General features: G+C 56.5%; 55 protein-coding genes, 1 pseudogene and 1 riboswitch. Of the genes and pseudogenes, 16 read left to right on the top strand and 40 right to left on the bottom strand.

Features of this window, described 5'->3' with window-relative positions; all coding sequences use genetic code 11:
* Positions 1-243: 243 nt before the first annotated feature.
* From E1297_RS48600 to E1297_RS48585, 4 genes are all read right to left on the bottom strand, one after another.
* Positions 244-1,683 carry an amidase family protein gene (locus tag E1297_RS48600; RefSeq protein WP_155151827.1) on the bottom strand — a complete coding sequence of 480 codons (1,440 nt, stop codon included), beginning with the start codon at positions 1,681-1,683 and terminating at the stop codon, positions 244-246.
* A gap of 92 nt (positions 1,684-1,775) precedes the next feature.
* Positions 1,776-3,665, bottom strand: a complete 1,890-nt coding sequence (gene prpE, locus E1297_RS48595; protein WP_155151825.1) for a propionate-CoA ligase PrpE — start codon at positions 3,663-3,665, stop codon at positions 1,776-1,778.
* A 231-nt stretch (positions 3,666-3,896) separates the two neighbouring features.
* Positions 3,897-4,286, bottom strand: a complete 390-nt coding sequence (locus E1297_RS48590; RefSeq protein WP_155151822.1) for a GFA family protein — start codon at positions 4,284-4,286, stop codon at positions 3,897-3,899.
* Positions 4,287-4,333: 47 nt separating this feature from the next.
* On the bottom strand, positions 4,334-6,607 hold the full coding sequence (locus tag E1297_RS48585) for an NADP-dependent malic enzyme (protein ID WP_155151820.1): 2,274 nt from the start codon (positions 6,605-6,607) through the stop codon (positions 4,334-4,336).
* 142 nt (positions 6,608-6,749) lie between these two features.
* On the opposite strand from E1297_RS48585, the gene E1297_RS48580 reads away from it, so the two are divergent.
* The 6 genes from E1297_RS48580 to upp all read left to right on the top strand — a co-directional run bounded on the left by E1297_RS48580 (position 6,750) and on the right by upp (position 12,463).
* The gene (locus tag E1297_RS48580; protein ID WP_155151817.1) at positions 6,750-7,835 is read left to right on the top strand and encodes a cupin domain-containing protein; all 1,086 of its coding nucleotides are present in this window, start codon (positions 6,750-6,752) and stop codon (positions 7,833-7,835) included.
* Between the two features lie 105 nt (positions 7,836-7,940).
* Complete coding sequence (locus tag E1297_RS48575; RefSeq protein ID WP_155151814.1) at positions 7,941-8,324, top strand: cytidine deaminase; 384 nt, start codon at positions 7,941-7,943, stop codon at positions 8,322-8,324.
* Positions 8,325-8,335: 11 nt separating this feature from the next.
* Positions 8,336-9,643: a thymidine phosphorylase gene (locus E1297_RS48570; protein WP_155151810.1), complete on the top strand. Its 1,308-nt coding sequence runs from the start codon at positions 8,336-8,338 to the stop codon at positions 9,641-9,643.
* Positions 9,640-10,851 (top strand): phosphopentomutase, encoded by a 1,212-nt coding sequence (locus E1297_RS48565; RefSeq protein ID WP_368669881.1) that lies wholly within the window; start codon positions 9,640-9,642, stop codon positions 10,849-10,851. The genes E1297_RS48570 and E1297_RS48565 overlap by 4 nt, the downstream gene beginning before the upstream one ends.
* Complete coding sequence (locus E1297_RS48560) at positions 10,848-11,834, top strand: adenosine deaminase (protein ID WP_155151808.1); 987 nt, start codon at positions 10,848-10,850, stop codon at positions 11,832-11,834. Before E1297_RS48565 ends, E1297_RS48560 begins: the two co-directional genes overlap by 4 nt.
* Positions 11,831-12,463, top strand: coding sequence for a uracil phosphoribosyltransferase (gene upp / locus E1297_RS48555; RefSeq protein ID WP_155151805.1), 633 nt, complete (start codon positions 11,831-11,833; stop codon positions 12,461-12,463). The genes E1297_RS48560 and upp overlap by 4 nt, the downstream gene beginning before the upstream one ends.
* 6 nt (positions 12,464-12,469) lie before the next feature.
* Here the strand turns inward: upp and E1297_RS48550 are convergent, their stop codons facing one another.
* A complete protein-coding gene (locus tag E1297_RS48550) occupies positions 12,470-13,483 on the bottom strand; it encodes a hypothetical protein (protein ID WP_155151802.1) in 1,014 nt (337 codons plus the stop codon).
* Positions 13,484-13,637: 154 nt separating this feature from the next.
* On the opposite strand from E1297_RS48550, the gene E1297_RS48545 reads away from it, so the two are divergent.
* Complete coding sequence (locus E1297_RS48545) at positions 13,638-14,573, top strand: DMT family transporter (RefSeq protein ID WP_155151799.1); 936 nt, start codon at positions 13,638-13,640, stop codon at positions 14,571-14,573.
* A 402-nt stretch (positions 14,574-14,975) separates the two neighbouring features.
* A complete protein-coding gene (locus tag E1297_RS48540; protein WP_209016450.1) occupies positions 14,976-15,749 on the top strand; it encodes a Hint domain-containing protein in 774 nt (257 codons plus the stop codon).
* Positions 15,750-15,804: 55 nt separating this feature from the next.
* Here E1297_RS48540 and E1297_RS48535 read toward each other — a convergent pair whose 3' ends face one another.
* The 8 genes from E1297_RS48535 to E1297_RS48500 form a co-directional block, all read right to left on the bottom strand.
* The gene (locus tag E1297_RS48535) at positions 15,805-18,006 is read right to left on the bottom strand and encodes a 3-hydroxyacyl-CoA dehydrogenase NAD-binding domain-containing protein (RefSeq protein ID WP_155151796.1); all 2,202 of its coding nucleotides are present in this window, start codon (positions 18,004-18,006) and stop codon (positions 15,805-15,807) included.
* Positions 17,999-18,487: a cupin domain-containing protein gene (locus tag E1297_RS48530; RefSeq protein WP_155151793.1), complete on the bottom strand. Its 489-nt coding sequence runs from the start codon at positions 18,485-18,487 to the stop codon at positions 17,999-18,001. The genes E1297_RS48535 and E1297_RS48530 overlap by 8 nt, the downstream gene beginning before the upstream one ends.
* Positions 18,487-19,698, bottom strand: a complete 1,212-nt coding sequence (locus E1297_RS48525; protein ID WP_155151789.1) for an acetyl-CoA C-acetyltransferase — start codon at positions 19,696-19,698, stop codon at positions 18,487-18,489. The genes E1297_RS48530 and E1297_RS48525 overlap by 1 nt, the downstream gene beginning before the upstream one ends.
* Positions 19,699-19,709: 11 nt before the next feature.
* Positions 19,710-20,348 (bottom strand): glutathione S-transferase family protein, encoded by a 639-nt coding sequence (locus E1297_RS48520; RefSeq protein WP_155151786.1) that lies wholly within the window; start codon positions 20,346-20,348, stop codon positions 19,710-19,712.
* A gap of 132 nt (positions 20,349-20,480) precedes the next feature.
* Positions 20,481-20,693 carry a hypothetical protein gene (locus E1297_RS48515; RefSeq protein WP_155151783.1) on the bottom strand — a complete coding sequence of 71 codons (213 nt, stop codon included), beginning with the start codon at positions 20,691-20,693 and terminating at the stop codon, positions 20,481-20,483.
* Positions 20,694-20,747: 54 nt separating this feature from the next.
* Positions 20,748-22,529 carry an acyl-CoA dehydrogenase C-terminal domain-containing protein gene (locus tag E1297_RS48510; RefSeq protein ID WP_155151781.1) on the bottom strand — a complete coding sequence of 594 codons (1,782 nt, stop codon included), beginning with the start codon at positions 22,527-22,529 and terminating at the stop codon, positions 20,748-20,750.
* A gap of 48 nt (positions 22,530-22,577) precedes the next feature.
* Positions 22,578-22,979 (bottom strand): MerR family DNA-binding transcriptional regulator, encoded by a 402-nt coding sequence (locus E1297_RS48505; protein WP_155151779.1) that lies wholly within the window; start codon positions 22,977-22,979, stop codon positions 22,578-22,580.
* Between the two features lie 277 nt (positions 22,980-23,256).
* The gene (locus E1297_RS48500) at positions 23,257-23,625 is read right to left on the bottom strand and encodes a MerR family DNA-binding transcriptional regulator (RefSeq protein ID WP_155151776.1); all 369 of its coding nucleotides are present in this window, start codon (positions 23,623-23,625) and stop codon (positions 23,257-23,259) included.
* A 114-nt stretch (positions 23,626-23,739) separates the two neighbouring features.
* Between E1297_RS48500 and E1297_RS48495 the strand changes: the two genes are divergently transcribed.
* From E1297_RS48495 to E1297_RS48485, 3 genes are read left to right on the top strand one after another with little or no spacing between them, the layout of a single operon-like run.
* The gene (locus E1297_RS48495; RefSeq protein WP_155151774.1) at positions 23,740-24,159 is read left to right on the top strand and encodes a PaaI family thioesterase; all 420 of its coding nucleotides are present in this window, start codon (positions 23,740-23,742) and stop codon (positions 24,157-24,159) included.
* A gap of 1 nt (position 24,160) precedes the next feature.
* Positions 24,161-24,679, top strand: coding sequence for a PaaI family thioesterase (locus tag E1297_RS48490; protein WP_155151772.1), 519 nt, complete (start codon positions 24,161-24,163; stop codon positions 24,677-24,679).
* Positions 24,680-24,682: 3 nt separating this feature from the next.
* Positions 24,683-25,999 carry an MATE family efflux transporter gene (locus E1297_RS48485; protein WP_155151769.1) on the top strand — a complete coding sequence of 439 codons (1,317 nt, stop codon included), beginning with the start codon at positions 24,683-24,685 and terminating at the stop codon, positions 25,997-25,999.
* Here the strand turns inward: E1297_RS48485 and arsC are convergent.
* The 4 genes from arsC to E1297_RS48465 are packed head-to-tail and all read right to left on the bottom strand — an operon-like array spanning position 25,996 to position 28,224.
* A complete protein-coding gene (gene arsC / locus E1297_RS48480; protein WP_368669880.1) occupies positions 25,996-26,337 on the bottom strand; it encodes an arsenate reductase (glutaredoxin) in 342 nt (113 codons plus the stop codon). The two genes, E1297_RS48485 and arsC, sit on opposite strands and share 4 nt — an antisense overlap.
* On the bottom strand, positions 26,334-27,392 hold the full coding sequence (locus E1297_RS48475; RefSeq protein WP_155151764.1) for a quinone-dependent dihydroorotate dehydrogenase: 1,059 nt from the start codon (positions 27,390-27,392) through the stop codon (positions 26,334-26,336). The genes arsC and E1297_RS48475 overlap by 4 nt, the downstream gene beginning before the upstream one ends.
* Positions 27,389-27,820 (bottom strand): DUF1330 domain-containing protein, encoded by a 432-nt coding sequence (locus tag E1297_RS48470; RefSeq protein ID WP_155151761.1) that lies wholly within the window; start codon positions 27,818-27,820, stop codon positions 27,389-27,391. Before E1297_RS48470 ends, E1297_RS48475 begins: the two co-directional genes overlap by 4 nt.
* Positions 27,817-28,224 (bottom strand): DUF952 domain-containing protein, encoded by a 408-nt coding sequence (locus E1297_RS48465; RefSeq protein ID WP_368669879.1) that lies wholly within the window; start codon positions 28,222-28,224, stop codon positions 27,817-27,819. Before E1297_RS48465 ends, E1297_RS48470 begins: the two co-directional genes overlap by 4 nt.
* Positions 28,225-28,263: 39 nt before the next feature.
* Between E1297_RS48465 and E1297_RS48460 the strand changes: the two genes are divergently transcribed.
* Both E1297_RS48460 and mnmH read left to right on the top strand, forming a co-directional pair.
* The gene (locus E1297_RS48460) at positions 28,264-29,847 is read left to right on the top strand and encodes a bifunctional UDP-sugar hydrolase/5'-nucleotidase (protein WP_155151758.1); all 1,584 of its coding nucleotides are present in this window, start codon (positions 28,264-28,266) and stop codon (positions 29,845-29,847) included.
* Positions 29,848-29,973: 126 nt separating this feature from the next.
* Positions 29,974-31,026, top strand: coding sequence for a tRNA 2-selenouridine(34) synthase MnmH (gene mnmH / locus E1297_RS48455; protein ID WP_155151755.1), 1,053 nt, complete (start codon positions 29,974-29,976; stop codon positions 31,024-31,026).
* Here the strand turns inward: mnmH and selD are convergent.
* From selD to E1297_RS48420, 7 genes are read right to left on the bottom strand one after another with little or no spacing between them, the layout of a single operon-like run.
* The gene (gene selD / locus E1297_RS48450) at positions 31,017-33,176 is read right to left on the bottom strand and encodes a selenide, water dikinase SelD (protein WP_155151751.1); all 2,160 of its coding nucleotides are present in this window, start codon (positions 33,174-33,176) and stop codon (positions 31,017-31,019) included. The genes mnmH and selD overlap by 10 nt on opposite strands.
* Before the next feature lie 5 nt (positions 33,177-33,181).
* On the bottom strand, positions 33,182-33,568 hold the full coding sequence (locus tag E1297_RS48445) for a Na+/H+ antiporter subunit G (RefSeq protein WP_155151747.1): 387 nt from the start codon (positions 33,566-33,568) through the stop codon (positions 33,182-33,184).
* A gap of 7 nt (positions 33,569-33,575) precedes the next feature.
* Complete coding sequence (locus E1297_RS48440) at positions 33,576-33,845, bottom strand: K+/H+ antiporter subunit F (RefSeq protein WP_155151743.1); 270 nt, start codon at positions 33,843-33,845, stop codon at positions 33,576-33,578.
* The gene (locus E1297_RS48435) at positions 33,842-34,339 is read right to left on the bottom strand and encodes a Na+/H+ antiporter subunit E (RefSeq protein ID WP_155151740.1); all 498 of its coding nucleotides are present in this window, start codon (positions 34,337-34,339) and stop codon (positions 33,842-33,844) included. The genes E1297_RS48440 and E1297_RS48435 overlap by 4 nt, the downstream gene beginning before the upstream one ends.
* On the bottom strand, positions 34,339-35,883 hold the full coding sequence (locus tag E1297_RS48430; protein WP_155151737.1) for a monovalent cation/H+ antiporter subunit D: 1,545 nt from the start codon (positions 35,881-35,883) through the stop codon (positions 34,339-34,341). Before E1297_RS48430 ends, E1297_RS48435 begins: the two co-directional genes overlap by 1 nt.
* Positions 35,880-36,239, bottom strand: coding sequence for a Na+/H+ antiporter subunit C (locus E1297_RS48425; protein WP_155151734.1), 360 nt, complete (start codon positions 36,237-36,239; stop codon positions 35,880-35,882). The genes E1297_RS48430 and E1297_RS48425 overlap by 4 nt, the downstream gene beginning before the upstream one ends.
* Positions 36,239-39,112, bottom strand: a complete 2,874-nt coding sequence (locus E1297_RS48420) for a monovalent cation/H+ antiporter subunit A (protein ID WP_155151731.1) — start codon at positions 39,110-39,112, stop codon at positions 36,239-36,241. The genes E1297_RS48425 and E1297_RS48420 overlap by 1 nt, the downstream gene beginning before the upstream one ends.
* 222 nt (positions 39,113-39,334) lie before the next feature.
* On the opposite strand from E1297_RS48420, the gene E1297_RS50680 reads away from it, so the two are divergent.
* Positions 39,335-39,805 (top strand): rhodanese-like domain-containing protein, encoded by a 471-nt coding sequence (locus E1297_RS50680; protein ID WP_209016448.1) that lies wholly within the window; start codon positions 39,335-39,337, stop codon positions 39,803-39,805.
* The gene (locus E1297_RS48410; RefSeq protein WP_155151728.1) at positions 39,805-40,620 is read left to right on the top strand and encodes a PHB depolymerase family esterase; all 816 of its coding nucleotides are present in this window, start codon (positions 39,805-39,807) and stop codon (positions 40,618-40,620) included. Before E1297_RS50680 ends, E1297_RS48410 begins: the two co-directional genes overlap by 1 nt.
* On the opposite strand, the gene mdoH is transcribed toward E1297_RS48410, so the two are convergent.
* The 7 genes from mdoH to E1297_RS48375 form a co-directional block, all read right to left on the bottom strand.
* On the bottom strand, positions 40,621-42,492 hold the full coding sequence (gene mdoH / locus E1297_RS48405) for a glucans biosynthesis glucosyltransferase MdoH (RefSeq protein WP_155151723.1): 1,872 nt from the start codon (positions 42,490-42,492) through the stop codon (positions 40,621-40,623).
* The gene (locus tag E1297_RS48400; RefSeq protein ID WP_155151720.1) at positions 42,489-43,988 is read right to left on the bottom strand and encodes a glucan biosynthesis protein; all 1,500 of its coding nucleotides are present in this window, start codon (positions 43,986-43,988) and stop codon (positions 42,489-42,491) included. The genes mdoH and E1297_RS48400 overlap by 4 nt, the downstream gene beginning before the upstream one ends.
* Positions 43,985-45,202: an OpgC family protein gene (locus tag E1297_RS48395; protein WP_155151716.1), complete on the bottom strand. Its 1,218-nt coding sequence runs from the start codon at positions 45,200-45,202 to the stop codon at positions 43,985-43,987. Before E1297_RS48395 ends, E1297_RS48400 begins: the two co-directional genes overlap by 4 nt.
* Positions 45,203-45,238: 36 nt before the next feature.
* Positions 45,239-46,609 carry a tetratricopeptide repeat protein gene (locus E1297_RS48390; protein ID WP_155151714.1) on the bottom strand — a complete coding sequence of 457 codons (1,371 nt, stop codon included), beginning with the start codon at positions 46,607-46,609 and terminating at the stop codon, positions 45,239-45,241.
* Between the two features lie 180 nt (positions 46,610-46,789).
* Entirely contained in the window at positions 46,790-47,974 is a 1,185-nt protein-coding gene (locus tag E1297_RS48385; RefSeq protein ID WP_155151711.1) for a CaiB/BaiF CoA-transferase family protein, read from the bottom strand.
* The gene (locus tag E1297_RS48380) at positions 47,961-49,580 is read right to left on the bottom strand and encodes a thiamine pyrophosphate-binding protein (RefSeq protein WP_155151708.1); all 1,620 of its coding nucleotides are present in this window, start codon (positions 49,578-49,580) and stop codon (positions 47,961-47,963) included. The genes E1297_RS48385 and E1297_RS48380 overlap by 14 nt, the downstream gene beginning before the upstream one ends.
* A gap of 79 nt (positions 49,581-49,659) precedes the next feature.
* On the bottom strand, positions 49,660-50,124 hold the full coding sequence (locus E1297_RS48375; protein ID WP_155151706.1) for a DUF302 domain-containing protein: 465 nt from the start codon (positions 50,122-50,124) through the stop codon (positions 49,660-49,662).
* Between the two features lie 152 nt (positions 50,125-50,276).
* Here E1297_RS48375 and E1297_RS48370 point away from each other — a divergent pair, with 152 nt between their 5' ends.
* Complete coding sequence (locus E1297_RS48370) at positions 50,277-50,621, top strand: DUF1636 domain-containing protein (RefSeq protein ID WP_155151703.1); 345 nt, start codon at positions 50,277-50,279, stop codon at positions 50,619-50,621.
* Here E1297_RS48370 and E1297_RS48365 read toward each other — a convergent pair.
* From E1297_RS48365 to E1297_RS48325, 9 genes and pseudogenes are all read right to left on the bottom strand, one after another.
* On the bottom strand, positions 50,618-51,112 hold the full coding sequence (locus tag E1297_RS48365; RefSeq protein ID WP_155151700.1) for a hypothetical protein: 495 nt from the start codon (positions 51,110-51,112) through the stop codon (positions 50,618-50,620). The genes E1297_RS48370 and E1297_RS48365 overlap by 4 nt on opposite strands.
* A gap of 64 nt (positions 51,113-51,176) precedes the next feature.
* Positions 51,177-51,875, bottom strand: a complete 699-nt coding sequence (locus E1297_RS48360) for a CbtA family protein (RefSeq protein ID WP_155151697.1) — start codon at positions 51,873-51,875, stop codon at positions 51,177-51,179.
* A gap of 4 nt (positions 51,876-51,879) precedes the next feature.
* Positions 51,880-52,050 carry a CbtB domain-containing protein gene (locus E1297_RS48355; protein WP_155151693.1) on the bottom strand — a complete coding sequence of 57 codons (171 nt, stop codon included), beginning with the start codon at positions 52,048-52,050 and terminating at the stop codon, positions 51,880-51,882.
* A gap of 35 nt (positions 52,051-52,085) precedes the next feature.
* Positions 52,086-52,293: riboswitch (cobalamin riboswitch) on the bottom strand.
* Positions 52,294-52,336: 43 nt separating this feature from the next.
* On the bottom strand, positions 52,337-53,080 hold the full coding sequence (gene cobF / locus E1297_RS48350; RefSeq protein WP_155151956.1) for a precorrin-6A synthase (deacetylating): 744 nt from the start codon (positions 53,078-53,080) through the stop codon (positions 52,337-52,339).
* Entirely contained in the window at positions 53,073-53,801 is a 729-nt protein-coding gene (gene cobA / locus E1297_RS48345) for a uroporphyrinogen-III C-methyltransferase (RefSeq protein ID WP_155151691.1), read from the bottom strand. Before cobA ends, cobF begins: the two co-directional genes overlap by 8 nt.
* A complete protein-coding gene (locus tag E1297_RS48340; RefSeq protein ID WP_209016447.1) occupies positions 53,798-55,114 on the bottom strand; it encodes a cobyrinate a,c-diamide synthase in 1,317 nt (438 codons plus the stop codon). Before E1297_RS48340 ends, cobA begins: the two co-directional genes overlap by 4 nt.
* On the bottom strand, positions 55,107-55,901 hold the full coding sequence (cobM, locus tag E1297_RS48335; RefSeq protein WP_155151686.1) for a precorrin-4 C(11)-methyltransferase: 795 nt from the start codon (positions 55,899-55,901) through the stop codon (positions 55,107-55,109). Before cobM ends, E1297_RS48340 begins: the two co-directional genes overlap by 8 nt.
* Positions 55,898-56,266: a cobalamin biosynthesis protein gene (locus E1297_RS48330; protein ID WP_155151683.1), complete on the bottom strand. Its 369-nt coding sequence runs from the start codon at positions 56,264-56,266 to the stop codon at positions 55,898-55,900. Before E1297_RS48330 ends, cobM begins: the two co-directional genes overlap by 4 nt.
* Positions 56,263-56,631, bottom strand: a pseudogene (locus E1297_RS48325) (cobalamin biosynthesis bifunctional protein CbiET); the annotation flags it as partial. The gene E1297_RS48330 and the pseudogene E1297_RS48325, both read right to left, overlap by 4 nt.

The raw sequence follows: 56,631 nt of genomic DNA, 5'->3' as shown, positions 1-56,631 counted from the left end.
ACTGGTTCACATGCGCAGGCTTAACAATGAGTTACCGTGATCTTGCCCGGAGAACACGCCAAGGTGGGAGTGAGTGGCCACCAAACGGCGTTTTCGGATGATTGCGCAGTTTTCGCGCTGGCGAGGGTGGGTGGTGCTACGCTCGTTATCTAATCTGGGCATATTTTATTATGCGGACCCCGGGTACAAAAACCCGGGGTCAATTTTGTTTAGCGTCTTTATCTGGAAATCTGGACTGGCGGTTTACTCAGTCTTGTCCATTTTGTTCCAAAGCACCGGTGCCATTTGGCCTACGCGTTCTTCGATCACCAAAGCGGCATCGACAGCCAAGTCCTCGCGCCATCGCTGAGCTGCGATTTGAACGTTTATGGGCTGCTGACCCTGGGGCAAATCCGCCAAGCGTGATGGAACGCATGCTGCAGGCAGCCCAAGGAAGTTCATCGCGTAGGAATAGACTGCGCACCCAAGCACTTCATGCACACCTTCTGCCCCCTCGGTATCTCTGTCCGGTCTAAAGAAAGGCTGCGGCAGGAAGGGGGACAATACTAAAGGGTAGTCCTGCAGGAACAATGACCACTCACGGGCATAGTAGCTTCGTTGCGCCATCATCCGCAGCAGGTCAGTTTCCAGAATGGGTGGGAACTCCTGAAAGTATACGTCAAAGATATCGCGTATCGTTTGCGATCCGGCAGCTTCGATATCACCCTTCATCATAGTCAGGACTTCACCCATCAACGCGCGGTACCCGTTACGACCGCACTCGAATACATCGGGTGGGTCAATTTCCTCGACGTGATAGCCCGCATCAACCAGCGCCTCGCGCGCCGTGTCCAACGCTTTCTCAACTTCGGGATGCAGGGCATACCCGAATGTGTTTTTGGTGAATGCGACCTTGATCGGCTCCTTCAATGTCTCACCACGCCAAGGAATGGGCACATGAAACGGGTCGCGTGGGTCAGCAGTAATGAGGCTAGGCATAGACAGATGCAGGTCGGCTGCGGAACGTGTGATCAGCCCCTGCACCGACATGGATTGTGCAAGCAATCCGCGTTCAGCTTTCTGGCTCGGATTCCAGGCCGGGACACGGCCCAGTCCGGGTTTGACGGTAACGGCGCCGTTCGCGGCGGCCGGAAATCGCAGGCTGCCGCCAATGTCGTTTCCGTGCGCAAGCGCTCCGATCCCTGCCATCACGGCGGCACCTGCACCACCAGATGAACCGCCGGGCGATATGTGATCTCCCCAGGGGTTGTACGTACGGCCGTGAAGCGGATTGTCGGTGTCGGCGCGAAACGAGAATTCTGGCGTGTTCGTGCGCCCGATCACGATGGCCCCTGCGTTTTGAAGATTGGCGACGATCGGAGCGTCGTCTGGTGCGATCACATCCTTAAGCGCAATCACACCGTTGGTGGTGGCGTGGCCTTTTTGATCGACGTTGATTTTGATGGTCACGGGCACGCCGTGAAGAGGACCTGTAGGCTCGCCTTGCGCTCTGGAGTTGTCCAGGGCACGCGCACGCTCTAAAGCTTCGGAACCCAAATCCTCGACCACTGCGTTGAGGGCTGGATTGACTTCGCGCATGCGGTCGAGCGAGCTTTGAACTGTCTCCTCAGCGCTCAGATCACCGTTTCGCGTCAACGCGGTCAGTTCCGTGGCGCTGAGACGCCAGATGTCACTCTGTTCCATGTGCCCTCCCGTTTAGGGGCACAGTAGGAGGTCTGCGGGGCGTTGCAACCCCGCTGCGCAACTGGGGCGGCTGGCAACCGCCCCGAGTTCGATTACTGGGCGTACCCGATGGATTTCAGAGCAATCGAAATCTCATCCAGAATGGCTGGATCGTCGATAGTAGCAGGCATCTTGTAATCCTTGCCGTCTGCGATCGAAACCATAGTTCCCCGCAGGATCTTACCCGAACGTGTCTTGGGTAGTCGATCAACAACAACAGCCAGTTTGAATGCTGCGACAGGTCCAATCTTATCCCGAACCATTTTAACGACGTCCTGTACGACATCCGGGTGATCCCGATCAGATCCGGCGTTCAGGCAGAGGAAACCAACTGGCATCTGTCCTTTGAGCTGATCCGAAACTCCGATCACCGCACATTCGGCGACGTCTGGATGGGCGGCCAGAACCTCCTCCATGGCGCCGGTCGACAGGCGGTGACCCGCAACGTTGATCACATCATCGGTACGCGCCATGATGTAGAGATACCCGTCTTCATCAATCATGCCAGCATCACCGGTTTCGTAGTATCCCGGAAAATGCTCCAGATATGATTTCTTGAAACGATCCTCTGCATTCCAAAGTGTCGGCAATGTCCCAGGGGGCAGTGGCAGCTTTATCGCAATTGCACCCAACTCGCCCGGCTTCATCGGGTGACCACCTTCGTCAAGGATTTGCACATCGTAACCGGGCATCGGCTTGGCTGGTGAGCCGAGCTTGATTGGCAATTCTTCGATCCCCAGCGGGTTTCCAGCAATCGTCCAGCCGGTTTCGGTCTGCCACCAATGGTCGATGACCGGAACTTTCAGTGCATCCTGTGCCCATACGATGGTGTCCGGGTCTGCGCGTTCACCTGCCAGAAACAACGCTTTCAACTGAGAGAGATCATACTTTGACAGCAATTCCCCTTTGGGGTCTTCGCGCTTTACGGCTCGGATAGCCGTGGGTGCTGTGAAGAAGCTTTTGACCTTGTGTTCGGAAATCACACGCCAGAACGTGCCGGCATCCGGCGTGCCCACGGGCTTGCCTTCGAACACAATGGTTGTGTTGCCGTGGATCAAGGGTGCGTAGCAAATGTAGGAATGGCCGACGACCCAGCCAACATCTGATGCGGCCCAGAACACATCACCCGGGTCGACGTTATAGATGTTTTTCATTGACCAGTTCAATGCTACGAGGTGACCCGCCGTGGGACGAACAACGCCTTTGGGGGCACCGGTCGTGCCGGAGGTATAGAGGATATAGGCCGGATCATTGCCTGATACGGGAACGCATTCGGCAGGCTCAACACCGTACTGAAAGCCGTGCCAGTTCACGTCACGCCCTTCGATCAACTGCGCGACTTCCTGTTCGCGCTGGAAGATTACACAGAAATCGGGCTTGTGGCTGGCCATATCGATGGCCCCGTCGAGCAGGGGTTTGTAATGGACCACACGTCCGGGCTCCATCCCGCACGAGGCGGCAATGATCGCCTTGGGTTTTGCGTCATCTATCCGAACTGCCAATTCGTTGCTGGCAAAGCCGCCAAACACCACCGAATGCACGGCACCCAGACGAGCACAGGCGAGCATTGCCTCAAGCGCCTCGGGGATCATCGGCATGTAAATGATGACCCGGTCACCTTTCCCGATCCCCTTGGCGCGCAAAGCACCGGCGAGCGTGGCAACGCGATTGCGCAGTTCAACATACGAAATTTCGCGCTTGGTATGGGTGATGGGGCTGTCGTAAATAATTGCCGTCTGTTCGCCGCGTCCGTTTTCGACGTGACGGTCGACTGCATTCCAGCAGGTGTTCACCTTGGCGTCGCAGAACCATTCGTAAAGCGGGGCGTTTTCATCGAACAGGGCTTTGGACGGCTTTTCGATCCAGTCGATACCCTTGGCAGCCTCCATCCAGAATGCCTCAGGGTCGCTTTTCCAGCTCTCATATAGGTCCTGAAACGCCATGGCTTTCTCCTCCCAAATTCTCTGCGCATCGTGTTAGGCATCCAATCGACATCGGGCAAGCAGCTCGAATGACGACGCGTCAGTTTATCGCGAAATATTTGCAGAATTAGGAAATTGGGGTTGCAAATTTTTGCAAAACACCATGGTTTGCAGGAATTTGAGGCAATCTTCCTATCATTTTGCAAATTTGAATAACATAAGGTGCAAATACCACTTTGAACGAGATTCGATTCACTCAGCCGATTTAGAGTAACGTGGCAGCGTGTCCTGGATGTTCAGCCAATGCAGGTGATCCGAGTGAAACACATGAAAGCGTGGTGGCAGTGTATCAGGATCGTCCAACGTTGCAGTGTAAAGGTGTATGTTCACCTTATCACGTGCATTGCGATAGGCCATTTGGGTGCCACAGGCGCCACAAAACAAGCGTTCGACATCATCCGAAGATCGATAGATGTTGGGGGCATTCCCTGACCATTTGACGGCTTCATGTGGCAAGCCAAAAAAGGCAGTCACGGGCGATGCACAATTGCGCCGACAATCAGCGCAATGGCAATAGCAACTCCATGCGATCTCGGCCTCGCTTTCCCAGCGAACGGCCTTGCAGTGACAATGTCCCTTCATGTGACCTCCCCTTACGCAAAGGGCGGCCACGCCTGTCGCCGCCAAGTTTAACCGTAGTGTGCGACTGGCGTTCCTGCAATTGCTGCCATGTTCAAAAGGCCGCGCGCAGTGATTGAAGGGGTTACAATATGTGCCTTGTTACCCATACCCATCAGGATCGGACCAACCTCGATGCCGTCTGCTTTCATCTTGAGGATGTTGCGAACGCCGCTTGCTGCGTCCGCATGGGCAAAGATCAGGACGTTTGCCGGGCCCTTCAGGCGAGAATTTGGAAAAATACGTTCCCGCAGTTCCGGGTCCAAAGCGACATCCAAATTCATCTCGCCCTCATACATGAAATCGCGAGGTTTGCTGTCCAGAATAGAGATCGCTTCACGCAGGCGCTTGCCCGACCCCTCGGCTTGGTTGCCAAATTGCGATTGTGAGCAGAAGGCAATCTTGGGCTCAAGGCCAAAGCGGCGCACATGACGAGCCGCGCCAAGGGTAATCTCAGCCAGCTCTTCGGGCGTGGGAAGTTGTCGAACGTGGGTGTCGGCAATGAACAGAGGGCCATCTTCAAGGATCATCAGCGACAACGCCCCATGTGGACGCAGATCACCATCGTCCAGCACCTGTTCGACGTAGTTCAGATGCCAGCGATATTCTCCAAAGGTACCGCAAATCATGCTGTCGGCTTCACCCCTATGGACCATGATCGCAGCAATGGCGGTGTTGTTCGTGCGCATGATCGCCTTGGCGAGATCAGGGGTCACACCACGGCGCTCCATCAGCTTGTGGTACGAGTTCCAGTAGTCATAGTATCGCGGGTCATTGTGCGGATTGACGATCTGAAAATCTTGTCCGGGCCGAACCACCAGCCCCAGCTTTTCGCAGCGTGCTTCGATGACCTCGGGCCGGCCAATTAGAATAGGCGTTTCCGTGGTCTCTTCGAGTATGGCCTGTGCAGCCCGAAGGACGCGTTCGTCTTCGCCTTCAGCAAATACGATCCGGCGCGAGGCGACAGCTGCCGCTTCGAAAACCGGGCGCATCAGCAGGGCTGATTTAAACACCGTTTGATTAAGGCGTTCTTTATAGGCCTCGAGGTCAGTAATCGGTCGTTTGGCCACACCGCTGTCCATCGCTGCCTTTGCGACAGCTGAAGAAACGACGCCAACCAGGCGTGGATCAAACGGCTTTGGGATCAGATAGTCCGGGCCAAAGGTGAGCTGTTCACCTTTGTACGCTGCAGCTGCCTCGGCGCTAGTTGTCGCACGAGCCATCTCGGCGATGCCGTCGACGCAAGCGATTTGCATCTCGTCATTGATCTCGGTTGCACCGACATCCAGCGCGCCCCGAAAGATGAAAGGAAAGCAAAGGACGTTGTTGACCTGGTTAGGGAAGTCACTGCGTCCCGTTGCGATAATCGCATTCGGGGCGACCTCTCGTGCAGCTTGTGGCAAGATTTCCGGGGTCGGGTTGGCCAGCGCAAAGATAATCGGCCGATCGGCCATCTTCTCAACCATTTCGGGCTTCAGTACGTTTGGGCCTGAAAGACCCAGAAACAGATCAGCGCCGCCGACTACATCATCCAGTGTGCGCAGATCAGACTTTTGCGCGAATTGATCTTTGTGAGGGTTCATGTCCTCGGCACGGCCTTCATAAACAAGCCCGTGAATATCGCAGAGCCAGATGTTCTCACGCTTCACGCCAAGCTTTACCAGCATGTTCAGACATGCGATCCCGGCTGCGCCGCCACCAGTTGAAACGACTTTGATATCCTCAAAGCTCTTTCCTGCAACGTGCAGGGCGTTTTTAGCTGCTGCCCCGACCACAATGGCGGTGCCATGCTGATCGTCGTGGAAAACAGGAATATTCATCCGTTCGCGGCACAGTTTCTCTACGGTAAAGCAGTCTGGTGCCTTGATGTCTTCGAGATTGATGGCGCCGAATGTGGGCTCCAGTGCGCAGACGATATCCGCCAGCTTTTCAGGGTCGGGTTGGTTCACCTCGATATCAAAGCAGTCGATGCCCGCAAATTTCTTGAACAGAACGGCCTTGCCTTCCATTACCGGCTTTGATGCCAGCGCACCGATATTGCCAAGGCCAAGGACGGCGGTTCCGTTCGAAACCACAGCCACCAGATTGCCGCGCGACGTATAGAGTTCGGCGTTGGAGGGATCGCTTTTGATTTCCAGGCTGGCCTCGGCCACACCGGGTGAATAGGCGCGGGCCAGATCACGTCCGTTTGCCATCGGTTTGGTGGCTTTGATTTCCAGCTTACCGGGTTTCGGATGCGCGTGATATTCAAGTGCCGCCTGGCGCAGACTGGGTGTATCGGACATTGCAAACCTTCCCGTTCAAAATTTAGTTTAGTGCTAAACTATTTCTGACGCGGGGGAAACATTGAATTGAAACCGCATGTTTTCAGGCAGTGTCTTGCAAAAACAATTGCCCGCATACACTGTCGCCGCAGAGGAGAATAGCATGACCGACACCATAGCCGAATTCCGCATTCCAACCAAAGAATTACGAGATGACATTCCGTTTTACACCAAGGTGTTGGGAATGCGGATGGACATGATTTATCCGGCTGATGATCCCAGTACTGCGGTCTTTTCCGGTCATGGGTTGCGACTGAGGATTGAGAAGGATGCCCCTGAAGGACCGGGCACCTTGCGTATCCTGACCGAAAACCCGGATGGCTTTGCGGATGGAAAGCGCAGTCTTGTGGCCCCGAACGGGACGCGAATCGAGATTGAAGAGCGAAATCCACCCCTGGTCATGCCAGAAACAGTTCATTCCTATGTGGTCAGGCGCCTAAAGGATCAGGCCCCCTGGATTATCGGACGTGCAGGAATGCACTATCGGGATCTGGTGCCGGACCGGCTTGGTGGGTCCATCATCGCCAGCCACATCCGCATTCCCGATGGTGGGCCGGTCCCAGACATGGTTCATTTTCACAAAGTTGGATTTCAGCTGATCTTCTGCATTCACGGTTGGGTGGACGTGGTCTACGAGGATCAGGGCCAGAAGATGCGGTTGACTGCTGGAGATTGCTTTATCCAGCCGCCCGAAATCCGGCACCGCGTGCTGGAGGCGTCGGATAATGTTCAGGTAATCGAGATCGGCGTACCGGCTGAACACGTGACCGAGATCGACCATGAAATGGAATTGCCAACACCGCACTTCCGGCCGGATCGGGAATGGGACGGGCAACGGTTCGTCTATAATCAGGCAAAAGACGCCGAATGGGTTCCGTTCCGATTGCCGGGTTACATCTGCCGGGACACTACGATTGCAGAGAATACCAAGGGCGTTGCCGGAGTTCAGGTGGTCCGGCGGGGGCAGGGTGATCCGGTTTGGGCCAGCCATGACACAGATATCCACTTTACCTTCGTCATGAATGGCGAAGTGACGCTAGAGGGGGAAGGTCGTGATCCCTATCGGCTTGAGCAGGGTGATGCCTTTGTCATTCCACCGGGAATGCGAACCCGGTTGTCTGATCCGACCGATGACATCGAACTGCTTGAGGTTACATTGCCGGGAACATTCAACACGACGTTGGATTAGGCTGAAAACCGCTGCGTAAAACGGCACCCGGGGGCTTCAAATCCCCGGGTGCTTTCATTTAGGGTATGAACTTCTGACCAGATGATCAAAAAATGGGGAATCGCCATGTCACTCAAAGATGCCGCCTTGAAAGTGCGCGAGAACGCCCATGCGCCGTATTCAAACTTCAAAGTAGGCGCAGCTGTGCGGTCTGGTTCAGGAACTGTCTATTCAGGCTGCAACGTTGAAAACGTGGCCTATCCCGAAGGAACCTGTGCCGAGGCGGGTGCAATTGCCGCCATGGTCGCAGCCGGGGAAAAAGAACTGACTGAGGTATATGTGGTGGCGTCCAGCCCCCAACCCGTTCCCCCATGCGGTGGATGTCGCCAGAAACTGGCCGAGTTCGGCAAGGGTGATGTGGTTGTTACAATGGCAACCGTTGATGGCGTCGAAACCAAGACAACGATCGCCGATCTTCTACCCGGCGCTTTCAACGCCTCCTTTATGTAAGGCCCGACCTGATGGACGCCCGATCGATCATCGCAAAACTGCGCCGTCATGAGGTGCCTACTGCCGAGGAACTGTCCTGGTTTGCTCAAGGGCTTGCCGATGGTGTCGTAAGTGATGCTCAGGCCGGGGCTTTTGCCATGGCGGTCTGTATGGGTGGATTGGGCGCGCAAGGCCGTGCCGCACTTACGCTGGCTATGCGAGACAGCGGTGATGTGCTGACATGGGATCTGGATGGCCCGGTGATCGACAAACACTCAACCGGAGGGGTCGGGGATTGTGTGAGCCTGATCTTGGCGCCTGCGCTTGCGGAATGCGGGGCTTTTGTGCCGATGATCTCGGGCCGTGGTCTTGGCCACACCGGAGGTACGCTCGATAAACTTGAAGCCATTCCCGGTGTTAGTACCCAGATTGGGCAGGATCGTTTGGCTCAGATCCTGAAAGAAACCGGCGCTGCGATCGTTGGTGCCACCGCGCAGATCGCGCCTGCTGATAAACGGCTATATGCGATCAGGGATGTTACGGCGACGGTGGAAAGCCTCGACCTGATCACTGCATCGATCCTGTCAAAGAAGCTGGCCGCCAGCCCGGATGCTCTGGTTCTTGACGTAAAGGTTGGCAGCGGTGCTTTCATGAAAAGCATTGAAGATGCGCGCAAGCTGGCAACCGCTTTGAGCGAGACTGCAAATGCTGCCGGCTGCAAGACTTCGGCAGTGATCACCGATATGGACCAGCCGCTGGCCTCTTCTCTGGGTAATGCCCTGGAGGTTTCGGAGGTTATGAAAGTCCTGACGGCGGGGCATGACACGCCCTTAGCTGAGATTTCAGCCGAGTTGGGTGGCGTTTTGCTGGCCGATGCTGGTGTTGTCGCGACAGCTGAGGAAGGTCGTGAGAAGATCGCCGATGTGATCCGCGATGGTCGGGCTGCCGAACGCTTTGGCCGGATGATGGCGGCGGTTGGTGCGCCGTTGGGGTTTGTCGAGGATTGGTCGCGCTATCTACCCGAGGCAAGCGTCATTCTCGAAGTACCTGCTCAGGACAATGGCTACATCTCTGCGATTGATGGCGAGGCATTGGGTCTTGCGGTTGTGGCGCTGGGCGGTGGGCGTCAGGTGGAAAGCGATGTGATTGATCCAGCTGTCGGCATCTCTGGCATTGTACGCTTGGGGGATCATATCAGCAGGGGCGCTCCCCTTGCCGTGGTGCACGCAGCAAGAGAAGACGCAGCGAGGAAAGCCGCAGAGACGATAGTACGGGCCGTGACGATTAGTTCAGATCCAGCTGAAGCACCAAGCCTTATCCATGAGAGGATAACCGCGTGACCCGTGCATTTCTCGTTGTCATGGATTCGGTTGGTATCGGCGGTGCGCCTGATGCCGATCAGTTTTTCAATGGCGACAACCCGGACTTTGGCGCAAACACGCTGGCTCATATTGCGCAGGCCTGTGCTGATGGTCGGGCCGAAGATGGTCGGTCAGGCGCATTGCACCTACCCAATCTGGAAAGTTTGGGTCTAGGCGAGGCTGTACGATTGGCGTCGGGTGCAGAAACACCAGGTTTGAACACTCAGCCCACCGGCACTTGGGGCTGCGCACGTGAACATTCGCCGGGTAAGGATACACCTTCGGGACATTGGGAGTTGGCTGGATTGCCGGTGCCGTGGGATTGGCATTACTTTCCGGACACCGTTCCCGCATTTCCTGATGATCTGAGCCTCGCTGCAGCTCAGGCAGCGGGGGCCGAGGGAATCTTGGGAAACTGCCATGCTTCAGGCACAGCGATTATCGCTGAGTTGGGTGCAGAGCATATGCGCACCGGATGGCCGATCTGCTATACCTCAGCTGACAGTGTGTTTCAGATTGCCGCGCATGAAGAGAGCTTTGGCCTCGAACGCCTGCTGGACGTGTGCAAGTCTCTTGCACCGCGCCTGCACGAAATGAAAGTGGGTCGTGTCATTGCCCGCCCGTTTACCGGATCGCCGGAGCAGGGGTTCACCCGCACAACCAACCGCAAGGACTTTGCCATCCTCCCTCCCGCGCCGGTTCTGACCAATTGGGTGCAGGATGCCGGGCACAGGGTTCATGCTGTGGGGAAGATCGGCGATATCTTTTCGATGCAGGGGATCGATACGCTGCGCAAGGGATCGGATGCCGAACTGATGGTCCATCTGTCCAATTTGGCGGATGAGGCCGAAGTGGGAAGCCTGACATTCGCCAATTTTGTAGAGTTTGACAGCCTTTACGGCCACCGCCGCAATATCAGCGGATACGCCCGCGCGTTGGAATGGTTTGATCGTGAGATTGGTTTGATCATGCAAAAACTGCGACCGGGTGATCTGATGCTACTGACCGCAGATCATGGCAACGACCCAAGTTGGATCGGAACGGATCACACACGCGAACAGGTGCCGGTCCTGATTGCAGGGCATGGGGCAGGTCAGATTGGCCAGGTTGACTTTGCCGACGTCGCCGCCAGCATTGCCCACCATCTGAACATACCGGCACAAGGACCGGGAAGGAATTTTCTATGACCGTCGCTGACGTTCCCAAGATCGAGCTTCATCTGCATCACGAAGGTGCAGCGCCGCCAGCCTTTATCCGACAGCTTGCGCATGAAAAGCGTATTGACCTGAGCGGTATCTTTAAACCTGATGGCAGCTATGATTTCCGTGATTTCGCACACTTTCTGAGCGTCTATGAGGCTGCTTGCGAAGTGTTGAAAACGCCCGAGGATTTTCGCCGTCTGACGCTGGCAATTCTGGAAGAAAGCGCCGCAAACGGGGTTGTTTATTCCGAAACCTTCCTCAGCCCTGACTTTTGCGGCGGTGGCGATCTGCATGCATGGCGGGATTATCTGAATGCGATTCAGGATGCTGCGGATGAAGCTGAACGCAAGTTTGACATTACTCTGCGTGGCGTTGTCACTTGTGTTCGCCATTTCGGTCCAGAGCAGTCCAGGCAAAGCGCGATATGCGCAGCCGAAACCGCAGGTGACTGGATCACTGGCTTTGGTATGGGGGGAAACGAATCCGTCGGACGACAGGGCGACTACAAATGGGCCTTTGAATGTGCGCGTGAAGCCGGTTTGCGCCTGACGACGCATGCCGGAGAATTTGGTGGCCCCGAAAGCGTGCGTGATGCTGTACGCGATCTGGGAGTCGAGCGGATCGGTCATGGCGTCCGGGCCATTGAAGATCCGGATCTGGTGCATGAGCTTGTCGATCGGGATGTAACCTTGGAGGTATGCCCGGGATCGAACGTTGTGCTGGGGTTGTTCCCCGACTTTGGAGCGCATCCTATTGCGCGTCTTCGCGATGCCGGGGTTAATGTCACCGTCTCTACAGACGATCCGCCGTTTTTTCATACGACGATGCGGCGTGAATATGAGATGCTGAGCGAAGCATTCGGCTGGACTGCCGAAGACTTTGCCGCGCTGAACGATACGGCCCTGAACGCGGCCTTTTGCAACGAAGAGACCCGCGAACGGGTTAAAAAGAGACTGGAGAAGTCATGAGCGAACATCTGACTGTCGTTGATCACCCGCTGGTACAGCACAAACTGACGCTCATGCGGGACAAGGGAACTTCGACCGCTGTGTTCAGGCAGCTGCTGCGCGAGATTACCTTGCTGCTGGCTTATGAGGTTACGCGTGAAATGCCTCAGACCACGCGCCACATCGAAACACCGATGGAGGAGATGGATGCGCCAATCCTCGCGGGTAAGAAACTGGCGCTGGTGTCGATCCTGCGTGCGGGAAACGGGATGCTGGATGGTGTGCTGGAGTTGATCCCGTCAGCGCGGGTCGGTTTTGTTGGCCTCTATCGCGACGAAGAAACACTGAAGCCTGTGCAGTATTACTTCAAAGCACCCGAAGGGCTGAAAGATCGTTTGGTCATCGCAGTAGACCCCATGCTGGCAACCGGCAACAGCTCGGCTGCGGCGATTGATCTGTTGAAAGAGGCAGGTGCCAAGGACATTCGCTTCCTGTGCCTGCTTGCCGCGCCCGAAGGTGTCGCGCGCATGAAAGAAGCGCATCCTGATGTAAAAATTGTCACGGCAGCTCTGGATCGCGAGTTGAATTCCAAAGGCTATATCATGCCTGGTCTGGGCGATGCGGGTGACCGCATGTTCGGTACCAAGTAGCCTTCTCTAGTCGCCACAAATGTTTTGCAGCTGGACCCAATCACGGTCCGGCAGAACCTGTTCGAGTGTCCGACCCGCCATAGGGTCGGCCTCGATCAGTCCCAGAACGGTTTCGCCAGTAATATCACGTGCGTATGCGTAGGGTGTCGAGGGCAATGCCGCCTGCGCAAATACTGCGAGAAGATCCTCATCCGAAATTTCCGGACGTGGCTCTGCCAAAACCTGTTCAGTATATGTGTCCACAATTGTCGGTGTGAGCTGGCCTGTTGTCAGCAACCTGAATGCCGCTGAAGGTCCGGTGTGATCGAGCAAATCGTCAAGCGGATCGATTTGTTCGGCACGCGCTCGTTCAGCGATGATGTAACCAGCGGCGACCGCCGGATCCTCATGATCTTCGACCAATGACCGGTTGAGCAACACGGTGCCACCCGGCAGGCTCATGCTGTCTTTAACTCCGGCTGGCAGGATGATGATCTGGCGCACACCGGTGCGCTGGGCCAGTTTGTCCAAAGAACCCTGAGCATCGTCAGAAGCACAAGCTTTCCCCGATACTCGTTCGATACGCTGCAAGATCGTGTTGCCGATATCCTGTCGTTTGATTTCAGGCACTACCGATACCACGTGGCTTTGCAGTGCACCCGGAAGCCACAGCAGCAATACGGCTGCAACGGCTGCAACAACCCCTCCGACACTCAGCCAACGTAGGCGGCCGGGGTGCGGGCGGGCCCTGTCGATCGCACGTTGCAGGCGATCGATCGCTTCGATCATGGTCGTTTCGGTTTCAGCGAGTTCCAGGGTTTCTCCGGGATCGCCGTCCGGATTGAATATAGCGGGGTAGGTGCCCGGATTCTGTCGCTCCAAAGCCGCAAGAGACCAGTGGGTCAGAGCACGATCATTGAAATCCGAGATTGTAAGGGTCGCTTCGCCAATCGAGACCACAACCTCGCGCCTTTGATCATCAGGCGAGGGGCGCCACAGACCGGTGGCTTCGATCCGCTGGTACTGTTTAAGTGCCGTCATTGAACTGGTTACTGCTCGTTCTTGTTTGATCAAAGCTTAGCATGTCGTGTTCATGGGGCGCAAACTTGTTGCGCTGAGTTTCGCAAATGTGCTGGATAGCGTGAAGCGTGGATTTGTTGGCCCGGTAAACGGCCACATTTGTTTGAGACAAAGAATGCAGACTGATAGTCACTCTTCGCCGATGTTGGCCTCTGTGCTGATGGTTTCATCGATGGCCATCATCGGTGTCATCGATAACTTTGTAATCAGGTTGGCCGAGTCCATCGGCCTGTGGCAATTCCATATGAGCCGGGCCATGTTGATGCTGCCCCTGATAGCCGGACTGTCGCTATTGGGTCTTGGCACTCTGCGGCCTCAGCGCTTTGGCATCGTCGTGATACGAAGCGTTTTGATTACTATAGCGATGCTGTTCTATTTTAGTTCGTTGGCATTGATGCCAATCGCACAAGCGCTGGCGGGGTTGTTTACTTCACCCATATTCGTTCTTTTGATTTCTGCGCTGATGTTAAAACAACAGATCGGACCTTGGCGCATTCTGGCGGTGATGGTTGGGTTTGTGGGCATTCTGTGTGTGCTGCAACCTGATCCTGGGGATTTTGATGTTTTGACGTTATTGCCCGTGGCAGGTGGCTTTTTCTACGCGCTGAGTGCGATCGTGACGCGCACACATTGCGCCAACGAAAGTACGGTGGCCTTGTTGGCCGCCATGATCATGACACTTGGATTGGCCGGTGCGATTGGGCTGGCGTTCTTTACGCTTTTTCCAACAGTTTCCCCTGAAGGGCCGGATGGATTTGTGACACGCGGCTGGGTGTGGCCGATGGATCTGGCCTTGCCCTGGGTCATGATTCAGGCCGTTGGTTCGACTATTGCAGTGTTTATGCTGATCAAGGCCTATCAGCTTGGTGAGCCTTCTTACGTGGCGGTTTTTGAATACTCGGTCATGATCTTTGGCCCGATGTTCGCATGGATCGCTATGGGGCAAACCATCGGGGTCATGCAGGTTTCGGGAATTGGATTGATCGCCACCGCTGGTGTTCTGTTGGGTTGGAGGGCAGGGCGCACATCTGCTGAACCTCAGGAGGGATAGGCTGCAGGTTATCGTTTTGTTGGCAGTTACCGTGCCGTCCAAACAAAGCCAATCTGTCCCTACATCCGTTTGGAGTATCCCGGGCTTGCGTTGCAGCAGGTTTGCACTTCGGATTGAGAGCGAGAATTCCCCGTTACTTTACAGCCAACGGTACAACTTCGTGGAAATGGACCGCGCGGTAGATACCCGAAGATTCGGATGTAGGCCTAAATTACCTGCACATATCGGGTTTCCAATATGGAAATAAACAAAGATATACGAGATTGAATGTGTCCATATGAGTGTTCAATATCCCAGATGCAGGCCCAAATCTGGCACAAATATGTCAAAAATAAGTCACCCCACTCATTCCCGTGCTAGCACTTTGTAATCATTTGTAAGTGCCACAAGGGGGTGAGGCACGTGTTAGAAGTAGTGAGTATTCGTAGTTTTTCAGAGCAGCCTGACAGTGTTGATCAAACAAGTTCGCAAAAAGCGGTCACCGCCCGTCGAGGTGGATTTCTGCATGGTACAAAGATCGCGACCACCAGTGGTTGGAAGCTGGTAGAGCAGATTGTTGTTGGCGATCTTGTTCGCACGCTGGATCATGGTTTCCGAGAAGTAAGACGTGTCTCAGCTGACCGGGTTGTCATACCGGAAGGGGAAACCCGCGCAGAAAACCTGCCGATCTATGTGCCTGCGCAAGCGGCCTATAACGGACGACCAGTCTGGTTGATGCCGGAACAGGGGGTCGCCTTGGATCTCAGCAAGATCGACTCCGAAGCTGGTGGCTTTTCGGTCGTTCCAGCGAGATTGCTCAGCGGCAAATGTAGGCTGAGTTCACAATCGCCTGGGTCGACATTCGAAGTCCGCACGCTGTTCTTCGATGAAGATGAAGTGATTTTTGTTCAGGGTGGACTGCAGGCGTTTTGCTCGTCTGGGCGCTTTAGCATGCGGCCAAGGCCAAACCGGATAAGCTATCCCGTCGCCGAGGAAGAAGAAGCTGCGGCTTTAACCGAACTGATTGCGCAAAAGGGCGACCTATCTGCCCTTGCAAACCCGTTGGGTGCGCTGCCTGCACCCATCCCGCAGGAACCGATTTTTCCGATCCGCCCCCCTTCGGGGATAAGGCGACCGGGACGTCCTGGCCGGCCTAACTTGCCCGCCTTGTTTCTGCGGCCTGAATGGCAGACCTAACCAAACACCACGAGAATGATGCAGGCGCATGGTATCATGCGCCTGCATCAGTTTGTTAAGCGGCTTTTGCCTCAGGGTTGAAACGACCGTAAAAGCTCTGACCCTTTTCCGCCATCTCACGCAGCAGGGCCGGGCAGGCAAACCGTTCGCCATAGGCCTCAGCCAGCTGATCGCAACGCTCGGCGGCATAGGGCGAGCCGATAATATCCAGCCAGCTGAGCGGGCCACCCGACCAGGGAGCAAAGCCCCAACCCAGGATCGCGCCGACATCACCTTCGCGGATGTCTTCCAGAACACCTTCTTCAAGTGCACGGACCGCTTCCAATACCTGTGCGAACATCAGGCGTTCCTGCACTTCGATCAGGTCCGGCTGGTCTTCGGCCAGCGGGTACTTGTCCTGCAGGCCTTTCCAGTATTCGACGCGCTTGCCTTTTTCGTCATAGTCGAAGAAGCCCGCGTTTGCCTTGCGACCCAGACGGCCCTGTTCTTCCATCCAGAAGATCAGATCGTCCGAGGGGCTTTCCGGGTAGGCGTCGCCCATCGCTGCCTTGGTCGCACGTGCGATCTTGGCACCCAGATCAATCGAGGTCTCATCGGTCAGCTGAATTGGTCCCACAGGGAAGCCCAGTTGACGCGCCGCGTTGTCGATCAGCACTGGGTTCACACCCTCGGCAATCATCCGCACACCTTCGTTGATGTAAGGAATGATGCAGCGGTTTGCGTAGAAGAAGCGCGCATCGTTGACGACGATCGGTGTCTTGCGGATCTGGCGCACATAGTCCAGCGCCTTGGCCACCGCGCGATCACCGGTTTCCTTGCCCTTGATGATCTCGACCAGGAACATCTTCTCGACCGGCGAGAAGAAGTGGATGCCGATGAACTGATCCGGACGCACGGATGCTTTGGCCAGATCGGTGATCGGCAGAGTCGAGGTGTTCGAGGCAAAGATGCAGTCCTCGGGGATGATCGCCTCGACCTTCTTGGTCATCTCGGCCTTGACGCCAACGTCCTCGAAGACCGCTTCGATGATCAGGTCGCAGCCTTTGAGGTTGTCCAGATCCGGGGTCGCGGTGATGCGGGCCAGCATGGCCTCTTTTTTCTCAGCCGTGACTTTGCCGCGTTTCATGCCTTTGTCCAGGTAGCTTTCGGTATAGGCCTTACCCTTGTCCGCAGCTTCCTGGTCGCGGTCCACAAGAACAACTTCCATCCCAGCCTGAGCCGACACCAGCGCGATACCGGCGCCCATCATGCCCGCGCCCAGGACGCCGATCTTCTTGACCGATTGATCCGGTACGCCCGCAGGACGTACAGCACCTTTCTCCAACGCTTCCTTGTTCAGGAACAGCGAGCGGATCATCGCACCCGAGGAAGGGTTCATCAGGACAGAGGTGAACCAACGCGCTTCGATCTTCAGGGCGGTGTCGAAATCGACCAGCGCGCCTTCGTAGACCGCGCTCAGCAGAGCTTTGGCCGCAGGGAACGCGCCTTGGGTCTTGCCATTCACCATCGCCGACGCACCGACGAAGTTCATGAAGCCTGCGGGATGGTAGGGGGCACCGCCGGGCATCTTATAGCCCTTCGCGTCCCAAGGCTTGACCAGATCGGCTTCCTTGGCGTTCAGCACCCATTCCTTGGCCGCGGCCATCGGGTCGGCTGCGATTTCGTCGATGTAACCTGCGCCCTTGGCCTTCTTGACGTCCAGCATCTTGCCTTCCAGCAACAGCGGAGCCGCCGCAATTGCGCCAACCTTGCGGACCATCCGCGTGGTGCCGCCTGCGCCGGGGAAAATGCCGACCATGATTTCGGGCAGGCCGTACTTCGCCTTGGGGTTTTCTGCTGCAAAGATGCGGTGCGTGGATAGGGGCAGCTCCATACCGATGCCCGCAGCGGTGCCGGGCAGAACGGTGGCAATCGGTTTGCCGCCCTTCTTGGTCTTGGGGTCCATGCCTGCCAGTTCAATCTTGCGCAGCAGGGCGTGCATTTGCATCGTGCCCTCGAACAGACCTTTAGCTGGGTTGTCACCCGCCTGTTCTTTCATCACCGCCAGCAGGTTCAGGTCCATGCCGCCAGCAAATGAACCCTCCTTGCCCGAGGTAATGATGATGCCTTTGACCTCGTCATCGGCCAGCGCCTGATCGATCTGATCGCTCAGCTGTGCCAGCCCGTCAAAGGACATCACGTTCATGGTTTTCCCGGGCACGTCCCAGGTGATAATGGCGACGCCGTCCGCGTCTTTCGTCAGAGTGAAATCAGTCATTGTCATCTCCAATCTGGTCAGCCGTCAGCGGGCTGCCATCCTTTCGGGTGAAGGAGAATCCGTTCTCATCATCCTTCACCATCATGTCTATGTCGCTGTAATAGCCGGTCTCGGTCGGGGTCCGCGTGCCCACCACCAGAAAGGTCGCGGGCGCATCGGTTTTGTTCACAAGGTGGTGGCCGTTGGCCTCACCTGCGGGCCAAGCGGCGCAATCGCCGGGCTGCATCTCATGCTCACCATCGTCATCGATCAGCACGCAGGTGCCGCTGAGCATGATGGCAAATTCGTCCTGCTCCATGTGGTAATGGCGCAGCGAGGACATGCCTTGCGGCTCGAGCCGCACGATGTTGACCCCGTATTGGGAAAGCCCTCCTGCATCACCGACGCGCTGCACGAATCGACCCGCGGTCGCCTCGGCCAGCTTGCCGGGATAGGACGAGCCCCCCTTGAACGGGATCTGAGAGAGATCCAGCTTGGGCATCAGACCCGCTCGATAATGGTTGCTGCACCCATGCCGGACGCGATGCAAAGCGTGGCCAGACCGGTTTCCTTGTCCTGACGCTCCAGTTCATCCAGCAGAGTGCCGATGATCATCGCACCGGTCGCACCCAGCGGGTGACCCATCGCGATCGAGCCGCCGTTGACGTTGACCAATGCTGGGTCGACGTCGAACGCCTGCTGGAAGCGCAGCACGACCGAGGCGAAGGCTTCGTTCACTTCGAACAGATCCAGATCGCTGATCTTCATGCCGTTGTCGGCCAGTATTTTCTCGGTCACAGGAACCGGGCCGGTCAGCATGATGGTCGGGTCGGTACCGATCTTGGCGGTCGCTTTGATCCGGGCGCGCGGCTTGAGGCCGTATTTCTCACCGAATTCCTTGTTGCCGATCAGAACAGCCGCCGCACCATCCACGATGCCCGAGCTGTTGCCGGCGTGGTGGATGTGGTTCACGCGCTCAAGATGCGGGTATTTCAGCATCGCAACCTTGTCAAAGCCGGGCATCTGCTCGCCCATCATTTGGAAGGAAGGGTTCAGGGCTCCGAGGCTCTGCATGTCGGTGCCGGCGCGCATGTATTCGTCGCGGTCCAGAATGGTCAGGCCGTTCTGGTCTTTAACGGTGATGACCGACTTTTCGAACCGGTTGTCCGCCCATGCTTCTGCGGCGCGCCGTTGCGATTCAACCGCCAGCGCGTCAGCGTCATCACGGGAGAAACCGTACTCGGTCGCAATGATATCGGCCGAGATGCCCTGCGGAACGAAATAAGTCTCCATCGCCAGCGAGGGGTCAACGGCAATTGCAGCACCATCGCTGCCCATGGCAACGCGGCCCATCATTTCGACGCCACCTGCGATGTAAGCCTCACCAGCGCCGCCTTTGACTTGGTTCGCGGCGAGGTTCACAGCTTCCATGCCTGAGGCGCAGAAACGGTTGATTGCGAGACCGGGGATCGACTGATCCAGATCAGAGGCCAGAACCGCCGAGCGCGCAAGACAGCCACCTTGCTCCATCACCTGCGTGACGTTGCCCCAGATCACGTCTTCTACGGCGTGGCCTTCGAGGTTGTTACGCTCTTTCATCGCGTTCAGGGTCAGGGCGGACAGGCGCACCGAGGTTACCTCGTGCAGGCTGCCATCCTTGCGGCCCTTGCCGCGCGGGGTGCGCAGGGCGTCATAAATATAAGCTTCGGTCATGGGTCTTCTCCTCAAGCTCGATCCGACGGGTTGCCGGGCATCAGGTCATAGGGGTGTTTCCAACTGGGCTGCTCGGACAGGCGAGTTAGCCAGGCGTCGATATGGGGCCAGTCGGCGCGGTCAAAGCCGAATGGTTCGGGGTAATAGAGGTAGCCGCAGCAGCTGATGTCGGCGTTGGTGACACCATTGCCGACAATCCAGTCGCGGCCGTCCAGATGATCGTTTAGCACCTGATAGGCCGCCTTCAGTCGCCCTTGATTGAAAGCGATCACATCGGGATTGCGGTGCTGTTCCGGGAGGAAATTGATCAGGAAACGGGTCAGGCCAGCCATCGAGCTGAGCTTGTGATTATCCCACAGCACCCAGCGCAGAATGTCGTAATTCTCTTCCCGGTCCTTACCGCCAAACTTGCCCGACTTCTCGGTCACATAGGCCTGAATGGCACCGGATTGGCTGGTGCGGAAATCACCGTCGATCAGGACAGGTGCTTCACCCATCTCATTCACTTCGGCGCGAAACTCGGGCGTACGGGTGACACCTTTGAAGAAATCAACAAAGACCGGCTCCCACTCCAGTCCGGACATTTCCAAGGCCAATGCAGCCTTGTAGCTGTTTCCACTTTCTCCGAAGCAATGAAGTTTGATGGTCATGCGATCGCCCCTCCCAAGGCGCATGGTGCGAAGTCGTCATTTGCGTATTTCGAGAAAGACCAACCATCAGGCAGAATGCCTTTGGTCTGTCTTTCTGAAAACACGCCCACCTGAAACAGGTGGTTGGCGTGGTTAGCGTTTCCGCGCTTCAAGCTCGGAATTGAAAATGCGCAGGCGGTGGGTCAGGTTCTCCTCATCAATCACGCTGTTGAAATTCTCGAAGAGAAACGACAGTGCCTCGCCTTCATCCAGACCTGCCTCACGCGAAAATGCTTTGAGCTTTCGATATCCGTCTTCAGTCATTGCAACGGGAAATCGACGGGTCAGGCGAAAACGTTTTGGCATGTGGTTCCTCCGGTAAGTTGGGTCCGGGCAATGTTACCCGGACCCAGACTGTGATCAGAAGTTCGCCGCGTCCAGAGCCATGACAGTGTCCGCGCCGGTCTGAATGCGCGAAAGATGCATTGCAGTCGCTGGCAGGCGGCGCGCCATGTAGAAACGGCCGGTGTTGATCTTGGTCTCGTAGAACTCTTTGTCCGAGGCACCACCGTCCAGCGCTTCCTGAGCGGCTTTAGCCATCTGAGCCCACATCAGGCCCAGGCAAACATGGCCGAACATGTGCATGAAGTCATAAGAACCGGACAGAGCGTTGTTCGGGTTCTTCATGCCCTCCTGCATGAAGTACATGCCAGCGGATTGCAGGTCCTTGGACGCTGCTTTCAGCGGTTCGATGAACGCTTTGTCATAGGCTTCGTCCTTGCCACCGTTTTCCTTGCAGAAGGATTTGACCATTTCGAAGAAGGCCATGACATGCTTGCCGCCATCCTGTGCCAGTTTACGACCGACAAGGTCCAGCGCCTGAACGCCGTTTGCACCTTCGTAGATCATCGCGATGCGGGCGTCGCGAGTGTATTGCGACATGCCCCATTCTTCGATGTAGCCGTGGCCGCCATAGACCTGCTGTGCCTGCACGGTCATGTCGTAGCCTTCATCCGTCAAGAAGCCTTTGATGACCGGAGTCAGCAGCGAGATCAGCCCGTCCGCGTCCTTGTCACCCGAGCGGTGCGCCTTGTCGATCATGGTCGCGCCCCAAAGGATGAACGCGCGGGCGCCTTCGGTGAAGCTTTTCTGATCCATCAGGTTACGGCGGATGTCGGGGTGAACGATCAGTGGATCGGCCGGGCCGTCCGGGTTCTTCACACCTGTTACGTCGCGGCCCTGCAAGCGGTCCTTGGCATATTCGACAGCATTTTGATACGCAGCCTCGGCCTGAGACAGCCCTTGCATGCCCACACCCAGACGCGCTTCGTTCATCATGGTGAACATGGCGCGCATGCCTTTGTGCTCGTCGCCCAGCAGCCAGCCGGTCGCCTCGTCATAGTTCATGACGCAGGTTGAGTTGCCGTGGATGCCCATCTTCTCTTCGATCTTGCCGACCGAAACGCCGTTACGCTCACCCGGGGTGCCGTCTTCGTTCACGATGAACTTGGGCACGATGAACAGCGACACGCCCTTGATGCCCTCGGGGCCACCGGGGATTTTCGCCAGAACCAGATGGATGATGTTGTCGGCCATGTCGTGATCGCCAGCCGAGATAAAGATCTTCTGACCGGAAATTTTGTAGCTGCCGTCACCCTGCGGTTCCGCCTTGGTGCGCATCAGGCCCAGATCGGTGCCGCAATGCGGTTCGGTCAGGTTCATGGTCCCAGTCCATTCACAGCTGACCATGTTGGGCAGGTACTTGTTTTTCTGCTCGTCGGTTCCGTGGGCCAGAATTGCCGACGCCGCGCCGTGCGTCAGGCCCTGATACATCACAAACGCCTGGTTTGCGCCCGAGAACATCTCGCCAACAGCAGTACCCAACACATAGGGCATGTTCTGGCCGCCATACTCTTCCGGCATGTCGAGGCCAGTCCAGCCGCCTTCCTTCATCTGCTCGAAGGCGTCTTTGAAACCGGTGGGGGTGTATACGATACCGTTTTCCAGACGACACCCTTCGGTGTCTCCTACAACGTTCAATGGGTGCAGAACATTGGAGGCAACTTTGCCTGCTTCTTCCAGAACTGCGCCGGTAAATTCGGTCTCAAGTTCGCTGTAGCCCGGAATATCGGATTCCGAGACTTTTAGAACATCGTGCAGAATGAACTGCGTATCTTTTGTTGGCGCGTTGTAAACGGGCATGTGAAGCTCCCTTAATTCAGATGTCCGGGTGGCAGGCAGGCGAGGGTGTTACTCGGCGGCCTTCTTTTCCTGTTTCATCGAGGCGATGACTTTCTCGCCCCAGCGCAACTGTTCCTTCAGATCGTCGATGGCCTGAGTCAGCTCTTCGCGACGTGATTCCATATCAGCCAGACGTTCGCAGGCGATTTCATACGTGCGAGTCATCTGGGTCAGTTGCTGGTCGTCCACGTGGTACAGATCCAGAAGCTGCCGGATTTCCTCGAGGCTGAAACCAAAGCGTTTGCCGCGCAGGATCAGTTTGAGCCTGGCGCGATCCCGTTTCGTGAACAGGCGTTTCTGGCCCTCACGGATCGGGAACAGAAGCTCTTTGGCCTCGTAGAACCGCAAGGTTCGCGGCGTGACATCATATGCCTCGCACATCTCGCGGATGGTCATCAGATCTTCAGTCATAGGTCATACTCTCGGTCACTGGCGTCATGAGATATGAGTTGCGCAGTCGATGCCTGCTTTACAACATGAGAGTGACGTTTACGTAATGCAGACGCTACGTCACAAATAAATTGACGTAACATCCGGTCGCGTAAAGTTGGATTTCGGTAATTTTGTTGCCGTTACGTAAAGGTCGCATCGGGCTTCAAACGTACAACGAAACTTAGCTCACGGAAGACCCGCGAGCCTAAAAACAGCTTCCGCTCATTTGAGGTACTGCGCCGTTAGGCGGAGGCGTCTAGCGCAGCGATTTCGCCGTCTGATCCCGCAGGCGAGTCAGTTCGTCCATGGCTTCGTCCAGTTGCTGCCGTTGTTGGCGCAGTTCTTCCATCTGACGATCAGCCATCTCAACGAAGGTCGCCATTTGGGCCTGGTTTCCCTGATCTTCATAGATCAATAACCACTGGCGAATCTCTTCCAGCGGAAATCCGAATCTGCGTCCGCGCATGATCAGTTTCATGCGTGCGCGTTCCCGAGCACCATAAAAACGGGATCGTCCCTCGCGATCCGGCTGTAGCAGCTCGATATACTCATAGTAGCGCAGGGTACGCGGAGTCACATCGAACTCAGCGCACATCTCTTTGAATGACAAACGGTTGTCGGACATCCCTGTTCTCCTTGCCAGCAACCTATGGTGTCATGAAAGCAAGCGCAACAGGCAGGCTTGCCCTTTGCGTCAACTGAGGCTCATAAAGGGATTAACTCAGAAGGACGCAAACCTATGGTCGACAAGACAGTTCTGGCCCGCCAGTTCATCGAGGCAATCCCGCATGCGCGGGCTTTGGGCCTTACATTGACGCATATCGGCTCAGGCGAGGCTGAGATCACCATGCCCTATAACGAGGATCTGATCGGAGATCCGCGTACAGGCGTGATTCACGGCGGTGCGGTTTCGGCCATGCTGGATACCTGCTGCGGAGCGGCAGTGATGAGCCACCCCTCGGCGCCCGGTGGAACTGCAACCATCGACCTGCGCATTGATTACATGCGTGCTGCAACGCCGGGGCAGATGCTTATCACCCGGGCCAGCTGCTATCACATCACGCGCAATGTTGCCTTCGTGCGGGCTACTGCGATGGATGACGATCAGGAACGCCCTGTTGCAACAGCAACAGGATCATTCACCGTGGAGGGCAAGTAAGATGGCCCGCTCCCGTCCCGAACCCATGCAGGTGGTCAAGCAAAGACGTGACGCAGCGCTTCGTGCCCTCGTCGAGGGTGTGCCATACATGCGGTTCCTCAATATCGGGTTCGATCGCCGGGGTGATGAACTGACCGGTGTTTTGAATTTTGACGAAAAACTGATCGGCAATCCTTTTCTGCCAGCCATCCATGGTGGTGTGACTGCTGCCTTTCTGGAGGTAACTGCCGTCATAACGCTCAGTTGGGAACATATGTTTCCACGGATCGAAAGCGGTGAGATCGATGCTGACGATATCATAACGAATGAGAACATCCGCTTTCCAAAGACCATCGACTTTACCGTCGATTACCTGCGATCGGGATTGCCGCGCGATGCCTATGCACGTGCATTCGTCAGCCGATCTGGTCGCCGCTATGCCTCGGTTCGGGTCGAAGCCTGGCAGGACAATCATGCCAAGCTCTTTGCGCAGGGAACCGGACATTTTCTGATGCCGCAGCCTCCGTCCGTCAAAGGTTAAGACATGAACGAGGCTTCTGCGCCCATCACGCACAGGCGGGTGCTGAAGATAGCTGCACCCATTGTCCTGTCGAATGCCACAGTTCCGATACTCGGGGCTGTGGATACAGGTGTTGTCGGGCAAATGGGTCAGGCCGCACCGATTGGCGCGGTCGGTATCGGGGCTGTTATTCTGTCCACGATCTATTGGGTCTTCGGGTTTCTGCGGATGGGAACCACCGGTCTTGCTGCGCAGGCGCGCGGGGCAGGAGATACAGCAGAGACCGGGGCGCTATTGATGCGGGGTCTGCTGTTGGGTACAGCAGCCGGCTTGTTCTTTATCATCACGCAAGTATTTGTATTCGCGGGCGCCTTTGCTTTGTCACCGGCCAGTCCCGAGGTCGAATCGCTGACGCGAGACTATTTGCAGATTCGTATCTGGGGGGCACCTGCCACCATTGCGCTTTATGCAGTCACTGGCTGGCTAATTGCGGTCGAGCGCACGAAAGGCGTGTTTGTCCTGCAGATCTGGATGAATGGTTTGAACATCATTCTCGACCTGTGGTTCGTGCTGGGCTTGGGATGGGGGGTTGAAGGTGTCGCAACGGCCACTCTGATTGCTGAATGGACTGGTTTGGCGCTGGGTCTGTGGCTGTGCGCGGACGCATTCGGTGGCAATCAGTGGCGAGACTGGCCGCGTATCTTTGATGCGGCTCGATTGCGCAGAATGATGCAGGTGAACGGCGATATCATGGTGCGCTCGGTTCTGCTGACCGGTGCATTTACAACATTCCTCTTCGTCGGCTCCGATTTAGGGGATGTCAATCTGGCCGCCAATCAGGTGCTTCTGCAATTTCTTGAGATTACTGCCTTTGCGCTGGACGGCTTTGCCTTCTCTGCCGAAGCCCTAGTGGGTGGAGCAGTTGGTGCAAAAGACCGTCATCAAGTTCGGCGCGCATCGATCATGGCATCTCAGTGGGGCGTTGGCGGAGCTGTAGGACTGGGTTTGGTGTTCTTCGTTGCAGGTCCCGCATTGATAGATCTCATGTCGACCTCACCTGATGTGCGCATCGCCGGGCGAGAGTTCTTGTTCTGGGCGGCAATTGCTCCAATCATTGGTGTCGCCAGTTGGATGTTTGACGGTATTTATATCGGCGCGACATGGACGCGCGCGATGCGAAACGCGATGATCCAATCTGTTGCGATTTACATCGTAGCCTTGTTCATATTGGTCCCAACCTTAGGAAACCACGGGCTATGGGCCGCGCTGATGGTCCTGAACATCGCGCGCGGCATCACGCTGGGCTGGCGGTATCCAAAGCTTGAGGCACAGGTGGCTTAAAGCAGGGTAAGCAGGTTCTCAGGCGGACGACCAATTGCAGCTTTGTCGCCGGATATTCCCAGCGGCCGTTCGATCAGAATCGGGTTTTCAGCCATGGCCTGAAACAAGTCATCCTCTGAACTTGTCTTGGTCAGACCCAGTTCCTTGAACTGCTTTTCACCCGTGCGCATCATCTCGATGGCAGCGAGGCCAAGCCGGGACTGAGCAGAACGCAGTTCGTCGACCGAAGGCGCATCCTCAAGGTATTTTCTCAAAGTGATCTCTGCGCCGTTTTCTTCCAGCAACGCCAGCCCGGCGCGGGACTTTGAGCAGCGCGGATTATGCCAATACTCGATCACAACCAGTCCTTTCGCTTGCTTCCAACAGCCTGAGATACACTGTCAAAACCGTCCCGGGCCAACAAGTCATCCAACCCATGCGCGATATCTGCAGCCAGTGAGATACCGCCATACACCATCGCGGTGTAGAACTGCACCGCCGAGGCGCCTGCACAAATCTTGGCATAGGCTTGTTCGGCTGAGCTGATACCCCCCACACCGATCAGTGGGATAGTGCTGTCGGTCATTTGGCTGAGCTGTGCCAGAACACGCGTCGATTTCTCGAACAAGGGAGCACCGGATAGCCCCCCCATCTCATCCTTGTGGGTGCTGAGCAGCCCATCACGGGACAGGGTCGTATTGGTTGCTATGACGGCGTCCACCCCGGTTTCCCGAGCGACAGCCGCGATATCTTCAAGTTCGGCTTCGGTCAGATCCGGGGCGATCTTGAGGAAGACTGGCAAGGGACGCGCCAGCGTGTCTCTGGTCTCGATCACGCCCCCCAGCAACGCACTTAGCGCGGCTTTGCCTTGCAGATCGCGCAGCTTTTCGGTGTTCGGGGAAGAGACGTTAACCGTGGCAAAATCCAGATACTCGGCGCAATGGGCCAGCACCTTGGAGAAATCCCCGGGGCGATCGTCACTGTCTTTGTTGGCACCAAGGTTCAGGCCGATAACCGCATTCTTTGGGCGGTCGGCCAGGCGCCGGGCCATGACCTCCATTCCCTCGTTGTTAAAGCCAAAGCGATTGATGGCCGCTTTGTCTTCGGTCAGACGGAACAGGCGTGGTTTTGGGTTTCCCGGTTGCGGGCGCGGGGTGACCGCACCCACCTCGATAAAGCCGAACCCGGCACGGGAAAGCGGTGTAAGAACCTCTCCGTTCTTATCAAACCCAGCGGCCAGACCGACGGGGTTTGGCAGCTTTAGTCCGGCAAGTTCGGTTTGTAGTCGAGGCGACGTGATCGGACCGGGGGCAGGGGCCAGTCCTGATTTCAGGGCTTTGATTGAAAGGCCATGGGCCGTTTCTGGATCAAATTGATGCAGGGCGGCGAGCCCGATTTTCTCGGTCAGTTTCATCCGAATGAACTTCCACTTTCGTTCGGCGCACAGCGGATAAGCCGGGATGTTTTCACGGCTGCCTGCCGATGAACCACGGCGGCGCGATAGATTGGATCGGTCACCATCTCCAGAAACGCATGCGCACTGGGGTACCGGGCAATGAACACCTCGTCCCAGCTTTCATCTGCGGGACCGATCAGCGTCGTCTGGAACGCGCCCCTCCAAACAATCGAAGCCCCTAAACGTTTGATGATCGGTGCAGTTTCTGCTCCGTAGTTGCGATAAGCCTGTGCGCCGGTAAGCCGGGCATTGGCAAGCTCGTGATCCGATGGGTATTCTGCAATATCGCGAAATTTCACGAGGTTCAGCATTTCGATCGGCTGATCGCGATCCAGACCTTTGAACGTTTCGAATTGCTCCCGTTCCGGATCGACAAACTCTGTCATCCCATTTCCTCCGGGAATTGATGCTTTTCACCATCAAACGGGAGCGGGCGTGACCACACAACGTCACTCATGCGGATTTGGCGATAGAGATGCGGGAACAACGCGTCACCGCGTGATACCTCCCATTTCAAGTCATCGCCCATGGCATCGGCATCGCATGCCAACAGTGTCAGATCGCCTACACCGGCAAAGTGTTTGGCTGCAGTTTCCTCGGCCTGTTCAGCTGTCGAAAAGTGTACATAACCATCAGCGATGTCGATCGGAGCACCATCAGATGCGCCATCTGCCTGCAGCTTGGCCCATTCGTCGGCCCGGAATATCTTGTAAATCAGCATATGGACCTGATGCCCCGCACCGCGGGCGGAATCAAGCCGGATTTCCCCCTTTGACTCTTTGCCGCCCACATCGCACGATCCCCTCAATCAACTACAGGGAGTTTCAATATGTTCACCCGCTTATTGGCATCTGCAGCCGTGTTGGGCCTGACCGCAGGCATGGCGGCTGCGGAATTTAAACTGACCATCTTGCATACCAACGACATTCACAGCCGGATCGAATCCATCAACAAATACGATTCCACTTGTGACGCCGAGGGCGAAGCCGAAGGAAAGTGCTTTGGTGGTGTAGCCCGGCTCAAGACCATGGTGGATTCAAAACGTGATGCCATGGCGGACGAAAATGTCCTGCTGCTGGATGCTGGCGACCCATTTCAGGGCTCACTTTTTTACACAACCTATAAAGGTGCCGCAGAGGCAGAGTTCATGGAAGCCATCGGCTATGATGTCATGGCCGTGGGAAACCATGAATTCGATGATGGTCCGGCAGGTTTGGAGGCATTTATAGATGCAGTCAGCTTCCCGGTGATTTCGGGCAACCTTGATCTGTCATCGTCAGCCGAATTGAAGGACAAGGTGCAAAATCACGTTGTCCTTGATGTCGGCGGTCAGAAGATCGGTATCATTTCGGCATTGGCAACGGATACGGTCGACACCTCGAGCCCCGGCAAAGATGTGGTGTTTCAGGATGAAATCGACAGCCTGTCCGCAGATGTAGCCGCCCTGCAGGAAGAGGGCGTTAACATCATCATTGCGCTCAATCATGTTGGTTTGGCCAAGGATCTTGAGATCGCGGAAAAAGTACCCGGGCTTGATCTCGTGATCGGTGGGCACTCCCACACTTTGCTGTCCAACACGGATGAAGACGCTGCCGGACCTTATCCAATGATGGTTGGCGATGTACCCGTTGTACAAGCCTATGCGTACTCAAAGTATCTGGGTGAGATCACTCTGACCTTTGATGATGACGGTAATCTAATCTCAGCCGAAGGTGAGCCAATTCTATTGGATGCTTCGGTTGAACCGGATGCGGATATCGCTGCCCGAGTTGCAGAGATGGGTGCTCCAATCGAAGAGATGAAGCAGCGCGTCGTGGCCAATGCTGCGGCTCCGATTGAAGGAGACCGTTCCGTTTGCCGTGTGCAGGAATGCGAGATGGGAAATCTGGTTGCCGACGCGATGCTTGCCAGGGTTGCTGATCAGGGTGCTCAGATCGCGATCGCAAATTCCGGTGGTTTGCGCGCATCGATCGATTCCGGTGATGTGACCATGGGTGAAGTTCTGACGGTTCTGCCTTTCCAGAACACTCTCTCGACCTTCGAAATCAGCGGGCAGGGCGTAATTGATGCGCTTGAAAACGGCGTCAGTCAGGTCGAAGAGATCAAAGGTCGTTTCCCGCAAGTAGCTGGCATGACGTTCACATGGGATCCTTCGGTTGCGCCTAACGAAGGCCGCATTGGCGAAGTGATGGTCGCAAGCGGGGATGGGTTTGTGCCGATCGATCCGGCCGCGACTTATCTGGTGGTCACCAACAACTATGTTCGGAACGGTGGCGATGGCTACAAGATGTTCTCGGGTGACGACAAGAACGCCTATGACTACGGTCCTGATCTTGCCGATGTAACAGCCGAGTATCTGGCCGAGAATGCGCCATACCAGCCTTATGTGGATGGGCGCATCAAGCAGAAGTAAGGCTCTTTCTGAGAATGAAGGCCGCGCTTTACCTTAGCGCGGCCGTTTCTTGTTGAGCACTGGTCAAACATTGGCAGTGCCTACCACCACCTTTTCATTCGAACATGCTCGGGGTAGACCCCTGACATGGCTCTGAAAATCTCAAATCTGCCGGAACTTTATGCCCACGCATTCGATACTGTGATCGATGTGCGCAGCCCGGCTGAGTTTGCCGAAGATCACCTGCCCGGAGCTATCAACCTGCCCGTCCTGGACAATGATGAACGCGCACGGGTGGGAACGATCTATGTACAGGAAAGCCCGTTTTTAGCGCGCAAGCTTGGTGCGGCTTTGGTATTTCGCAATGCGGCGAACCATATCGAGAACAGCCTAAGCCATCATGATGGAGGGTGGCGGCCTCTGGTCTATTGCTGGCGCGGTGGGCAGAGATCCGGATCGTTTACGTGGATGCTGCAACAGATTGGGTGGCGGGCAGAGGTAATCGATGGCGGGTATCGCACCTATCGTCGTCTTGTTAACACTTATCTTTATGACGATCCGCTACCGTTTCGGTTGGTTGCACTCGATGGCTATACCGGTACGGCCAAAACTGAACTTCTGGCGCATCTACAGGGAAAGGGCGTTCAGGTTGTAGATTTGGAAGGTCTTGCCAATCACCGCGGATCCTTGTTGGGCGAGATGCCCGGAGGACAACCCAGTCAAAAGGCATTTGAATCTGCACTGGCAGGAGCCTTTTGTGCACTGAATCCAAATCGACCCGTTCTGGTCGAGGCGGAATCCTCGAAGATCGGCAATCTGATCCTTCCGCCAAGTCTGTGGAACGCCTTACGGGCAGCACCGCGAATTCAGGTGAATGTTCCGATTCAGGCTCGGACGGCCTATTTGACCGAGGCATATGACGACATCCTGTCTGATGCGGATCGACTGCGTGATCGTCTGAGCCCGCTGCGCTTTCACAGAGGTCACGAGATCGTGGATGGCTGGCTCGAATTGATCGAGGCTGGTGACAAACGCGCGCTCACACAGTCTTTGATGGAGCAGCACTACGACCCGGCCTACACAAAGTCCCGAAGGGCTCAAAAGGCCGAAATACTCGCCCAGATCGAGGTGGGGTCACTGGATGATGCAGGATTAAAGCGGGCAGCCTTCCAGATTGAGGCCGTCCTAGATCAAATTTGAAGCGAAAGGCCCGGTGTTTCGGTGAGTTTGCCAATGTTTACCGCAGGGTAACCCGCTTCTTGCAATTCTTGGCAAATAGTATCCGCCTGATCGGCAGATACTGCGGCGAGCAATCCGCCAGCAGTTTGTGGATCGAACAGAAGGTCCGCTTTGTTACCGGTCGGCAACTCAGGCGCGATTAAGCGATTGTCGTTGAAAATCGTTGACCGGATTCCGCGTTCCGCAAGCTCCAGTGCCCCATCCATCACTGGCACCGCATCGAGATCAATCACAGCCCCGCATTCTGAGGACTCACATATCCCCTTCAGGTGCCCAGCCAGACCGAAACCAGTGACGTCAGTCATTGCGTGAGCACCGGACAATATTTGAGAGGCTTCGCTTTGCGGCTGAGCCATCAGGCGGAGGGCCTTTGCAACCCATGAACCATTAGCCTGACCCGCCATCTCTGCTGCCATCAGGACACCGCTACCCAATGGTTTGGTCAGGATAAGCACATCTCCCGGACGTCCTCCGGAGAGGGTGATCGGATCGGCGTCAGTCAGGCCAGTCACAGTGAAACCGATGGTCGTTTCATCACCCATCGAGCTATGACCACCCACGATCCCTGCACCTGCATGCCGCATGACCTCATCGGCAGTGGTCATGACCTCTGCCATTGTACGTTGCTGCAGCTCAGGCGACATGCGCGTCAAAATGATGGTCGCCGTTGCCACTTGCGGTAACGCACCCATTGCCCAGATATCACCCAAGGCATGAACCGCAGCTATCTTGGTCATCAGGACCGGATCATTTGTAAAACTGCGCAAGTGGTCGGAGCTGATGACCTGACGCACCCCTCCGGTTTGAACCAGCGCTGCGTCGTCGCCCGGTAATGGGGTGATGTCGGACCGTTCTGGTGCGGGCAGCGTATTCAGGGCTGAGCGCAGCGCATCGCGACCTACCTTTGCGCCACAACCTCCACACATTGGTTTGTCCCCCAACACTTCACGCACTCCGGCTGCGTGATTCCGGGGCAGGGACGGAGTGGGCATCTGAGGTAAATCACGAAACTTGTTCATGAATTTCTGATCAATGTGGTTTTTCCATTTCCACATAACCGGGCCACTAAAGGATGTGCCCAGACGCTCGGCCAGCGCGGATTTGCCACCCAGGGAGATCAGTTTCAGATAGTCTTTTTGCGGCACATAGTGACGCATACGGCCTGACCCCAGCGCAGCGCGCAAATTGTTGAGCAGGATTGGGGCTTCACGCACGGCATAGACACCTGCCTTGGGACGCGGGTTTTCTGACAGATGCGCACAATCTCCGGCCGCGAAAATCATGGGACTGCTCGACTGCAGATAGGGGTTCACCCTGATAAAACCGCTCTCCAGTTCAAGCCCGGTTTGTTCAATCCAGTCATAGGGACGGGCACCCGCTGCGCCGGTTACAAATGTCGCTGGTATCTGCCTGCCATCTTCAAGCGCGATGTGATCCTCAGCAACGCGGCTAATACCTGCCTGTTCGATGAGTTCGACACCAAGCGCATCCAGTGATTGCCTTATCGTGGCTGCGGCCTTGGCCCCGGTTGCCGCCAGTGCGGTTGCACTGTCGATCAATGTGACTTGTGCCTTGCGACCGCGTTCATGCAGAGCGTGCGCCATTGCCATGACAAGCTCCATACCGGCCACCCCGCCACCTATGACGGCGACAGATGCAGTGCCTGTGCCATTCAGGTATTCTGCCCATCTGGCTGCAAAAGGGCCAAGCGGTTTGGCGGGAACGGCAAATTCGGCAAAACCGGGCATCGCGGGCATATCGGAGGTGATACCCACGTTGACCGAAGCAACATCAAACGCAACAGGTGGACGACCCGCCACGCGAACTACACGCATGTCTGTATCAATGCCTTCGACTGCACCCAGAATAACGCGTGCGCCAGCAAACCGTGCAAGCTTGACCAGATCGATATCCAGTTCCCACCGCTCGTAGTGGCCTGCGACATATCCCGGCAGCATTCCGGAATATGGCGCCGTCGGACCAGGATTGATCACTGTAACCCGTGCGCCCGGCAAGGGGTTCATGCCCCATTTGCGCAGCACCAGCGCGTGAGTGTGTCCTCCGCCAATCAAAACCAGATCGCGGGTCAGGGGCAGCGGAGGTGTATGCATAGGTATTAGTTCGTACTGTGATCAGGGACGTCTTCGACCTGCTCGACCGCGTGGGTGGCCCAGAGCTCATCCTCGCCCGCGCCCGGCAGATCCTGTGGCTTTTCATGGCGATGAATGTGCCACTTGGCAATGAACAGGGCTGTGATCGGGGCGGTCAGGAACAGAAACAGCGTGATCAGCAGCTCGTGCAGCGACAGATGTTGTTCGATCAGAAACGAATGCAGAATTGATGCGATCAACACGCCGCCAACGCCAAGTGTGGTTGCTTTGGTGGGGGCATGCAGACGTGACATAGGGTCTTTCAACTTGATCATGCCGAAGGATCCGACAAAGCCAAAAATGCCTGAAACGATCAGGAAAAAGGCGATCAGAAATTCGAAGATGTATTCCATATCGCCCTCACTCGATGATGTTGCCGCGCAGCATGAAGCGCGCGTAGGCAACGGTTGAAACAAAACCCAACATCGCGATGATCATGGCCGCTTCGAAGAATATCTCGCTACCAAGCTGGATGCCGTAGAGGATCATAAGCGCAATGGTGTTGATGACCATTGTGTCCAGTGCCAGAACACGGGTGCCGACACCGTCTGCGGTAATGATCCGCCACAGACACATCATGATCGCAGCTCCGAAACAGGCGAAGGCGAAGTAGATGGCGTATTCGATCATTCGAAAATCTCCTTCAGGCGGCGTTCATAGCGCTGTTTGATCTGGTCGCGTACTGCCTCAGGGGCGGGGGCGTCAAGGCAGTGCACCAGCAGGTTATGCCCCTGGGCCGACAGATCACAACTGACAGTGCCGGGCGTCATAGTGATGGTGCCTGCCAGAACGGTGATCGCCTCGGGCGTGCGCAGTTCCAGCGGGATGCAAATCCAGTTTGGCTGACGGTCGGCGTCGCGTTTGAAAAGGATAATCCGGGCAACCGTGATGTTGGCCATGACGATATCCCACAGTACCACCAGGATATATTCAACCACCATCGGCCAGTTGCGCAATTTGGGGCGATCTGGCCAGTAAGGTTGCGTGATGAACGGAATGATGATCCCGAGTATCAGGCCGAAAACCAGAGAATTCAGTGACGGCGAATTCGCCAACAGCATCCACACCAAGGTCAGCAGAATGGTCAGATGCGGGTGGGGGAATATTCGATGCAGCAGCTTCATTATTCTTCCCTTCCCAAAACGGCCGAGATGTACTGTTCAGGCGTGAACAACTGCTCAGCCGTCTTACTTGTGTATTCCAAAGCGGGTCCGGCGAACAATGTCAGCAGGACAAGACCAAGAACAGCTCCGAACACCGATGTGAATGCCAGCCCCGGTTGTGGTTCAGGGGCGGGTAGATAGGGAATCTCTTCGTCATTTTCCGGATCATGTTCGGTATTGTGCTGAGCATCGTGGCTCTTCCAGAAAATCAGCGAACCCGCTCGTGCAAGACCCACGATGGTCACGAATGAGCCGATCAGGACCACCGCCCAGATGATACTGGCGTCCGGAGCGTCGCGGGATGCGTCCAGTACCAACAGCTTGCCGATGAAACCGGATAATGGCGGCATACCGGCCAGAGCAATTGCTCCGACAAAGAACAATGCAGAGATCAGACCGCTTTGCGGCATGGGAGGTTTTGGCGCGATGGCACCCCCCTGTCGTTCCATGACCATATCAGCCACAAGAAACAGAAGTGCTGTCGCCAGTGTCGAATGGAAGATGTAGTACAACGCTGCGGCCGTGGCATCAGGCGTGAACAGCGATATGGCAATCAGCAAGGTTCCCATCGACGCGATTGCGCAAAAGGCCACCATTCGTGCGATATGGCGTGAACCCAGAATACCGATTGTTCCGATTGCCAGAGTCAGCATCGCGGCAGGTTGCAACCACTCTCCTATCAACCCGTCAGTGACAGCGACGTCCGGACCAAAGGCCAGCGTATAGACCCTGAGGATCGAATAGGCCCCGACCTTGGTCATGATCGCGAATAATGCCGCCACTGGCAGAGGCGCGTTTGCGTAGCTGGCCGGCAGCCAGAAATGCAAAGGCAGAACAGCGGCTTTGATACAGAAGACCAGAAGCAATAGAACCGCACCAACGCGCAGCAAAGCGGTGTCCTCAGGTGGGATCTCGGCCACGCGAACAGCCAGATCCGCCATATTGAGCGTCCCGGTCACGGCATAGATGGTTCCCAGTGCAAACAGGAACAGTGTTGAGCCAAGAAGGTTATAGGCAACGTACTGCACCCCAGCTTTCAGTCTTACCGAACCGCCGCCATGGGTCATCAGGCCATAGGATGCGATCAGCAGAACTTCGAAGAAAACGAAAAGGTTGAAAGCATCACCAGTAAGGAAGGCCCCACAAACGCCCATGAGCTGGAAATGAAACAAGGCATGGAAATGCTTGCCCCTGTCATCCCAGCCGGACGCGATGGCATAAAGAACAATAGGCAAAGCCAGCAGCGCGGTCAGCAAGACCATCATCGCCGACATCCGGTCCAGCACGAGAACGATGCCAAACGGGGCAGGCCAGTCACCGAGTTCATAGACCTGAATGTCGCCACCTGACGCCTGTGCGGTGATCGTCAGTGCGATCCCCAATAGGCCAACGACACCGGCAACCGAGAAGATGCGTTGCAGATCCAGATGGAACCGCAGGACCATGATGATAAAGGGCGCCAGAATTGCGGGCAGGACGATCGGCGCAACGATCCAATGGTTCATGCGTCTTCTCCTGCGCCATCCACGCTGTCCTGCGCGGTCATATCGATATGGTCATCCTTGGACGACAGATATGCGCTGAGCGCGATCATCACGATCACGGCTGTCATGCCAAACGAGATAACGATGGCTGTCAGTACCAGCGCTTGAGGCAGTGGGTCAGTGTAGGGCACATCTTCGTATTTGTTCAGAACAGCGGGAGCATTCAGAGCCAGCCGACCGGTCGCAAACAGAAAAACATTGACGGCATAGGTCAGCAGCGAGAGACCCAGGATCACGGGAAAGGTTCTGCGCCGCAGGATCAGAAAAATCCCGGCGGCGGTCAGAACACCAACGGCAGAGGCTACCAGCGCTTCCATTAGGCCTGCTCCTTCTTTTCTTGTTCTTCTTCAAGCAGATCATCCCGCAGCGGGTTGATATCCATCGGATATTCCTGCGCCATGCCCGGCTGCCACGCAAAGCGGGACAGACTGTCAAGCGCCAGCATGACAGCACCCAGAACCGCCAGGAAAACCCCGGTGTCGAACAGCATCGCGGTGGCCCACTCGAACTCTTCCAGTGGCGGCCAGTTGATGTAGCCGAAATCGCTGGTCAGGAAGGGACGCTCGTTGAACCAGGCACCCAGACCAGTTGCGGCGGCGATCAGCACGCCCCAACCGATGGTGCCATGGTAATAGAACCTTTGTCTCTCAATAGCCCAAGTATAGCCGCTAGCCATGTATTGCATCAGGAACGCGATCGCAACGACCAGACCGGCGATGAACCCGCCGCCCGGCTGGTTGTGACCGCGGAAGAAAATATAGGCCCCGACCATCAGCGCAATCGGCATCATCACACGTGTCACAACCACCATCATAAGCGGGTGCGAGTCGCCCGATTGCGGCCAGTGAGGTTTGCGGTTCAGCAGGTAGCTGCGAACATTCGTGCCCAGAACTGCCTCGGTAAGGGCAAAGATGATCAATGCGGCGATACCCAGAACAATGATCTCTCCGAAGGTATCAAAGCCACGGAAATCAACCAAAATCACATTGACCACGTTGGTTCCGCCACCACCCTTGTACGAGTTTGCAAGATGGAATTCCGAGATAGTCGGAAAGGCAAAATCGCGAAGCATGAGTGCATAGATCAACCCGCCTGTACCGACACCTGCAATCACCGAGATAACAGCGTCGCGCCAACGACGCGGTGCAGTGCTGTCCCACGGTGTTTCTGTTGGCAGAAAGTTCAGGGACAGCAAAAGCAAGATCATTGTCACCACCTCAACCGAAATCTGGGTCAGTGCCAGATCGGGGGCCGAGAGATAGTTGAAAGCCATGGAAACGATGAGACCAACAACACCGATGAGGACCAGTGACAGAAGGCGATTGCGGTGGAACCACATGATCGCGAGCGTTGCACCGACAAGACAAACCCAGCCGATGATCGGAATGATGGGCGCTGGCAACGGTACGCGTGTTTCGATCCCGATCGTACCTGTGGAGTAGGCGTAGTAGCCCAGCCCGACAGTGAAGGCGATCATGATGATGGCATAGCGGCTGATGACACCATTGTGCAGCTCATCCGTGACCCAGCGGCTAAGCCCCGTCAGAGCTCCAATCACCGCGTCGAAGATAGATTTCGCCTCGGGACGTGGCAGAGCATTCCATAGTTGTTCACCGCGGCGATGCAACGACAGAAGGAACAAACCTCCCAAAGTTGCAACGACCGACATGTACAGTGCAGGCGTAAAGCCATGCCAGAGCTTCAGTGAGTAGTAGGGAAGCTTCTCACCGCCGATAACGGCACTGGAAACTACGGCTACAAGAGGGCCAACAATCGCGTTCGAGTAAAGCCCGATCAGTACGACCAACACGACAAGGAATGCAGGTGCCAGCCACAACCCGACCGGAGGATCATGCGGATGATGCGGATAATCATCGCGCTCTGGCCCGAGAAAGACATGGCCAACGAAACGGAACGAATAGGCAGCCGAAAACAGGGCGGCCAGCAGCGCCAGCCCAGGCACCAGATAGTGAGAGTTCAGCCAGGTCGTGTGAACCGTTTCCTCGAGCATCATCTCCTTTGACAGGAACCCGTTGAGCGGAGGCAGACCGGCCATAGACAGTGCCGCGATGATGCCGATGGTAAATGTAATCGGCATCAGGTGACGCAGTCCCCCCAGTCGCTTGATGTCTCGTGTCCCGGTTTCGTGATCCACGATGCCTGCTGTCATGAACAACGCAGCCTTGAATGTTGCGTGGTTGATGATGTGGAAAATAGCAGCGACCACGGCAATCTTGGTGCCAAAGCCAAGCAACATGGTCACAAGTCCCAGATGGGACACGGTAGAAAATGCCAGTAGCGCTTTGAGATCATCTTTGAACAGCGCGATCACCGCGCCGATCAGCATGGTGATCAGTCCAGTTGTGGAAACAATATAGAACCAGGCGTCAGTTCCGGCCAAAACGGGCCACATGCGCGCCATCAGGAACAAACCGGCCTTAACCATCGTCGCCGAGTGCAGGTAGGCCGAAACCGGCGTCGGAGCGGCCATCGCATGCGGCAGCCAGAAGTGGAATGGGAACTGCGCTGACTTGGTAAAACATCCAAGCAGGATAAGGATCAACGCAGGCAGGTAATACGGCGAAGATTGGATAAGGTCGCGGTTCTGCAAAATGACGCTCAGGTCATAGGAACCCACGATATTGCCAAGGATCAGCATACCCGCAATCATTGCCAGCCCGCCAGAGCCCGTCACTGCCAGCGCCATGCGTGCACCCTGCCGTCCAACGGGCAGATGTTTCCAGTATCCGATCAACAGGAACGAGCTGAGGGATGTAAGTTCCCAAAACACAAGCAACAACAATATGTTATCGCTTAGAACGATGCCAACCATCGCGCCCTGAAACAGCAGCAAATAGGTATAGAATTGCCCCATCGGATCTTCGCGCGACAGGTAGAAACGCGCGTAAAGAATGATCAAAAGACCTATGCCCAGGATCAGCAATGCGAACAGAAAGCCCAGCCCATCCAGCATGAAATTGGCATTCAGACCAAGGCCGGGAATCCAGTCGAACCGAGCAGTTACCACACCACCACCCATCACTGTCGGGATGTGGATCAACAATCCTGCCAACGCCAGGAAAGTCGTCAATCCTGCCGCTGATGAAGCGGCATTTCGTCCTGCACGGATAAGCAGGGCGGGAAAGACAGCTCCGAGAAAAGGAAGGGCCGCGATAAGGAATAGGGACAAGTGCGATACTCCGGGGCTGGGCGGTCAAAGTGGTATTGATTTTGTAAGGATAATTCTTCGGCTGTCCAGCTATTGTAAGTTTTCGATGGGGTTCTAAGGGATTTACATGCCCCTCTTGATCATTGGTTCACATGACAAGAACTTGATCCGAAACTGCCATCCAGTGGCAGCGCAAAGAACAGGTCTATGTTAGAACCTACGTGATTTGTAGGAGTGTGCAGCGTGACTGCAAACGTAAATCGAACAAGGCGTTGGGTTTTGATTGGGGGCGGGGCGGCCATCGCTGCCGGGTTCGCCATACGCGAATACCGGTTGATTCCGCCTGATTATACAGGCGGACAGATCACTGTTGCCGAAGCGCACAATCAAGCCAGCAAGGGTGAGATTCTGTTGATCGATATCCGAACGCCACGCGAATGGGCTGCGACAGGTATCGGTGAGGGGGCGTATCCGGTTGATATGCGTCGCGAAGACTTTGAACAGGTCCTGGATCAGTTGAGTGATGGTGACCGAAACACCAAAATTGCCTTGATTTGCGCACGCGGTGTCCGATCTGCCAGAATGAGCAATCGGCTGACCGAGGCCGGTTTTACCAACATCATTGACGTGCCCGAAGGAATGCTGGGGTCCGGTGCTGGCCCAGGTTGGGTACGAGCCGGATTGCCGCTCGAGGCATACAAAGAGGAAACGTGATGAGCAGAAAGCATTGGCTGGCATTGCCTTTTATGTTTGTCGGACAGACAGCAATGGCCGATTGCGGAGCCCCTGAAGACATGTGCGAGACCGCAACCGGGGGTTACTTCATCGAACTGCCGGACACAGAGAACCCTCCGATGGTTGTATTCCTGCACGGATATGGCGGAAGCGGGACCGGGACGATGAACAATCGCGGTATGGTCGAACCTTTGCTGGCACGCGGATATGCGGTGATGGCACCCGAAGGCGCGCTGCGCAATGGCCGCAAAAGCTGGAATTTCTTCCCCGGCTGGGAAGGGCGTGACGAGACCGCGTTCCTGTCCGAAGTCGTGCAGGACGCAGCCGAACGGTTTGGTGTTGATAGCGATCGGATTGTTTTGGGCGGGTTCTCGGCTGGTGGATTCATGGTGAACTATCTGGCCTGCGCCGCTCCGGATACGTTTTCTGCCTATGCCCCTGTTTCCGGTGGTTTCTGGCGACCCCACCCGGAGGCTTGCGACGGTCCGGTGCGTCTTTTTCACACGCATGGATGGACGGATAATGTTGTCCCGTTGGAGGGACGCTTTCTGGGTGGCGGGCGTTTCCAGCAGGGCGATATTTTTGCGGGGCTCGAAATCTGGCGTACAGCTAATGAATGCGTCGACAATCGCCCGGACGCATTTGGCACAACCGATCAATTCATGCGACGGAAATGGACCCGGTGCGCCGAAGGCAGCGCGCTGGAGTTTGCCCTTTTTCCCGGTGGACACACGGTTCCAAAGGGCTGGGCTGACATGATGCTGGATTGGTACGAAGGCTTACCCGGCAGTTAATTACTCTGCCGGGGTCATCACACCCTTGCCTTCGATCACCTTTTTAAGCTCATCACGATGACGGCGCGCCAGTCGTGTAATCGCAGGCTCGTGGAAGTCTTCACGCATGCCAACCATGCGACGCGCGGTGCCTGCTGACACGCCACTTAATGCGGAAAGTGGGATAGCCAGCGCGAGACTGATGGCAATCGGTGCCAACCAGACAGAAACCAACCCGGCCATGATTCCAGCGCTCAGCGCAACACCACTGATGGTTTCAAGCGTGTGGCAAAGGACAAGTGCCCGCAAGCCATAGGTCCCGCCATCGCGCGCCTGTGGGGACCAGCCCTTTTGAATGCCCAAGGCAGTACGGAATACAGCGATCATCTGCTGTACCATCAGAATTGGGGCGTAGAGGATCGACAGGACCACCTCGGCAAGGAACGAGGTAAAGAAGCGTCGCCCGCCGCCGAAATCAGCATATCTCACGCCGCTGAGGGGCAGAGCAACAACGCCCAGTACCTTTGGAGCCAGCAGCATGGCGTACATGACCAGAATGATCAGGACATGACGCGTCTCGGTCATCTCGGGCCATTGCGGGAACAACGGATTGTCGGGGCTGAAATAATGCAGAACCGAAGCTTCTTTGCCCTGACCAATCAGCGCCCACATCACCAACAGCGCAAACCACAGCGGGGACATGAGATAGCCGACCGCCCCGTGGAACATATGAAAGCGGGACACTGCACGGAAACCGGCAGAACCCAGTAGTTTCAAATGCTGCAGATTGCCCTGACACCAGCGACGATCTCGCATCGCATGGTCGATAAGCGTTGGTGGCGTTTCTTCGTACGAGCCGCGAATGCGCGGCAGGAACCGCACACCCCATCCGGCGCGGCGCATCAATCCGGCCTCGACAAAGTCATGGCTCATGATCAGCTTTTCCTGCCCGCCGAACGAGCGCAGCTTGGGCAGCCCCGCACAGTTGGCGAATGCCTTGGTCCGGATAATGGCATTGTGGCCCCAATAGTTGCCTTCCTGCCCACACCAGCGGGCGAGACCTTCTGCAAATGCGATGCCGTAAACACCATTGGCAAACTGCTGCATCCGCGCAAAGACGGACTGGGCACCGATCAGCTGAGGATAACTTTGGATCAGCCCGGCACCGGGGTCGCGCGCAAGTGCATCAGTCAGACGCGCAATGGCGCGCCCGGTCATCAGGCTGTCCGCGTCCAGTACCAGCATTGCGTCCCAGTCCGCACCCCAACGGCTGACCCAATCGGCGATGTTGCCAACCTTGCGATCGGTATTCTGTTCGCGACGGCGATAATAGAGTTCCAGATCCGGTGCCAGAGACGTACGAAGTGCTTCGATACTGGCCTGTTCCTGTGCGGCAATTTCAGGGTCGCGTGTATCGGACAGGATGAACATCGCATATTGATGTTGGCCACCGCGAGCACGCAGTTCTTCAAGCATCGTTCGGGCATTGCCCAGCACAAACCAAGGGACTTCGTTGTAGACCGGCATGAGCAACGCGACCTTCAAGGGTTGCGAGCGTCCCTGCCGGAGAGGTTGTTCTTGCCGGGACAGGGACACCATTCCCAGCAAAACTGTGCAGACCGTGAAGGAAATCCAGAAGAAATTGAATGAGATCAACGCGAGCAGGATCGCCTCGATTACATTTATTCCCTGGGCTCCGAACCAATCGCTCATGACCCACAACAAGGCCAATGTTGCCACCATGGCTGGTGAAAAAGCCAGTGCACGCCAGAACCCAGCAGACGCCCTTCCATGATTGGATGGTGCCTGTGCATCCCTAAAACCTGCACTGAAATTCTGTGCAGGCATCTGCAAGGGCGCCTCAGGTGGCATGATATGCAGGTCTTGGCTCATGAGGTCCATCTGTACAGCCAGACCTCTGAAGCCGGCTGTTTCCCAAGTCTCAGTTGTGCGCGTAGTTCCACATGATCCCGATCGCCGGGCTCGAATGAGAATGCCAGCCGCAGACCCCCAGTGTCCGGATTGCGTTGCAATACGCCATCAGACGTTTCGGCGTGTGGTGAATCGACGAAGATTGTCATCGCTTCGGGGTCTTCGAACAATTCGCTGGCCTCAAAGTCGATGACGGCAAGACGACCTTCGCCAAAGGTGTTCTCGCCCATCGCGGTATTGATGACCCGAGGCATCGCAGTGCGCTGGGGTTCTTCGCCCCAGATCAGGCGATAAGACATATCTACCTGCGAACCAGCTGCATAGGGTTCTGCCGGACGCCAATAGGCAACGATGTTGTCATAGATCTCTTGGTCTGCCGGAATTTCAACCAGTGTGACACTGCCCTTACCCCAATCACCCTTGGGCTCTACCCACAGGCTTGGGCGCTTGTGATAAAGCGCCTCAAGGTCGGCATAATCCGAGAATTTGCGCTTGCGCTGCATCAGGCCAAACCCCTGCGGATTGGTGTCGACAAAGGACGAAATCTGCAATCGTGTCGGGTTTGCCAGCGGGCGCCAGATCACCTCACCTGCGCCATTGCTGATCAGCAATCCGTCGCTGTCGTGCACAGCGGGACGGAAATCATCAAATCGGCTGTGGTTGGTCTGGTCGTACAGGAACATCGACGTGCCGGGGGCAATTCCCACATGCGGCAGTTCCTCACGCGGAAACAAAGTGGCTTCGATATCCATAACGCAATCAGCACCGGCGGTGACGTCGAACCGATAGGCACCGGTTACGCTTGGGCTGTCCATCAGCGCATGTACAATCATGTTGCGCTGCCCGGGTTCCGGGCGTTCCAGCCAAAAGCGAATGAATTCGGGGAATTCTTCACCGTCCGGATCGCCGGTTTTCAGGGCCAGACCGCGAGCCGACAGCCCGTAGACTTCGTGTAGGCCGATTGCGCGGAAGTAGCTGGCACCTTGCCAGACGCAGAATTCGTCGGTTTTGCCAGGGCGGTGCATTTCGGTGCGCAGGCGCAGACCGGAAAAGCCCAGTGTTTCATCCACCGGCAGTTGTGGTACATCTTCGGATTTGTCGAACATGGCCAGATCGAATTCGACCGGTTTGGTCATGCCGTTTTCAACGGTCGAAACCTGAACTGTACGTGGGAAGTACAGACCCGGCGTGAAGAAATCGATGTTGAATGGCGTCTCGGTCTCATACCACAGAGCCCTGTCCAGTCTGAACCGGATCGAGCGGTATTGCTGATAAGTCAGCTCCTGCCATTCTGTAGGTACCATAGCGCGTTCTTCGAACGGTCGGCTGGCAAGATCACGGGCCAGTGCGATGACATCATTGCGGTCAAAGGGCACCTCACCACCGGTTGCAAAGGTGGCCGGGGCAAGGAAAAGCGCCGAACTCGACGCGAGAAATGCGCGACGTGTTAAATTCATTTTTTAGTCTTCCAAGGATGTGACTTAAACCAAGCGGCCACATAGGCCACACCGATGATCATGGCAAAGCCAATCATGTTGGCTGCGAAAACACTGGCAAAATCCCGCCCAGTCTGATCCAGGGCAACGCCGATAAGTCGTGCGGCTGCCATGGAAAATACGAAGACGGCAAGAGATTGCTGCCCGACTTTGGTGATCAGTTTCAGGACCAATTGCCAGACACGCGCGCCAGCGCTGTGACCCGTCGCGATCAGGCGATGTCCATGCTCGCCCGCTGCGACCCAGCCCAGATAGGCCAGTGACAGGAAGTGCATGTACCTGAACAGACCGAAATCCGTCTTATCGCGAAGCTCTGCAGTCAGGGGCCAGATTTTGCGGATCTCGGTAGCAAGATCAGGTGCAGCCGCCTGTACCCAAAGGAACACTTTCCATGACCCAAACGGGGCTGACAGAAACAGGAACAGGGCTGCTGCCCAGATCAGTGTTTTAGAAACTGGTGGGGCCGGGATCCAGCCGCGCATAAACGCAAAGCCTGTGAAAAACAGCAGTTGCCAACCGAATGGGTTAAAGAACCATTGGCGCTGGGACCAAGGTTCGGCAGGCAATGCCAACACACCTGTCTGCGCAACCAGCCAGATTGCGACTGATGTGACGGCGACAGCCCAGAAACCAATTCTCGACAGCCCCATGAACAACGGCATCATCGCCAGCACCACCAGATACATCGGCAGAATGTCAAAGTAGTTCGGGACGTAAGTGAGTGTGAAAATGCCCACCAGTTGCGGCATCGGGTCGTTGAAAAAATGCTGCAGATTCAGAGATGAAACATAGCTTTTTTCGAACACCCCCGAGAGGTCCAGTGCAGCCATTGACATGGCAACAAAGAAAAACAGGCCAATATGGGCCCAGTAGACCTGCCAGATACGGAAGGTCACGCGCGCGGTTCCCAGCCACCAGCCCTTGCGCAGGAAGGCGCCACCAAAGGCGATGGCAGATGCCATGCCCGAGCAGAAAACGAAGATTTCTGTCGCGTCAGAGAAACCAAAACGGGCTGGAATCCACCTTGCCCAGGGATCGTTGGGGATATGGGCGATCAGGATGATGAACATCGCGATACCGCGATAGAAATCCAGACGCGGATCGCGCGTGCGGGCAGGGGCTGCGGCCTGGGCCGCAACCGGTGCAAAATCAGAAGCGGGCGATGCTGTCGCCATACGGGTCTTCAGTCCTTCTTGGTCGTCTTGTTGTTATTATTCGGCTGGGACGCTTTGTGCGTCGCCGCTGTCACGCGCCGCATCAATCAGGGCGCGGCGTGCCAGTGCATAGTTGTCCTCGCCTCCGGCACGCTTGGCGCGCCGGTCATCCAGAATGCGTTCAACCGCATCCAATTGGCCTGCTCGAAGACCGGAGTCGATAGTAATACGTTCAAATACATCGCGCTGGGCATGGCTTCCACCCGCCAATTGCATCGAGCCGCGCGCGCTTGACAAAAAGTCGAACGCGGCTCCGTATTGCCCGTCGCCAAATGCTTCAAGACCCTTGGCGGCTGCCACACCCGGATCGGACATGCGAACGGGCGTATCCCCATGGTTGCGACCAGCGTCTTTCTGAATACGCTGCAGCATTTTTCCGGTCGCATCCGAGCGATTGTCCCCGGTCAGCGCGAGCAGGTAATGCAAATCGGCAAAGATCAGGCAACCATCTTCGGTCCGAGCGGCGCTGAGGTCGGCCAGTTCTTCCCAACGATCACCGACATTTACGCCCTCCAACTCAAGTCGGGACAGCAACGATGTGGCATTTGAAATATCGCGATAGTCGTCGGTTTTGTCTTTGCGGATGCTCTGATCGTAAAGTTCGATCACCCGATCAACCTGACCAAGATCCAGATGCATCAGCGCTTTGTGCCACCAGACGTGATAGCGGAAGTTGTTGCAGTGCGCCCAGGCGGCTTCACGTCCTGCCAGCCAGTCGAGGCCGAGTTGCGCATTACCCGTCATCTCGTGCACGTGCGCGACCGCGTGCAGGCCCCACGCATCATCTGAAACCATCCAAAGAGCCTGACGCCCGGCGATTTCGGCCTTTTCGTAGGCACCGGTCTCTTCCAGCGCGAATGAGTGGCAGCCCAGCAGATAGCCTCGGCCCGCGTGGTCGGGTTCATAGGTGGGCAGCACCCGCTCGATCGAGCGACGCATACCCTGCGAATCCCCCAGAACGAAACGGGTCGCATGACTTAGTTTCATCGCAAGCGTATCTTGCGGATGTGACCTTAGTATCTCTTCGAATTTTTGCACGGCTTGCGAGGGAAGGTCGGCAAGATAAAGTGCCAAAGCCTCAACATACTGTTTTTCGCGGGCAGAAACGGGCTTACGCTCCATTGCGGTATTGGCGGCTGTAAGTGCGTCTGCCGCGACCGGCAGCATTTCACGCCGACCCAGCAAGACCATGAACAGCCCCTTGATCGCGTGACCCAATGCGAAATCAGGTTCCAGCTCCAGAACTTTTCCCAAATGTTGGGGTGTGATTGCCGCATGCGCCATGAACCCAAGCAGAACACCATCCCAAGCCTCGACGCTCTCGGGCTTGGTCAGAGTATTCATTTGTCCAAAAACGTCTTGTTTCATACTTGGGTCCAATCTGCTTGCGATATTTGACACTGTTCGATTTATCAGAGTCTGCGGGCGGGTCGTAACAGTATCGACCCTGCTCTCGAATTGGTGAAAAGCTGTGTGCGTAAAAAGCGAAAAAAACCGCCGATTCAAGGGCATGTTTCAGCAACATGCCGCCTAAATGATCAGAGTGTTTCAATCCTCAAATGGGTTTTCGGCATCCAGAACGGCCCGAGTATCGGCACCAAACCCAGGTGGCGCAGTGCGATATGTTACAGGCGTGCGTGAGAGTTTGAGTGGATTTCCGATCAGTTGAACCTCACCCGGATCAGCCTGCATGGCGATCTGCATCTGTCTTGCAGCAACCTGTTCGGTGCCAAAAACCTGATCCAGCGACTGCACTGGTCCAACGGGAACTTTCAATTCCTCCAGCGCATTGATTGCCGAGCTTGTATCAACCTTTTGCATCGCCGGACGCAGCACCACGTTAAGTGCGTCACGGTTCTGCAGTCGCGCCGGATTGGTGGCGAAGCGTGGGTCGTCGGCCAGTTCCGGAAGCCCGATGTACCCGCAAAAACGCCGGAACTGGCTGTCATTTCCGACTGCTAAAATAACATGCCCATCTGCAGTTTCGTAAACGTCGTAAGGGACGATGTTCGGATGACCGTTCCCACGCCGCTGCGGTACGCTGCCAGATGTCAGGTAGTTGACGCCTTCGTTGATGAGCCATGCAATCTGAGCATCGACAAGGGCCAGATCGATCTGTTGCCCTTCACCGGTCAAGTCGCGGTGGCGCAAGGCTGCCAGAATACCAACACTGGCATACATCCCGCACATCACATCCGCGATGCCAACTCCTACTTTCATAGGTGCGCCTTCGGGCTCGCCGGTCAGTGACATGATGCCGCCGTAGCCCTGCGCCATGAGATCATACCCCGGCTTGGCCGAGTTGGGGCCGGTTTGTCCGTAGCCTGAGATCGAACAGTAGACGAGCCCCGGTAGATCTTTTGACAAGGTCTCGTAGTCCAGACCGTATTTTGCCAACCCGCCGGGTTTGAAATTCTCGATCAGGATATCGGCGTGCGAGGCCAATCGACGAATTTCCGATTGTCCCTCAGAGGTCGTGATGTCAATCGCGACGGATTTCTTGTTGCGGTTGGCGGCCATGAAATAGGCACTAAGGTCCGAACGATTACCGTCGGTATCCTCGACATAAGGCGGACCCCATTGGCGAGTGTCATCGCCGCCCGTGGCCGGGTTTTCAATTTTGATCACGGTGGCACCCAGATCACCCAGCAATTGTGTGCAGGTAGGACCGGCCAGAATGCGGGACAGGTCCAGAACCTTGACGCCCTTCAGTGGCCCCTCAGATCCGGCCATCATACCCTCCACGGTCAATTTCTGCCGCGATGACGGTGAAGCGATCGGCTTTCACAGCCGCATCCAATGCCGTTCGCAGTTCCTCACGGTTTCGGACGGTATGACCGTACCCGCCGAACGCGCGTCCCATGGCGGCAAAATCATGACGGTCAAAATCTACTCCACGGTTGCCCATTTGACGCTGTCGTTGCTTCAATTCGATCAGCGCGAGGCTGGCGTCGACGAAAACCAGGAAGATAGGATTTCCGCCCATCTCAGCGGCGGTGGATAGCTCACCGGCCACCATCAGGAAACCCGCATCCCCTGAAAAGCTGATGACCGGGCGATCCGGCTCGACCAGTTTGAGGCCAATTGCCATCGGAACGGCACAACCCATCGTGCACAAGGCCGACGATTGGATCAGCCCGCGCGCCTCGTGGCACTGCCACATCTGGCTGAGCAGGATGCGGTGCGCACCGCTGTCAGCTGTGGCAAGCGTTTCCTTGGGCAGTACATCCCTTGTCTCGGCTATTACCGCGGCAGGGCCCCATTCGTCGTCACTTGGAAAAGCCTTGCTAAGCGCTTCTTTAACCTGCTCCGGTTCTCCATCAGGCCATGTCGCACGTGCCGGGTTGCCTTTTGCGATGGCTTCGAGTGTGGCAGCGGTGTCAGCAACCAGGTTCAGACCCGCCTGATGCATGTAGTGATCATTCACCACCGCAGAGATATCGATCACGCGTTTGTCTTCGGGATCCCAGATCTCGCGCCAGCCGGGGCGCATCTCGATTGGATCGTATCCCAAGCAGAGGATCAGGTCAGCTTGTTCAACCAGGGGCACCAGATGCTTGTCGGCCAACGGAGATAACCCTGCGCCCCCTAGGCATAGCGGGTTGTTCTCGGGCACGATCCCCTTGGCCTTGTAAGTGGTCACAAAGGGAATCCCGAAATGTTCCAGAAACGCGCACACGACACTGCGAGAGTCATCATACAGAACATCCAGCCCGATGATGGCGAGGGGTCGTTCGGCATTGGCCACCCAACGGCGGGCTTTTTCCAGACAGTCACCCTCTGGTGCAACGGCAGCGGGTTTTGCCAGGCGGCGGCGTTTGCTGTTGCTGACGCGGGTGTCAGCGACCGAGATCGGCACATCAATGTGCACCGGACCGGGCCGGGGTTGATTGGCCAGTGATACGGCTTTGTCAGCGATGATGTCAGCACCTTCTGCGGTCAGCAGAAAGGTCCCCTTGGTTATGGACCGGTAGACCTGACTGTGATCCATGACCTGATGCGTGTAGGTCAGCGCCTCGTCTGCATCGACGCAACCTGTCAGTACAATCATCGGCACTCGGTCCTGCAGCGCATTCGCAACCACATTGATGCCGTTCATCGCCCCCGGACCAAGTGTTGCCACCAGAATGGCGGGTGCGCCATCGCGGTGATGCGCGGCCTCGGCCATGAATCCCGCAGCGTTTTCGTGCTTGGTCAGATGGAAGGTGATTCCAGCCTGTTCGAGCGCATCGACCAGTGTCAGAACCTCACCGCCGGGCATACCAAATGCGTGGCGGCAACCGGCCTCATACAGCCTTTGGGCCAAAAGATCAGCAGCGCGGGGGGACAGGTCCTGCATCAGTCATGCTCCGAAATTCGTGTTACGCAGCAGATTGCGGAGGACGCCCCGGGACGCAAGGCGCATCACGCCAGTGTGACTATTTGACTGCGCTTTCAGCAATGGCCTGAAACTTATCGTCCAATTCTTCGGCAATGTCGGCCAAAGGCTCGCCACCCTCATAGACATATGGGGCAAATACAAAGCTGGGTGTCTTGTAGGACAGGGTGGCTGTGCCATCATCATTCTCGGTTACATAGAACCGGATCGGGGCTTCGATCATAGCCGCTGTCGAAGTCTCGAGAACGCGAACTGCATAGTCATTGTTGAAAACGCCAATCACGCGATTTCCGGGGATCGTAATCCCCCGGGCAGCGGCCGCTTTGGTCGGTCCGGCCTGCGTTACCACGATCAGACCGTTTTCTTTCACGGCGCTTTTTGTATCGTCCACGAGCTGCTGATAACTCTTGTCGGTCGGATAGACAGCCCAGCCAGAAAGTGGTTCCGTAAACTCAGCCCATGCAGGCAGAGCGAACAGACAAAGCGCAGACCAAAGCGATTTCATCAAGCAACCTCCAAGGGTTTGAGTGTGAGATTGATGCCAGATATCACTTTCCGGTGCACTCACATTCTCGTGCGCTCATCGCGACCACGGGCTTGTGTCACAGCGCTGAAAGCTTCAGAAACAGCGGAACTCAAGATTAAGGTGAAACGTATTTGGCGCAGACCCGGCTATTAATTTGCACCAGTTGTTCCGGCACGCGCGATCGTGATGCCGAACGGCAAGCCGTACAAGCGGCATTAACCGGCATCGACCTTGCGGCGGAGATCGAAATCGCAGAACACGCCTGTTTCAGTGGATGCAGCGAACCAACGTCGATCGCCCTGCAGGGCGAAGGCATGGCGTCATATGTTTTCTCGGGGATCGATATCGTTGCAGATGCGGATGATATTGCTGCGACTTGTCGGGCGTATCTGGACAGCCCTGCAGGCTGGATCGAAGACGCCCGACCATGTGGGCGACTTCGCTTGTGTTTGAGGGCGCGTATTCCGGCGCTTTAGTCCACCTGTACAGTTAACGAAGCACTGACCGGCACGTCTTCAACCATCAGCGGGCTGTGGCTGTTGGCATTCAGCGATACCTTAATCTCAACCTCGCCCTTGGGCAGATCAGAGATGTGCATCCAGTTGCCATAAAGGCGGGCGAGTTTCGTGCCATTCACGTAGACATGTGCGTGGCCTTCACCGGGATTGTCCGCAGCAGAGGCGTTTTCGGGCGCAAACCGAAAGTTCCGAGGCATGACATGCAGGTTCCATCCGGCCATTGGGTCCTGCGTTACCGCAATTTCCAGACCGGGCGCATCCTGACCGGCAGGCAGGTTGATGGCGGTCGAGTGATCATGCGCCATGGCTTCGGCATGAGAACCGCCATGCTGATTGGGGTCCGCATGGTCGTGGCCGTCAAATGTGACGCCATTGGCCGCGGCGAGAACGAAACCAGCGCCGCCGCCAAAGACCAGACCAATTGCAAAGAGGGCAAGTGAGCGAGCCATTTCTATTCCTTGAGCCAAAAAAGAACCCGCCGGGCAGGGCCCGGCGGGATGACATGTTGGGGTATCAGGCTGCTGCTTCGGCGCGTTTGCCTTCGCTTTGCCAGAAGTAGCCGGCAAATGCGCCAACCAGAACCCATGCGACAAGGCCGATGCCAAAAGCACGTGCGGCAAACAGAGCGCCGATTTCGGTTGGGACCGGTCCGGTGAAGACATCCGGTTCGGGTGCGCCGATCAGATGTGGAGCAACGAGCAACGCTGCCGCAATCACGTAGCTGATGATGTTGCCACCAAACGCAATCAGCCACATGGCAACCGCCGCAGCCGCGACAGTGGCGAACCACCAGACTTGGCGTGCGTAGACATCTGCAGCTGCAACGCCGGGTACTTCGGGTGCCAGGCTAAAGCCGGGTGCAAAGTGAACCGCGATAAAGCCCGCCAGACCCCACAGAACACCTGTGCGACCATCGATCTTGTGTCCCTGACCCTCGGCCACTGACATAAGGGCAACCAGAACCAGTGCATAACCAGTATAGGTGAGCATGGTGAAGATGACGCTCAGCGCGTCGCGTGTAAGCTCTGAGAACATGCCCGGTAGCTCGGGATGGGCCGTGATAGCTTCCCCGCCGAAATGCACCAGCTCACCGGACTCGTAGAGCTCGGCGTGCAACAGAACGGGTTGCACAAATACAAGCTGCAGCAAGGCGGCAATCAGCCCCGCTGCAGCACCAGCGAACAACGCGCTGGTCAGAATGCGACTGAACATCTGCTTAGTGGCAGGGGAAACCGGTTGCGTGGCGCACGTCATGTGCAGCGTCATGCAAGCCAGATGCCTGAACATGTCCGGTCAGGGTGATAATACCCAAGCCCAGAACCACTGCGAACATTACCGGCAGAAAGCCTGTCTTTGCAGCAGATGCTGTTTGAGTTTGTGTCGTCATTTCTTGTCCTCCAGTGCCGTCGCACCCGACGGCTGGTGTTTCTACGTTCGCCTGGCAGGTCTCCTGGCTCGCGGGTCGGTGCCTCTGTTCGCCTTCCCCCCGAATTCGGGAGTGGCTGGTTGAACAGGGGCTCACCGCTTACAGTCGCGGGGGCGGCTTTGGCTTTGACCTCAGACGAAGTCGCACCACATTCCCTCTTAGCATCCGGATTTCTCCGGCAGGACCAGACCCGATCATTTAGCCGCGATGCGCAGGTTTACGCAATCGCCATTTGCGACGTTTTCGGTCAAATCACGCGCTTTTTCAGAACGTATATGTCCATGATCCAGCCATGATCAGCCCTTGCCTGTGCACGAGTTGAGAGAATCTCATCACAAACTTCGGACAAGGTTCCGCTGATCAGGATTTCTTCTTCCATACCGACGTAAGCGCCCCACCAGATGTCATAATTTGCCATATCAAGGCTCTGGAACGAACATTCGCCGTCCAGCATCACTGCGACGGTTGAAGCAGCCTCAGGCCAACCCTCGTCCCGGATACGGCGACCGGTTGTAACGACATAAGGCGCGCCGATATCGTTGATCGGAATCCCATGTGCTGCGGTCAGAGCCTGCAGGGCGGTAATACCGGGAATCACCCGTTTGATCGGTTGCGGTGAGAGGCGCGCAGCGATTCGCAGCGAACTGTCATAAAGTGAGGGGTCGCCCCAGATCAGTAGGGCCACGTTTTGTGCGTCAGGATGGGATGCGATCGCTTCCTGCCAGCGCAGTGCGATTGCATCATGCCATTCATCCACCCCACGCAGATAGCCATCATCGGCCCTACGCTTGGGGATGTCGAAATAGGCGATTTGCGGAGGCGCTTCAGTGACTTGAGAAATGATCTTCTCACGTACGCCGGCAAGATCTGCCTTGTTCTCACCCTTGCGCGGGATCAGGATCAGATCAGCTACACGAATAGCCTCCGCACCCTGAAATGTCACGTGATCCGGATTGCCTGTACCGATCCCTATCAGGCTCAGTTCATACATCATCGAACTCCGCCAGCGGTCCATAGAGTATCAGTGCCGGGGCTGTTCCGATTTCAGACTGCAGCCGTTCCGACAACGCTCCGATGGTCGAGCGGTGCAGCGACTGATCGGGTGTCGAGACAGATTCTGCCATCAGCGCGGGCGTGTCCAAGGGCAGACCGTGTGCATGCAGCGCCTCGACAAGCAGCGGGAAAGTGCGTTTGCCCATGAAAACAACTGAGGTCGCCCCCGAATCCGCCAACGCCGACAGGTTCAGATCTTCGGGCAGCTTGCCGCTGACATCGTGGCCGGTGACAAATTGTACACGGCGTGCTGTCAGGCGGCGGGTCAGCGGAATGCCTGCGGCTGCCGCGGCGGCGACGGCAGATGGAATTCCGGGAATGATTTCATACTCGATCCCCGCCGCCTTCAGCGCGACCAGTTCTTCTTCAAGCCGCCCGAACATACCTCCGTCACCTGATTTCAAGCGAACGACATGTGCACCGGTTTGTGCATAGTCGACCAGCAGACGGCTCACATGATCCTGCTTGGGTGAGGGGCGACCAGCACGCTTTCCTACACCCACCAAATCTGCGTCCTCACGGGCGTGGGTAAGGATAGGTCCGCTACTGAGATCGTCGAACAAAATCGCATCGGCCTTTTGCATCCGGTCAACGGCCTTGAGCGTCAGTAGTTCCGGATCTCCAGGGCCTGAGCCAATGAACGAAACGAAACCGCTCATGCTGAGGCCTCTGCAATCAGATGAAAGAATGTGCCGGTGACGTTGCCCCGAACTGATCCTGTCTGCGGTCCTTCCGCACCTTCTGCGTCAAAGACTCGCGCAAGAGGAGCATCGGGCTGTTCGACAATAGACGAATAATGGAACTCGTGCCCGCGAAGCGCTGTACCAACCGAGAAACCGGGCATCTTTGCCAACAACTCGGCTTTGCGATAGCCGAGGTTGAACTTGCGCTTCTCATAAGAGGTCACAAGACCGAGCAGTCCCGCCATTTTGTGTGGCGTACCTTCCTTGTCGATCAGCACGTCGCCCAAAGCCATGTATCCACCGCATTCACCATGCACTGGACGGGTTTCCGCGTGCTTGCGTAGACGAGTCTGGAATGTGTCAGCCGCTGCCAGAGTGCCGGCATGCAATTCAGGATAACCTCCTGGAAGCCAGACAAGATCTGCATCGTCGGCAGGAGCTTCATTGGCCAACGGCGAGAATGGCAGGATTTCAGCACCCGCAGCACGCCAACCTTTGAGAAGGTGGGGATAGGTAAAGGAAAATGCTTCGTCCCTGGCCAGCGCAATCCTTTGGGCCGGGGGGTGCGGCAGCGCGGTCGGAGATGACCCATTGGGGCCTAAGGAGGCAGCCTCCTTGATCGCATCAAGATCCACATGTTCACGCAGAAAGGCCGCGTATCCGGCAATCGCGCTTTCCAGATCAGGGTGCTCGACCGCTTGTATTAATCCAAGGTGCCGCTCTGGCAAAGTTAGATCACCCCGACGCGGCAACACACCCAACACCGGCAGACCCGCACGCTCCATACCCAGACGTGTCAGGCGTTCATGCCGCGGGCTCGCGCAACGGTTTAGGATCACCCCGGCGAAGGGCAGATCCGGATTGTACATCCGAAATCCTAGCGCCGTGGCGGCAGCCGATTGTGCCTGTCCGCCTACATCCAGCACCAAAACCACGGGCCAGCCCATCCGCTGAGCCGTTTCGGCACTGGACCCATGGCCCAGTTCGCCGGGCTTGGCGACCCCATCAAACAGTCCCATGGAACCTTCGGCCACGACAATATCTGCGCCCTCTGACTGCGCCGAGATCGCGTTAAGCAAAGGCGCACCCATCGCCCAGCTATCCAGGTTGAACGAGTCCCGGCCAGCCGCCGCCCTGTGAAAAACGGGATCGATGTAATCCGGGCCGCTTTTGAACGGTTGTACCGTCAGTCCATCTTCGGCCAGAGCGCGCAAAAGACCCAGCATGACTGTGGTTTTTCCGGTGCCCGAGGATGGTGCCGAAATCAGAATTCCGGGAGGATTAGTCATCACCATGGCTCCAGCTCGACCACGGGCTTTCCGCGCTCTGCGGGCGATAGCGGCGGTCATAGGTTTTGGAATACAGACAGCTTTCGTCAAAACCTTCACCGGCCAGTGCTGGGCCTACCATGATCAATGCGGTGCGAGAGATGCTCTCGTCCAGCGCATCTTTCAGGGTTGCCAGGGTGGCGCGGATAATCTGCTCATCCGGCCAACTGGCGCGATAGACAACGGCCACTGGACAGTCAGCCCCATAGGCAGGCACCAAATCTGAAATCACCTTGTCCAGATTGCCGATCGACAAGTGAATGGCCAATGTTGCGCCGGTGCGGGCAAAGTTTTCCAGCGTTTCACCCTCGGGCATCGACGAAGCACGCCCGGGAGTGCGGGTCAGGACGACAGATTGAGCAAGCCCGGGAAGGGTCAGTTCGGTTCCAAGAGCTGCGGCAGCGGCGGCAAAAGATGGCACGCCGGGTGTTACGCTAACCGGAATGCCTTCGGCCTTGAGCCGACGAATCTGTTCACCCATGGCCGACCAGACCGACAGGTCGCCTGAATGCAACCTCGCCACGTCCTGTCCGGCTTCGTGAGCTGCTTTGATTTCGGCCACGATCTGATCCAGATCCATTGGCGCGGTGTTCACGATCTTTGCACCTTCTGGGCAATGGCCCAGAATCTCCTCTGGCACCAATGAGCCCGCATAGAGGCATACCGGGCAGGATGCGATTATATCGCGTCCGCGCAGGGTCAGCAGGTCGGCGGCACCTGGTCCGGCGCCGATGAAATGAATGGTCATATCTGTCCTCCGATAGCGATCGCGCATGTTGCAAGGCGATCGTCCGAAATCTGTCTGGGTGAGAGTAGCCGCGCACCGGGTCCGGCTGCGGCAAGAGCGGATGCTTCGGCCACGCTGCCAGTGCCATAGGTGGCACGACTGCGGTTCGAGCAGGTGAGAGTGCGCTGACCCGCCAGATCGGCAGCAGCTATGAAATGCAGGGGCAGGGCGGACGATTCTGCAAAGGCAGTCAGTGCTTCGTGCCCTTCTTTGTCCGCGACTGTTGCGAGAGCTTCCACAGCATGATCGGCAGTTGCGAGGTTGAATGCCGCCTGTAGGCTCTCTGCAGTGGCGTTTGAGGAAAACCCAAGTCCTGCGACGATCATAACGTCACGCTCCACTGCACAACCGGGTAGGCTGATTTCCAACCACGTCGGGGGCCAAGCGCTGACGCCTGCGCCAGTTCGATGCGCAGCAATTCACCGCCAAGCTTGTCGTGCCACTTGGCCAGCAAAGCCTCGCTTTCCAGTGTAACCGCATTGGCGACCAGCCGCGTGCCTATAGAGAGGTTGGACTGCAACCAGACCAGCAGTTCTTCGCTGAGACCGCCGCCGATGAAAACGACATCGGGCAGCGGCAGCCCTGACAGTCCGTCCGGTGCAGTACCATGCACGACGTTGAGACGATCCTGACCCAACGTATCGGCATTTCTGCGAATGCGTTCGGCGCGGTCTTCGCGTGGTTCAATCGA

The sequence above is a fragment of the Roseibium sp. RKSG952 genome, assembly GCF_009711355.1.
This window is presented reverse-complemented; position numbering and strand designations above follow the sequence as displayed.

Excerpts from the sequence above, each read along its gene's own strand:
- E1297_RS48600 (WP_155151827.1), bottom strand. The coding sequence starts at position 1,683 with ATGGAACAGAGTGACATCTGGCGTCTCAGCGCCACGGAACTGACCGCG.
- prpE (WP_155151825.1), bottom strand. The coding sequence starts at position 3,665 with ATGGCGTTTCAGGACCTATATGAGAGCTGGAAAAGCGACCCTGAGGCA.
- E1297_RS48590 (WP_155151822.1), bottom strand. The coding sequence starts at position 4,286 with ATGAAGGGACATTGTCACTGCAAGGCCGTTCGCTGGGAAAGCGAGGCC.
- E1297_RS48585 (WP_155151820.1), bottom strand. The coding sequence starts at position 6,607 with ATGTCCGATACACCCAGTCTGCGCCAGGCGGCACTTGAATATCACGCG.
- E1297_RS48580 (WP_155151817.1), top strand. The coding sequence starts at position 6,750 with ATGACCGACACCATAGCCGAATTCCGCATTCCAACCAAAGAATTACGA.
- E1297_RS48575 (WP_155151814.1), top strand. The coding sequence starts at position 7,941 with ATGTCACTCAAAGATGCCGCCTTGAAAGTGCGCGAGAACGCCCATGCG.
- E1297_RS48570 (WP_155151810.1), top strand. The coding sequence starts at position 8,336 with ATGGACGCCCGATCGATCATCGCAAAACTGCGCCGTCATGAGGTGCCT.
- E1297_RS48560 (WP_155151808.1), top strand. The coding sequence starts at position 10,848 with ATGACCGTCGCTGACGTTCCCAAGATCGAGCTTCATCTGCATCACGAA.
- upp (WP_155151805.1), top strand. The coding sequence starts at position 11,831 with ATGAGCGAACATCTGACTGTCGTTGATCACCCGCTGGTACAGCACAAA.
- E1297_RS48550 (WP_155151802.1), bottom strand. The coding sequence starts at position 13,483 with ATGACGGCACTTAAACAGTACCAGCGGATCGAAGCCACCGGTCTGTGG.
- E1297_RS48545 (WP_155151799.1), top strand. The coding sequence starts at position 13,638 with ATGCAGACTGATAGTCACTCTTCGCCGATGTTGGCCTCTGTGCTGATG.
- E1297_RS48535 (WP_155151796.1), bottom strand. The coding sequence starts at position 18,006 with ATGACTGATTTCACTCTGACGAAAGACGCGGACGGCGTCGCCATTATC.
- E1297_RS48530 (WP_155151793.1), bottom strand. The coding sequence starts at position 18,487 with ATGCCCAAGCTGGATCTCTCTCAGATCCCGTTCAAGGGGGGCTCGTCC.
- E1297_RS48525 (WP_155151789.1), bottom strand. The coding sequence starts at position 19,698 with ATGACCGAAGCTTATATTTATGACGCCCTGCGCACCCCGCGCGGCAAG.
- E1297_RS48520 (WP_155151786.1), bottom strand. The coding sequence starts at position 20,348 with ATGACCATCAAACTTCATTGCTTCGGAGAAAGTGGAAACAGCTACAAG.
- E1297_RS48515 (WP_155151783.1), bottom strand. The coding sequence starts at position 20,693 with ATGCCAAAACGTTTTCGCCTGACCCGTCGATTTCCCGTTGCAATGACT.
- E1297_RS48510 (WP_155151781.1), bottom strand. The coding sequence starts at position 22,529 with ATGCCCGTTTACAACGCGCCAACAAAAGATACGCAGTTCATTCTGCAC.
- E1297_RS48505 (WP_155151779.1), bottom strand. The coding sequence starts at position 22,979 with ATGACTGAAGATCTGATGACCATCCGCGAGATGTGCGAGGCATATGAT.
- E1297_RS48500 (WP_155151776.1), bottom strand. The coding sequence starts at position 23,625 with ATGTCCGACAACCGTTTGTCATTCAAAGAGATGTGCGCTGAGTTCGAT.
- E1297_RS48495 (WP_155151774.1), top strand. The coding sequence starts at position 23,740 with ATGGTCGACAAGACAGTTCTGGCCCGCCAGTTCATCGAGGCAATCCCG.
- E1297_RS48490 (WP_155151772.1), top strand. The coding sequence starts at position 24,161 with ATGGCCCGCTCCCGTCCCGAACCCATGCAGGTGGTCAAGCAAAGACGT.
- E1297_RS48485 (WP_155151769.1), top strand. The coding sequence starts at position 24,683 with ATGAACGAGGCTTCTGCGCCCATCACGCACAGGCGGGTGCTGAAGATA.
- E1297_RS48475 (WP_155151764.1), bottom strand. The coding sequence starts at position 27,392 with ATGAAACTGACCGAGAAAATCGGGCTCGCCGCCCTGCATCAATTTGAT.
- E1297_RS48470 (WP_155151761.1), bottom strand. The coding sequence starts at position 27,820 with ATGACAGAGTTTGTCGATCCGGAACGGGAGCAATTCGAAACGTTCAAA.
- E1297_RS48460 (WP_155151758.1), top strand. The coding sequence starts at position 28,264 with ATGTTCACCCGCTTATTGGCATCTGCAGCCGTGTTGGGCCTGACCGCA.
- mnmH (WP_155151755.1), top strand. The coding sequence starts at position 29,974 with ATGGCTCTGAAAATCTCAAATCTGCCGGAACTTTATGCCCACGCATTC.
- selD (WP_155151751.1), bottom strand. The coding sequence starts at position 33,176 with ATGCATACACCTCCGCTGCCCCTGACCCGCGATCTGGTTTTGATTGGC.
- E1297_RS48445 (WP_155151747.1), bottom strand. The coding sequence starts at position 33,568 with ATGGAATACATCTTCGAATTTCTGATCGCCTTTTTCCTGATCGTTTCA.
- E1297_RS48440 (WP_155151743.1), bottom strand. The coding sequence starts at position 33,845 with ATGATCGAATACGCCATCTACTTCGCCTTCGCCTGTTTCGGAGCTGCG.
- E1297_RS48435 (WP_155151740.1), bottom strand. The coding sequence starts at position 34,339 with ATGAAGCTGCTGCATCGAATATTCCCCCACCCGCATCTGACCATTCTG.
- E1297_RS48430 (WP_155151737.1), bottom strand. The coding sequence starts at position 35,883 with ATGAACCATTGGATCGTTGCGCCGATCGTCCTGCCCGCAATTCTGGCG.
- E1297_RS48425 (WP_155151734.1), bottom strand. The coding sequence starts at position 36,239 with ATGGAAGCGCTGGTAGCCTCTGCCGTTGGTGTTCTGACCGCCGCCGGG.
- E1297_RS48410 (WP_155151728.1), top strand. The coding sequence starts at position 39,805 with ATGAGCAGAAAGCATTGGCTGGCATTGCCTTTTATGTTTGTCGGACAG.
- mdoH (WP_155151723.1), bottom strand. The coding sequence starts at position 42,492 with ATGAGCCAAGACCTGCATATCATGCCACCTGAGGCGCCCTTGCAGATG.
- E1297_RS48400 (WP_155151720.1), bottom strand. The coding sequence starts at position 43,988 with ATGAATTTAACACGTCGCGCATTTCTCGCGTCGAGTTCGGCGCTTTTC.
- E1297_RS48395 (WP_155151716.1), bottom strand. The coding sequence starts at position 45,202 with ATGGCGACAGCATCGCCCGCTTCTGATTTTGCACCGGTTGCGGCCCAG.
- E1297_RS48390 (WP_155151714.1), bottom strand. The coding sequence starts at position 46,609 with ATGAAACAAGACGTTTTTGGACAAATGAATACTCTGACCAAGCCCGAG.
- E1297_RS48385 (WP_155151711.1), bottom strand. The coding sequence starts at position 47,974 with ATGGCCGGATCTGAGGGGCCACTGAAGGGCGTCAAGGTTCTGGACCTG.
- E1297_RS48380 (WP_155151708.1), bottom strand. The coding sequence starts at position 49,580 with ATGCAGGACCTGTCCCCCCGCGCTGCTGATCTTTTGGCCCAAAGGCTG.
- E1297_RS48375 (WP_155151706.1), bottom strand. The coding sequence starts at position 50,124 with ATGAAATCGCTTTGGTCTGCGCTTTGTCTGTTCGCTCTGCCTGCATGG.
- E1297_RS48365 (WP_155151700.1), bottom strand. The coding sequence starts at position 51,112 with ATGGCTCGCTCACTTGCCCTCTTTGCAATTGGTCTGGTCTTTGGCGGC.
- E1297_RS48360 (WP_155151697.1), bottom strand. The coding sequence starts at position 51,875 with ATGTTCAGTCGCATTCTGACCAGCGCGTTGTTCGCTGGTGCTGCAGCG.
- E1297_RS48355 (WP_155151693.1), bottom strand. The coding sequence starts at position 52,050 with ATGACGACACAAACTCAAACAGCATCTGCTGCAAAGACAGGCTTTCTG.
- cobF (WP_155151956.1), bottom strand. The coding sequence starts at position 53,080 with ATGTATGAACTGAGCCTGATAGGGATCGGTACAGGCAATCCGGATCAC.
- cobA (WP_155151691.1), bottom strand. The coding sequence starts at position 53,801 with ATGAGCGGTTTCGTTTCGTTCATTGGCTCAGGCCCTGGAGATCCGGAA.
- E1297_RS48340 (WP_209016447.1), bottom strand. The coding sequence starts at position 55,114 with ATGACTAATCCTCCCGGAATTCTGATTTCGGCACCATCCTCGGGCACC.
- cobM (WP_155151686.1), bottom strand. The coding sequence starts at position 55,901 with ATGACCATTCATTTCATCGGCGCCGGACCAGGTGCCGCCGACCTGCTG.
- E1297_RS48330 (WP_155151683.1), bottom strand. The coding sequence starts at position 56,266 with ATGATCGTCGCAGGACTTGGGTTTTCCTCAAACGCCACTGCAGAGAGC.